The sequence below is a fragment of the Achromobacter sp. LC458 genome, from assembly GCF_001005835.2.
In the GTDB taxonomy this organism is placed as follows: Bacteria; Pseudomonadota; Gammaproteobacteria; order Burkholderiales; family Burkholderiaceae_B; genus Achromobacter; species Achromobacter spanius_B.
This window is the reverse complement of the sequence record NZ_LBHW02000020.1, coordinates 55,807-107,862: the sequence shown is the minus strand read 5'-3', so window position 1 is coordinate 107,862 and position 52,056 is coordinate 55,807. Positions and strand designations below refer to the sequence as shown.

The following is a 52,056-nucleotide window of genomic DNA, read 5'->3' as shown; positions in this document are numbered from 1 at the left end:
AAAAAACCGGCCACACACTGGCATCCCGCCGTACAAACGCCGCCACATCAAATGACGCATAACTACGCCGCACCGGTACCGCCGCCATCACCGCGCGCGCGCCGCCGACGTGGTCTTGGTCGGCGTGGGACAGCACCAGCACATCCAGCACATCGATACCGCGCGCCTGCATGAACGGCGCCACGACTCGATCGCCCGCGTCGCTGCCGCCGTAATGGCGCGGGCCGGCATCGAACAGCAGCGTCTGCGTTGCCGTTTCGACCAGGATGGCGCTGCCCTGCCCCACGTCCAGGGCCGTCATGCGCCAATGGCCGGGTTCGGGCTTGTCCGGCCGCCAGCACAGCAGGGGCAGCATGCAGACCCAGCCAAGGTGTCGCGCTGGCCAGCCGCGCACCTGCAAGGCCCAGACCATGCCGGATACCGCGACCAGCAGCCAAGGCCAAGGCGCCGCAGCCACGGCAAAGCTGGCCCAATCAGCATTACCTACCCACGCCACCGGGGCCATCGTGTAATCAAACGCCGCCAACCCCACCTGGCCGACCCACGCGGCCACCGCCTGCGCACCGGGGACCACGGACAGCGCCGCGCACAGCAACGCCAAGGGCGTGACGATGAACGTCACCGACGGAATTGCCACGGCATTGGCCAGGGGCGATCCGACCGATACCTGATACACCAGAAACGCCAGCAGCGGCGTCAGGCCCAGTGTGACCAGCAGCTGTAAACGCGTCGCTTGCGCCAACCGGCTTGCCCAACGGCGGCGCCAGCCCGCCTCGGCATCAAACGGCAGCTCGGCAATGCGCAGCAATATCGCCACCGCGCCGAAAGACAGCCAGAACCCTGCCGACAACGGCGCCCACGGGTCCAACGCCACCACGCCCGCCCCAGCGCACGCCAACACCCTGCCCGCCGTGAGCGGCAGCCGCGACATCACCGCCGCCAGCACCACCGACAACATGAAGAACGTGCGCCGGGCCGGCACGCCCCATCCCGCCAGCAGGCAATACAGCAGCGCCACCACGGCCGCCGCCGCGCCGCCGGCCACACGCGACGGCACGAATTCCGGCAAGCCCGTCCCGCGCCATCGGGCCCGCCGCCACCCGGCCGCCACCAGCACGCCCGCGATACCCGCGATAGACGTCACGTGCATGCCACTGATCGACACCAAATGCGTAATGCCGCTGCGGTTGAAGATGCGCCAGTCATCGCGCGCCACGCCCGCTTGGTCGCCAATGGCCAAAGCAATCAGCACTGGTGCATAACGGTGTTCGCCCAAGGCTTGCCGCAAACCCACGCGCACGTGGTGTCGCGCCCGTTCGATGGCCACCCCTGCCGACGCCCAAGGCTTGTCATCCAACAACTGCGGCCGCCCACGCACCGTGCCCACCGCCCGCAAGCCCCGCGCGAACATGCGCCCTTCCGCGTCCGGCCCTACCGGGTTCAGTACGCCATGCGGCCGCCGCAACACAAGCGCCATGCGCCAGATCTGGCCCGGCAGCAGTGCGGGCAGTGGCACGGTCGCACCGGGCGGCGCTTGCCATGTGACCTGGATGCGAGACGGAATGCCCGGGCGCGCGGGCTCGGCTCGTTCGGCAATGAAGCGATGATGCCGGTCATCGCCATCCGGCAGCTCGGCTACGCGCAAGGCCAGGCGGGAGACTTGGTCCTGATGCAAGTCCGCCAGTGAATCGTCAAGGCGCAGGTGCGCTTGAAGGCACGCGTTAAGCGTGCCGGCGCAAAGGCCAAGCACAAGAGCACAGACAACGCGCAAAGAACCGGCGCGGCATCGCAGGCGATCCGCAGCCGCAACGCCGACCGAAACGACGGCCAAAACAACGGCCAAAACGACGGCCGCAACGACGACCACAACGACGGCAGCAACGCCCCCCGCTATGCCTGTCAGCGACAGAACGAAGGCGCCGGGCAATACCGGGAAGCACTGCACCCACGCCGCGCCGCCCACGAACGCCAGGCAAAAAGAACGACCAGTGATGTCCGCCTCCTGAAACCAGAAGCGTAGGACAAGCCGGCCGTAGGGCAATCACCGAATGAACGTTTTTATCCACCTCGGTTTGCCGCAAGCAGGCGCCTTGCCACGCAAGCCGCTCACAAACTTGACCCCCCATCCACCACCATCAAACACCCCGTGACATAAGCCGACTCGTCAGACGCCAGAAACAGCGCCGCGTTCGCAATATCCCACGGGCTGCCCTGGCGTCCCATCGGGCACCTGGCGTCCCGAGCCTTATGCCCTTCTTGCGCCGCCTCACTGCTTGCATACAGCGCGTCGGCATGCGGCGTGCGGATCATGCCGGGGATGATGCAGTTGCACCGCACCTGATCCGCCGCGTACTGACGGGCGATGACCCGCGTCATGTGGTTGACCGCCGCTTTTGCCGTGCTGTACGACAGGAATTGCATCGGGCTCCATTTCAGGCTTGCGGTTGACGACACGTTGATGATGGCCCCGCCGCCGCGCGCCTTCATTTGCGGCAGAAAGGCGCGCGCCATCGCCATGGAGCCGCGCACGTTGACCGTCATGACGCGGTCCCACTCGTCGTCCTGCACGGCGAGCAGGTCGCCCTGGATTTCGATGCCGACATTGTTGTGCAGGATATCGATGCCGCCAAAGCGCGATGCCACGTCTTGCGCCACCCGCGCGATTTGCGCCGAGTCGGTAACGTCGAGCTCGATAGCCTCCGCCACGCCGCCTTCCGACCGGATCTGCCGGGCGGTCTCTTGCGCGGCGGCCAAGGACCGGTCGGTGCAGATGACCGCTGCCCCCTCTCGGGCGAAGCGAATCGCACAGGCTGCGCCATTGCCGGCCTGGTCGGCGGCGGAAAACGAATTTCTTAACGTTCCGGCGCCCGCTACCAGCGCCACTTTTGATGCCAGACGCATGATCCGACTCCTGCGCTCAGTCGCGCGTGAACTCGGCGCCGCCCTTGGGGCGGATATAGCGAGGGATGGGCAAGCCGGCCTTCTTGGCCGCGTCGATAATCGAGTCCTCGATGGCGCCGGCATCGCGGATGTTGGCGAACTGGCCGTCGATGAAGTTGATGTTGGCGCCGAACACCACCATGAATCCTTCGGCCGGCTCCTTGGCGTCCTCGGGTACTGAAAAGGTGTGAACGGACCCGCCCGGCTCGTACAGATAGCTGCCGGCCGTCTGCACGTCGTTGGGATACTCCAGGTAGTTCCACTGCCCCTTGGTGGTGTAGAAGTGGACGACGCCCGTATGAAAGTGCGTGGGCAGGCGGGTGCCCGGCGCGAACTTGCCGTACAGCACCCACACGCCGTTTTCCCGATCCAGGAACAACGGAATGATCGACGAGCCCGGGGCGGCGCCTGGCAGCTGGACGCCGTCTTCGATGTTGACGGTCAGCAGGCGATCTTGATGGGTGACGGTGTACGGTAGTGTCATGAGCGTTCCTGATAAGGGTGTAGGGTCAAGACGGCGCTGCGGGCGCGCACGATTCGCGCAATATCAGCTGCGTCTTGATAACGATGCGATCGCCTTGCGCGGGCGCGCTCTGGCGATCAAGTTGCTTTAGGACCAGTTGTGCCGCGCAAGTGCCCACCGCCTCAAGGTCCCAACTAAGCGAGGTGATGGCCGGGCTGAACAGCTGAGACAGATCGGTGTCGCCAATACTGATCACGCTGATATCGTTGGGCACCGCGTCTCCGGTATGACGCAGGGCTTGCAGCACGCCGGACAAAATTCTGGTCCCCAGGCACACAAACGCGGTGGGTCGATTCGCGTGCGACAGCAGCGACATCGCCTCCGAAAACGCAAACTGCATGGCGGACTGTTCCGCCCGGATCAGCGCCGGGTCAGGAACCATGCCGCGCTCTTTGAACGCCTGGCGAAAGCCCGCGATACGCTCTTTGCCGGTGCGCAAATCCGTACCCGGCGTCAACAGCGCAATCCGTGTGTGGCCCAGGTTCAGCAGATACTGGGTCGCCTGGAACGCCCCCGTTGCATGATCCACATGGATACCGACGGACGAATCGCCAAACTCCCGGTCCAGCGCCACAACGGGAACTTCTTGAGACAGCTTGTCGATTAGCTCGGCGGATTCTTTTTCGCACGGGCCCAGAATCAACGCGTCAACACGCCGGCCGCGAAAGATGTCGATCAGCGACGCTTCGCGACGCCTTTCGTTATGCGTGCTGGCCACCAGCAACGAATAGCCTTCGGCCTGTAGCGCGGTCTCGGTGGCCGTGATGATGCGCGCGTACAGCGGGTTGGCCAGGTCGGACACCAGCAGCCCGATCACGCCCGAGGACTTTGTGCGCAGGCTTCTGGCCACGGCATCCGGGCGATAGTCCAGGCTGCGTACCGCCTGCTCGACCGCCGCGATGGCGGCCTCGCTGACACGGCCGGTGCGGTTCAGCGCGCGCGACGCCGTGCCCAGGGATACCCCCGCTTTCTTGGCGACGTCGCGTATGGTGATTCGAGTGCTTCGGTCTTTCATGATGTTGGTTTTGTCTGTGCCGGAAGTGGCTAACATACACCGTCTTCGGCACCGGGCCGGCTAGGTGCGCGGGCGTATCGGCGCGGACCCATCCCAGGTTTCAGCCGCCCTTCTGATCTCGTCGAAATATTCGCCCTTGCCGCCTTTCATTTCAGACACTTCGATCATGCCGCTGGGCAAATCAGGATGCACGAAGTACGCGAAGCGGCCGCGCAGGCCCATCCTTCCGCCGTGCCCTTCTTCGTAGCCGCTGCCACGCAGCCGGTCGCAAAACTCGTCGAAGTTGTCCAGCGTCCAGAACGCCACGTGCTGCGCGCATTCCCCGCTTGCACGCAGGGAATCCAGATAAAGCGATGGCGCCTCGTCTCGTTGCTGGATCAGCTCGATTTGCAGGTCGCCGGAATTGGCCAATGCAATCGACAAGCGCGGTGGTTGCGAGACCTGGCCGCGATATCGGAATTCAGTGGTCCCGACCTCTTCCTTGTAGAACCAGGGCCCGACGCCTAGCACCTCGGACCAGTGGCGCATGGCCTTTTCAATGTCGCGGACTACATAGCCCACTTGCCGGACGCCGCCAAAAAGCTTGCTCATTGATGTTCCTTAATTCATGTGGGCGCCGCCGTTGATATCCAACGTCGTGCCGGTGATGTAGCTGGAAAGGTCGCTGGCCAGGAACAGGCAGCCGCCCGCGATTTCGTGTGGGCGTCCGGCGCGACGCAGCGGCCAGGCTTGCGCGGCGTCGTCCTTGCTTTCATCCGAGCGTCCGGTGCGCGAAAAGTCCGTTGTGATCAGGCCTGGCGCAATCGCGTTGGCGCGGATCTTGTATTCGCCGAATTCCTTGGCCATGGCGCGGGTAAGGCCCTGCACGCCCGCCTTGGCGGCGCAGTAATGGGCGCCGCCGAAGATGCCGCCGCCGTTTTGCGCCGACAGCGACGAAATGGAAATGATGCTTCCCCCGGCGCGCTGAACCATGAAGGGGATGACCGCTTGGCTCAGGTTGAAAACGCCGGTCAGGTTGACCCGCAGGATGCGTTCGAAGTCGGCGGGGGTGATGTCCCGGAACGTGGCTTTCTGCGTGATCGCCGCGTTGTTCACCAGCACGTCGACGACGCCGCCGGACCAGGCGGCCACCTTGTCGATGGCAGCGCGACATTGCTCGTCGCTGCCCACGTCGCAAGCCAGCGCAAGCAGCTGAGCCGCCGGGGCGCCCAGGTCCGCCGCGCTTTCCTGTATGCGTGCCTCGTCAACGTCCAGGATCGCCACGCGCGCGCCATGCTCAAGAAAGAGCTTTGCGGTGGCTTTACCGATGCCTTTGGGGTGCGCGGCCCCCGAGATGACGGCCACGCGGTCTTGAAGCAGTTTCATAGTGTCTCGTGCAGGAAAGGGGGCAACGCGACGGCTCGTTGCCACAACCAAGGAACCGTCTATTGCGGCGTAATGCCGGCTTCTTTCGCCACCACGCGCCACGCTTCGATGTCGGCCACATTTGCCCTTTGATGTGCGGGCCCGGCAACGTACCGAGCCGAAATGCCAAGGCCAAGCAACTTGTCGATCACTTCCTGTTCCTTCAGCACCTTTTCCAAGGTGCCGGACAGGCGATCGACGATGGGCTGGGGCGTGCCGGCGGGCACGTACATCGCCCAATTCAGGTCGCGGTCAAAGTCGATGCCCTGTTCCTTGTAGCTGCGAACTTCCGGCACGCTGGGCGAACGCTTGGTACAGACGGCCAGCCCCTTCACCTTGTGTTGCGTGACCATTGGCGTGGCGGTGGCCATGTCGACAAAACCCAGGTCGATATGCCCGCCCATGATGTCCGTCATGATCTGCGTGGTGCCCTTGTAGGGCACGTGCTGCATCTTCAGGTTGCCCTTCTGCACCATGACTTCGCCGCAGAAGTGCCCCGTTGAGCCGATGCCCCAGCTTGCGTACTGGATAGGGTCCTTGCGGGATTCCGCCAGTTTCTTCAGCCCTTCAATATCGTTGGCCGGGAAGTTGTTGTTCGCGACCACCATGATGGCCGAATTGCCGATGGCGCCCAGCGACGTAAAGCTCTTGATCGGGTCATACGGCAGGTCCTTGTAGACCGACGGAGACAGGATGTGCGTGGTCATCCCCCCGATGGTGATCGTGTAGCCGTCCGGCGCCGAGCGGGCCACGGCGGCGATGCCGATCGTGCCGCCCGCGCCGGGCTTGTTCTCGACGATGACGGGCTGCTTCAGTTCGGCTGAAAACCGCTCTGCCAGAATCCGGCCCAAGGTGTCGCCACCGCCGCCGGCCGAGAACGGCAACAGCATGCGAATCGGGCGATTCGGGTAGTCGTCGGCATGGGCCGCGCCCATGCCCAGCAAGGTCAGCAGCGCGGCTGCAACGGACAGCTTCTTCATTGTTGTCTCCTCGGATTTATCTCCGGGTGCAGCGCCTGACCGGCCTGCCCGGTTTTTTCTGTAGAACGCATTGGCCCAACCCGGTTGCCCGCCTCCTGAACGGAACAACCGCTACCGCTACCGCTATCCCTACAACAACCCGAGCGAACGCAGCTTGGCGTTCTGACAGGTGTACGGACGCTCGCAGATCACCTTGGCCGAGTTCGGCGCGAATTCGAACGTGGCCGCCATGCGAACGCGAAACTGGCGTCCCGTCGGCTCGTACGTCTTGCCGTCAACAGTGAACGGGCCGGCATGCGTGCCGGAAAGCCAGAATTCCACCAGGACGATGTCCGTGCCCTCGGCGGCGGCCACCGCGATGATCTCGTTCTTCAAGTCGGGAAACGAGGCCCGCGACGACTCGAAATACCCCATGACTTCGCTCTCGCCGTCAAAGACCGCACCACTGGAGTGCATCTCGTATCGGGGATGTTCGAAGGTGTCGATGACCTTGTCCCACTCCTGAACGCATTCCAGCGCCATGTGGTCAACGACGGTCTTCACGCGTGCAGCCTGCAACTCGGTACTCATGGAAACCCTCTTTTGTGGAAACGTTTCCGCAAATTATGGACGCGGTGTAAGTCCATAAAAAGCTAGGGATTACGATAATTAGTGGAAACGATAACGCAGCCCGGTCCGACGAGGCGGCGCTCGGGACCGGGCTGCGCGTGAGGGCGGGCTTGAACGGTTGGGGCGGTAAGGGGAAACGTTGTTACGGCTGCTGCGCACCGTCAGGCAGAAGTTCGCGATGCAGCATCACCACGTGCGCTGACTCCTGCCACTTTGGATACCGATCCAGCACCAACGGATCATGCCCCGGCACGACATGCTGCTCGGACTGCGCCGCGCCAAACAGCTTGGCGTATCCCGACAGCATCTGGGCCGTGTTGTAGACGATGGGAAACGGCCTGCCCTGCCCCATGTTTTCGTAGTAGTGGCTGGCGTCGGACGCCAGCACTACCCAGCCGCGTTCGGTATGCACGCGCACCGCTTGCAGGCCTTTCGTGTGGCCGCCGATATGCAGCAGTTCCAGGCCCGGCAACAACGTGCCGTCGCCGTCATGAAACTGCACCCGGCCGTCGTACACGCGCCGCACCAGCGTGACCACGTCTTCCACCGCGTAGGCATGCCGCAGCGGTTCAAAGCACATGCAACGGCCGGTAGCGTAGTCAAGCTCATCGTCTTGCACGTGAAAGCGCGCCTGCGGCAACAAGTCCAGGTTACCCGCATGGTCGTAATGCAGATGGGTCAGCACCACGTGCTGCACGTCTTCTGGCTGCACGCCCAGTTGGGCCAGGGCCGAGATCGGGCACTGGATCAGCTCACGCCGCCGCACCCGCGCCATGTCCGCATTGAACCCCGTGTCGACCAGAACAACGCGGCCCGCGCCGCGTATCAGCCACACGTAGAAGTCCATGGGCATGTCGCCATCATGCGGATCGCCGCCCAAGAAGTTGTCGCGTCGCTGGCGCGGCATGCGGGCGTAGCGGATGGCGTAGATTTCGTATTCGGGAAGAACGTTCTGCATCGCCAAGGCTCTCTTCATATGCCCAGATAGGCTTTCTGCACGAAGGGGTCGGCCAGCAGGTCGGCGCCCTTGCCGCTGCGGACCACCTCGCCATGTTCGAACGCATAGGCATGATGCGCCAGGCGCAGCGCCAGCCGCGCGTTTTGCTCCACCAGCACAATGGCGATGCCGCTGTCGCGGTTGATGCGCTGAATGGCGTCCGCGATTTCGGCCACGACCTTGGGCGCGATGCCCAACGACGGTTCATCCAGCATCAACAAGCGGGGTTGCGCCATCAGCGCGCGGCCGATGGCCACCATCTGCTGCTCGCCACCGGACAACGAGCCCGCCAACTGCGCACGCCGTTCCTGCACACGCGGAAACAGCGTGTAGACCTCGTCCAGCCGCGCGCGAACGCGGCTGCGCGACCTCACCCCATGCGCGCCGGCCATCAGGTTATCCAGCACGGTCATGCGGCCGAACAAGCGCCGCCCCTCCGGCGACAAGGACAAGCCGGCCGATACGCGCGCCGCCGAACCCAGCCGCGCGATGTCTTTCCCGTCGAACACAATGCGGCCGCCCGCGGCCGGCGCCAGGCCGATCAGCGCTTTCAAGGTAGAGCTTTTGCCGGCGCCGTTGGAGCCGACCAGCGCAACGATCTGGCCTTGTTCAACCGTAAAGCTGATGCCGCGCACCGCCTCCAGCGGCCCGTAGCGAACCTTCAGGTCCTGGACGTCAAGCATGGGCATAGTCGGGCGCTCCCAGATAGGCTTCGATCACGGCGGGGTTGTCGCGGATGGCTTGCGGCGTGCCCTCGGCGATTTTTTCTCCCTGCACCAGCACCACGATGCGATGGCAAAGTTCCATGACCAGCGCCATGTGATGTTCCACCAGCAGCATCGTCAGCCCTTCCTCGGATTGCAGGCGGCGCAGCAACCGCCCCAGCTCGTTGCATTCTTCATGGTTCAGCCCCGCCGCCGGCTCGTCCAACAACAACATGCGCGGCCGGCAGGCCAGCGCAACGGCGATGCCCAGCTTTTTCTGCAAGCCGTAGGCGAGCGATCCGGCCGCCGCGTCGCGCCAGCCTTGCAGGTCTAGCAGGACCAGCAGCCGGTCGACCTCCCGCGTCACTTCCGACGCCGGCAACAGATCCTGGTTACGCCCGGCCAGACGACGCAGCCAGGAATGCTGAATGCGCGACAGCATGCCGCGCCGGATGTTCTCGGCCACGGTGGCCTCGGGATAGGTCGAGGTGGATTGAAACGTACGAGCCAGCCCTCGCACCACGACACGGCTGGGCGGGCCGCCGGAAATATCACCGCCATCGAAATGCACGGAGCCCGACGACGGCGGCATCGTGCCGCTGATGACGTTGAAGGCCGTTGTCTTGCCCGCGCCGTTGGGGCCGATCAAGCCCACGATTGCGCCCGGCGCGATGGCGAAGCTGACGTTGCGCAAGGCTGCCAAGCCGCCGAAGCTGCGCGACAGGCCCTGCACCTGCAATAAAGGTGGATTCATGGGGACTCCTTGTGCCGACGCGATTGCCACGGCCCCGGCAAGCCGGCTAGGCCCGCCGGCAGAAAACGCAGGATCAGGATCAGCGCCGCGCCGTAAAAAATGTGCTGCGTTTGCACCGCCCCGCGAAACAGCTCGGGCAGCGGCGTCAGCACCATGGCGCCGATCAGCCCGCCCCATACTGAGCGGCGGCCGCCGATGACCAGCATGATGATGAAGCCGATGGATATGCTGGCGTTGAATGACTCGGGCGACACGTAGCCCACGTAACGCGCCTGCAAGGCGCCGCCCACTGCCGCCAGCGCGCAACCGGCCACAAATGCGCACAGCTGAATCCGGTGCACGCTAAGGCCTGTGGATTCGGCCAGGGCCGGGTTCTCGGCCACGGCGTCGATGGCGTGGCCGAATGGCTGCCTTGCCACCGCGCTCAACAGCGCGACGGAGCCCAGGGCCACGCACAGCGCCAGGCCGTAAAAACTGGCCCGCGTATCGAACACGATACCGGCCAGCGCGGCCGGCGGGATGCTGGCGACTCCGTTCGCGCCACCCGACCAGGATGACCCGTCCAGCAAAATCAGCCGCACCAGTTCCCCGAACGCAAACGTTACCAGCACGAAATAAACGCCTTTCAAGCGCAGGATGATCGCGCCCAATATCAGCGCCACACCCGCCGTCAACGCGACCCCCACCAAGGTGGACGGCAAAAAGCCCCAGCCCAGGTAGCGGGCGCCCAGCACCGAGCCGTAGGCGCCCAGCGCGACGAAGGCCGCGTGTCCCAACGACAATTGCCCGCAGCGTGCAATCAGCGCCAAGCCGTTGACGATCAGCACGTTCAGGCAGGTCAGCACCGCCAGATGTTGCGCGAACGGCCCGGCAAACCACGGCGTGCACGCGGCCACGGCCAACGCCGCCCACAACAGCCAGCGTAATGGCGCGGGCCGCGTCACGGCTGCATCAAGTGAAAGGTCCGTCATGGTTTATGCCTCCCCCCGGCCCAGCAAGCCCTTGGGCCGCACGACCAACATCACGATCACGACGGCGAAAATCAGCATGTCCGCCGTGCTGCTGTCGAACAGCAGGCTGCCATAGCTTTCCGCCAGGCCCAGCGCCATGCCCGCGAAAGCCGCGCCCGGGATGCTGCCCAGCCCACCCAGGATCACGACGATGAACGCCTTGAGCAGCGGCGTGGCGCCCACGAATGGCGACACCGAGAACAGCGGCGCCATCAGCGCGCCGGCCACCGCTGCCAGCCCTACCCCCAGGCCAAAACCCAGCGGGTAATAGATGCGCGAGCGGATACCCTGGATGCCGGCAATCTCAAAGTCCTCGACCACGGCGCGCAGCGCGCGGCCCGGCCGCGAGTGACGCAGGAAGCCATACAGCAAGGCCAGCGCCAGCAAGGCGAACACCACCACGTACACGCGCGACAACGGCACAACGAGCTTGCCCATGCGGGCGGTGCCCTGCGCCACGGCGGGCATGGACAAGGGGTCGGGGCCGAAGAACATCAAGGCCAGGTTTTGCAGGATCATCGCCAGGCCGATGGTGGCGATCATGCCGTTCAGTTCGTCCCGGCGAAACGGCTTGAGCACGCCCCATTCCAGCACCGCGCCGCCGACCACCGACAACGCAAAGGTCAGCGCCACGGCAGGCAGAAACGAGAAGCCCGCCTGGGTCGTCAGGTAGTAGGCGCCAAAAGCGCCCAGCATGTAGAACTCGCCGTGGGCAAAGTTCACCATCCGCATCACGCCGAACACCAGCGTGAAGCCCACCGCCATCAACAGATACAGCAATCCCACGATCAAGCCGTTGATCGTGGCCTGCGTCAGCAAAATGCTCCAATCCACGTGGCATCCCCCGCCGCGCTAGCGGCATCCCTCGACGGTGCAGCGCGCGCGGATCACCTCGCGGCCATCCTTGACCTCGGCCACGTAGAACGGCGCGTTCAACTGATGGTTGATGCCGTACATGGCCTTGCCCGTCCAGCTAAGCTTGCCCAGTGATCCGTCAAAGCCTTCCAGCTTTTCCAGTTCGACGCGCACGCGGTCCGTGTCTTCCACCGTGCCGGCGCGGCGCATGGCTTCGAACAGCATGTTGGTGCCGTCATAAAACGCGGGGCTGAAGCCGTTCATCGCGTGCTTGTACTTGGCGGCATACCGCTGGGCGTAGGCCTTGGTAGCGGGCAGCTCGGGATCGATCGGCGTATGGACGAACATGCCCTCGGTAGCCGCCTTGCCGGCCACGTTGACGATTTCCTGCGTGGCCGGGCCGCCAGTACGCACGATGCGTCCTTCAAAGCCCAGTTCGCGCGCCTGCTTCACGATCAAGCCGGCGGTGGTGGGCGAATTGCCGTCCAGTTCGATGGCGTCGATGCCGCGCGCCATCATGCGCGTCAGCACGGGCACGAAGTCGACCCGGTCGCGTTCGAAGAATTCCTTGACGGACAAGGCCGCGCCCGCCCTCTTGTAGGCAGCTTCCAGGTCCAGCGCAATCTGCTGCCCGGTTTCGTCGTTGGGGAACAGCGCCCCCACCTTGCGCAGGCCTTGCGACTTGACCAGCCAGTCGATCTGCGGCTGCGAAACCTCGGCCGTGGTGACGTTGGGACGGAACGTAAAGGGTTTGTCCGCGGCCAGCGCCTTGGCGGTAAAGCCCAGCGTCATGACGATCACTTTGTTCTTTTCCGTCATGGGCTGGATGGCCAGCACCGGCGCCGATCCCACCGGGCCGATCACATAACGCACCTTGTCCTCGAACACCAGCCGGTTGGCCACGGTGACGGCTTCGTTGGCCTGGTACTTGTCGTCGTAGGCCACCACCTGCACGCGATACTTCTTGCCGCCCACCTCCAGTCCGCCCGCCTCGTTCACCTGGTCCGCCGCAATCTCGGCGGCGTTTTTCATGCCCTGCCCCCAGGCGGCGCCGGCGCCGGACAGCGTGACCAAGGCGCCAAGCTTGAGTGTGCCTTGTGCCTCTTGCGCCTTGACGGCGGGAACCGCGGCCAGCGCAAAGATGCCGGCCAGAATGATCGGATAACGCATGATGCCTCCTGTGAGTCGCGGGCAATGCCGCCCGTCGTTGTTGCCGCGCTATAGGCGGGCGATGGCGTCCAGCACCGGCAATATGTAGCCGCGAAACTGCTGTGGGTTCTCGCTCATGGGGAAATGCCCCAATTCGCGCATGATGGTGACCTGCGCACCGGGAATACCGGCGGCGGTGCGCAAGGTGTCTTCGGGCGTGCACGAAAAGTCGTATTCCCCCGTCAACAGAAATAGCGGACAACGCTCGGTGCGGATGCCGTCCAGCCGGCCCCGCAAATCGCCGTCGACACGGTAGAAATACAGGTCGCCGCGAAACACGCCGGGGCCGCCCTGCATGTATTGCCACAAGGTTTCGTGGCGATAGACGTCCGGCGACTGCGGCGCCACCAAGCCCGATACCAAGGCCGCGCAGACCTCGCCGCCATGGACGTCGCCGCGATGCAGCCACGAGGTGTCGTACCAGGGCTGCTGGAAATCAGCCGCTTCGACTCCGATCAACGCGCGAAAACGTTCGGTGTGCTGATGCGCCAGCTGCAACACGATGCGTCCGCCGATCGAGCAGCCGATCAGCGCGGGGCGATCCAGCGCCAACGCCTGGCAGAACGCCATGACCGTTTCCACATAACGTTCGGTGGACAAGCGATATTCCTCGTCCTGCCAGCCGGCCGGCGGGTAGGACTTGCCGTGCCATGGCATGTCGAAAGCAATGACGCGATAGCGCGACGTGATGTCCGCATCGCACAGCATGTGGCGGTACTGGCGGCTGTCGGCGCCGGCGGTGTGCAGGCAGACCAGCGGGATGCCCTCGCCCGCTTCTTCGAAGTAAACACGGCAAGGCTTGCCGCCGATGTCGATGTGCACATAACGGCCAACGATGGGTTCCAGGGCGGCGTTCATGCGTGCGCCTCGCGGCCCCTGGCCAGCAGATCCTTGACGAACTGCAAGTGCGCCATCAAGGGTTGCAAGTTGCCTTCGATAGCCAGTTCGCCGCGCTTGCTCAGCGCAAAGATGTCATGCCAGCCCGCATCCGGCACGGCTTGCCAGAAGCGCGACCAGGCGGCGGCAGAGGCGCGCAGCGATACGTCGCAGGAAGGCAGCGGCGCAGCGGGCGCGTCGGCGCTGGTGACCCGGCCGTCGCGAATGCGTACAAGCAGCGGCGCATCGCCGACCCGCACCAGCAGGTCCATATCGACCTGGCGCGGCCGCGAGAACGACAACGCGCGGCTACGGAATCGATGCGCAAGCTGCGCGTCCGACGCGTGTTGCGCTGGCGTGGCGTGGTTTTCCATTGTCTCTTCCCGCTTATGTTGTTCTTATGTGCAGAACGTATATTCTTTCTATAAGAACATTCTAAGTATCGAAAACTTCCCCTGTCAACACGGGGAAGTACGAGCCGAAGGCTATTCAGGCGACAACACCCGCCAATCGTCCGCCAGCGTCAGCGGGCAATCCGTCAGGTCCTGCAAGGCGTCAAACCGCAGCCCCGCCACCATCGCGATCACTCGCATGCCATCCGGCAGCACATCGATGATGGCCAGATCAGAATAGATGCGGTCGACCACGCCCGCACCAGTCAGTGGATAAGTGCATTCGCGCACGATCTTGGGCCGCCCATCCTTGGTCACGTGGTCCATCGTGATGTAGACCTGGCGCGCGCCGGCCACCAGGTCCATCGCGCCGCCCACGGCCGGAATCGTGCCCAGCGCACCGGTGTCCCAGTTGGCCAGGTCGCCGCGCGCGGACACCTGGAATGCGCCCAGCACCGTCAGGTCCAGATGGCCGCCGCGCATCATGGCGAACGACACCACGTGGTCGGTAATGGATGCGCCCGGCAACAAGGTGACCGCTTCTTTGCTGGCGTTGATCAGGTCCAGGTCCAGCGGCGCGTCGGGATCGCCCGGCCCCATGCCGACGATGCCGTTTTCGGTGTGCAGGATCACATCGCGGTCGGCCGGTAAAAAGGCCGATACCAGCGTCGGTATGCCGATGCCCAGGTTCACATAGGCGCCATCCGGAATGTCCTGGGCCACCAAGCGTGCAATCTGGCGTCGATTCAGCTTTTCATATTCCATGATCGCGCTCCACCTGCACCACTCGTTTAACGAAAATTCCCGGCGTCATGACGTGTTCGGGCGGGATGGCGCCCAGCTCCACGATGCTGTCCACCTGCGCCACCGTGGTGGTGGCCGCCATGCACATCACCGGCGCGAAATTGCGCCCGGCATAGCGGTACACCAGATTGCCCCAGCGGTCTGCCGTGCGCGCCTTGACGAAAGCAAAGTCGCCCTTCAACGGGGCTTCCAGCACGTACCCAACGCCGTCTATCACGCGCGTCTCCTTGCCTTTCGCCAAGGGCGTGCCAAAGGCGGTCGGCGTGAAAAACGGCCCCAGCCCCGCGCCCGCCGCGCGCATGCGCTCGGCCATCGTGCCCTGCGGCACGCATTCCAGCTCGATTTTTCCCGCGTGATAGGCCTCGGCGAAGGCGGCGGCATTTGGGTTCTTGCGATCCGACGAACGCGCAAACGAGCAGACCATCTTGCGCACCCGGCCTGCTCGCACCAATTGGCTCAGGCCACGTTCGCCATTGCCGGCGTTGTTATTGACGATGGTCAGGTCGCGCGCGCCTTGGTCAAGCAGCGCGCAAACCAGTTCGGTCGGTACGCCCGAGGCGCCAAAGCCGCCGATCAGAATCACCGCGCCGTCTTGCACGCCGGCCACCGCGGCGGCCAGCGTATCGACTGTTTTGTCCAGCATGAAAATCCCTTTTCTAAGAAAGGCGCAAGGCCGGCGTCAGCGCGTGGACGGGCCGCCAAGGATGGCGGTGGACTGGCTGGACAATGTGCCGCCGTTGCCGTGTACCAGCGCAATATCCGCGCCGGGCACCTGGCGTTCGCCCGCCTGCGCCCGCAGCTGACGCACGGCTTCTATCACCAGGAAAATGCCGTACATGCCGGGATGCACGCACGACAAGCCGCCGCCGTTCGTGTTCACCGGCAGACGCCCACCGGGCGCAATGCCGCCGCCCTGCACAAAGGCGCCGCCTTCGCCCTTTTTGCAAAAGCCCAGGTCTTCCAGAAACAGCAGCGTGTTGATCGTGAAGGCGTCATAAAGCTCGGCCACGTCCACGTCCGCCACGTTCAAACCAGCCATGGCCAGCGCGCGCTTGCCGGATTCCGCCGCCGCCGTCACGGTCAGGTCTTCCATGGAGGAAATCTGCCGGTTCCACACCGCCGTGGCGCTGCCCAGCACGTACACGGGAGGCTGCGGCAGCTGGCGGGCGCGGTCGGCGCGCACCATCACGTAGGCGCCGCCACCGTCGCTGACCAGGCAGCAGTCGCGCACCGTCAATGGATCCGAGACCGGGCGCGAACTCAGCACGTCCTCGATCGATAAGGGGTCGCGCATCGCGGCCTCGGGGTTCAGCGCCGCCCAAGCGCGCGCCGCGACGGCCACTTCGGCCAGCTGTTCGCGGGTTGTGCCGTATTGATGCATGTGGCGGGCGGCGGCCAACGCGTAGGACGTCACGGGCTGTAGCGGCGAATACGGATGTTCGAATGGTTGGGGGTCCAGCAACGTACGCGCCTTGATGCCTTCCTTGCGGCCGAACGTGGCGGTCTTTTGCGTGCTGCCATAGCAAACCAGCACCGCATTGCATTGCCCGGACGCCAATGCCATCACCGAGGGCAGCAGGTGCGAGACAAAGCTGGACCCACCCAGCATCGTGGCTTCGATATACCGAGGACGCAGGCCCAGGTATTCGGCAACGGGCATGCTCCACATCGTGGCCGATGAACTGCATGTGGCCAGCCCGTCGATATCCTTCATGGTCAGCCCGGCATCGGCCACTGCCCGCGACGCGGCCTGGGCCAGCACTTCCATTTCGGTGTAGCCGTGCGCTTCGCCCAGGCCCGCGTGCCCGACCCCGGCAATGGCGACCCGGCCGCGCAGTGATTCCAGCGTCATCATGCGGCCTCCACAGGCTCGAACACCACCAGCGGCTCGGCCGCATCCAACAACACCCGCGCCTTGACCGGCATGCCGATCCGCAGCCGTTCCAACGGCACGCCGTCCACCCGGCTCATCATGCGCGCGCCCTCGTCCAGATCGATCAGCGCCACGTTGTAGTCGCCGCCCGCTTCCGCCTTGCGCCGCACGATGCTGAACGAATAGACCGTGCCGGTGCCCGCGGGCTCGATCCACGCCAGGTCCGTCGCGCCGCAGTGCATGCACAGTGTGCGGGGAAAGAACTGATGCCGCTCGCATGCCCTGCAACGTTGAATTTGAAAACGGCCTTTGGCCAACGCGGCAAAGTACTGTTCCTGTGGCCCCCGCGACAGGGCCTCGGCTTGTTCCGTATGCATTGCTGTCTCCTTCTATTTGTTCTGAGTCGCCGCGCCCGATGTCACGGCGCGGCGGGCCAACGATTTACAAGTCCGCAAAGCGCTTGCCCTGCGCCACCAGGCGTTCCAATAACGGGGCGGGCTGCCAAAGCTCGCCGTGTTGATCGTGAAAGCGCCGGATCGTGGCCAGCACATTCGGCAGGCCTTGCTGGTCGGCATAAAACAGCGGGCCGCCCCGATGCGCCGGAAAGCCGTAGCCGTTGACGTAGATGACGTCGATATCCGACGCGCGGCGGGCGATGCCCTCTTCCAGGATGCGCGCGCCTTCGTTCACCAGCGCGCACATCGTGCGCTGCACGATTTCCTCGTCGGTGATGTCGCGTCGCACGATGCCGTCCTGGCGCGCGCATGCCTCGATCAACGCCAACACCCGCGCGTCTTCCAACGGCTCACGGCTGCCCGCTGCGTAGCGATAAAAGCCGGCGCCCGTCTTCTGCCCAAAGCGCCCTTGTTCGCACAGGCTGTCGGCCACGCGCGAATAGCGCAGGTGCGCCGGCCGGGTCGATGCGGTGCGCTTGCGAAACGCCCAGCTGATGTCCAGACCCGCCATGTCCGCCATGCGCAGCGGCCCCATGGCCAGCCCAAAACGCTGCAAGGCGCCGTCCACCTGCGACGGCGACGCACCCTCTTCCAGCAGAAAATGCGCCTCGCGCGTGTAAGGGCTGACCATGCGGTTGCCGACGAATCCGTCGCATACGCCCACCAGCACCGGCAACTTGTCCATGCGGCGCGCCAGCTGGAACACCGAGGCGATGACGTTGCCATCCGTCTGGCCACCCTTGACCACTTCCAGCAAGCGCATGACGTGGGCCGGGCTGAAGAAGTGCATGCCTAACACCTGGGCGGGCCGACGCGTAAAGCCGGCGATCTTGTCGATATCCAGACGCGACGTGTTCGAGGCCAGAATCGCCAACGGCTTGCACACCGCGTCCAGCGCGGTGAAGATCTGTCGCTTGACGTCCATGTCCTCGAACGCGGCTTCGATCACCAGATCGACATCGCGCAGATCGTCCATATCCAGTGACGGGCGGATGCGCGCCTGCCGTTCGTCCACCTGCGCCGCCGTCAGCTTGCCCTTCGCCGCCGTCGCGGCGTAGTTCTTGCGGATGGCCGACCAGCCGCGTTCCAGCGCCTGCGCATCGCGTTCGACCAGCACGACGGCCAGCCCGGCGTTGGCCAGGCTCATCGCGATACCGCCGCCCATCGTGCCCGCGCCGACCACGCCCACGGTCGTGATGCCGGCTGTGGCCGTCCACTCCTTCGGCAATTTGACGGCGGCGCGTTCGGCAAAGAACAGGTGACGCTGCGCCTTGGACTGGCTGCCGTTGACGAGGTCCAGAAAGTGCGCGCGTTCAAACGCCAGGCCGTCTTCCAGCGTGCCGTGGGTGGCGGCTTTCACGCAATCGATGCACGCCAGCGGCGCCACGCAGCCACGATAACGGCGGGCGGCCTGTTCGCGGGCACGCTCGTACACGCCCGAATCTTGCGGCGCGGGCACCTGCCGCGCGCCCACGTTGCGCCCGGCCAGTGGCGCGTCGGCCTTCGCCCGCGCATAGGCAGCGGCGCGTTCGGGCAGATTGTCGGCCACGACCGCATCAAGCAGGCCCCAGTCCAGGCCGGTTGCGGTGTCGATGGGGTCGCCCTGCGCAATCATCGTCAGCGCGCGCTCGACGCCGACGAGTCTGGGCAGCCGCTGCGTGCCGCCCGCGCCGGGCAGCACGCCCAGCTTCACCTCGGGCAGACCCAGCGACGCGCCTTGCAGCGCGATCCGGTAATGACAACCCAGCGCCAGCTCCAGCCCACCGCCCAAGGCGGCGCCATGTATTGCCGCAACGATGGGTTTGGATGCGCCTTCGATCAACGCGATCAGGGACCGCAGTGTCGGTTCGCGCGTCGACATAGGGGTATTGAATTCGCGGATCTCGGCCCCGCAACAAAAGAAGCCGCCGTCCCCGATCAAGACCAGTGCGCGAACTTCCGGGTCCTGTAGCGCGTCCTTGATGCTCGCTTGCAGTTCGCTGCGCAAGGCCGCGCTCAAGCTATTGACCGGCGGGTTGCGCAACCGCAGCATCGCGACCCGGCCCGCCTCGGTTCGTTCCGTATGGATCAGCATGGCGGCGTTACTCCAGCTCGACCACTACCTGGCCTTCGTCCACCTCGTCGCCTTCGCCCACCAGCACACGCGCCACGACCCCGGCGCGTTCGGCTTCGACGGGGATTTCCATCTTCATCGACTCGACCTTGATGACGCTATCGCCAGCGTCGACACGCTGGCCCGGACGCACACTGACGGCAACCACTCGGCCCACAACGGGGGTTTCTACTTTGAACATTGTTGTCTCCTTGGATACTTCGGTTCAGTCCACGATGCCAAGGCGGTCAACGCCTGGCTGCTGATTAGCTATTCACGCCGCCTGCGCCGCGCGCGTCGCGTCCAGAATGCGGGCCACCATGCCGGTGGACACCTGGCCCGCGCCAAAGCCCTCGTCGTCCAGCACGCGCAACATGAAGGGAATGTTGGTCTTGACGCCGTCCACCCGAAACTGCGTCAGCGCCTGCTTTAACAACAGCAACGCCTCGTCGCGCGTCGCGGCATGCGCGATCACCTTGGCCAGCATCGGGTCGTAATGGCTGGACACGCGGCAACCTTCGGCGTAGCCCGTCTCCACGCGCACGCCGGGCAGCACGGGCGGCGCAAAGACTTGCAGCACACCGGGGGACGGCAGAAAACGCACAGGATCTTCCGCGTAGACGCGCGCCTCCAGCGCATGCCCTTGCAAAGGCGGCACCCGCGCCAACACGCTGCCCATCCGTTCGCCCGCCGCCAGCCTCAGTTGAGCGGCCACGATGTCGATGCCCGTAACCGCTTCCGTCACGGCGTGTTCAACTTGCAGGCGGGTGTTGATTTCCAGGAACGAAAAGCCGGACTCGGGCGTGTACAGCATTTCAACGGTGCCAATCACGTCGTAGCCCAACGTTGACAACATGCCTTCCAGCTTTGCGGCCATGTCGGCCACCAAGTCTCGGTCCAGCCCCGGCGCGGGCGCCTCTTCCAATACCTTCTGGTGCCGCCGCTGCGTAGAGCAGTCGCGTTCATACAGGCAGCGCACTTGCCCATGGCGGTCCGCCAGGAACTGGAATTCCACATGGCGCGGGTTGACCAGCAGCTTTTCCAGATACAGGTCCGATCCGCCAAAGCTGCGCTCGGCGATCTGCCGCGCCCGCGCCCATTCGGGTTCCACCTCCTGCGGGCCGTGCAGCGGAATCATGCCGATGCCGCCGCCACCCGAGGCCGGCTTGATCAGCACCGGGTAGCCCAGGTCCTGGGCGGCATGGCGCACAGCGTCAAGGTCGGCGCCCAACACGGCGCTACTGGCGGCCATCGGCATGCCAAGCGCCCGCATCGCATCGCGCGCCCGCGTCTTGTGCCCCAGCATTCGTATCCAGCGCGGCGACGGGCCGACGAAGATCATGCCGGCCGATTCCACCGCCTGGGCAAAGTCCGCGTTCTCGGACAGGAAGCCATAACCGGGATGCAATGCATCGGCGCCCGTCTCGCGCGCCACGCGCAGCAGCGTGTCGCGGTTCAGATAGCTTTGCGCGGCGGGCGCCGGTCCGATGGGAACGGCCACGTCCGCTTCACGCAGATAAGGAAGATCGCGATCCGCCTCGGAATACACGGCAACCGATTCCAGGCCAAGCGCGCGCAACCCTCGGATGACCCGTCGGGCGACAGCGCCCCGGTTGGCGACGATGACTCTTTTCATATTGCGCTCCAAGCCCGCCGTCATGGCCGATACCCAAAGGCGCGCGGGCCGGGTTCGCGCAGCGGCGCAACCACTTCCACGAACTCTTCCAGCACCTGCCGCGTGGTGGCCGGGTCGATGATGTCTTCCACGACGAAAACTTCGGCGCTGCGAAACGGAGAGGTCAGGCCGCGCACGCGCGCTTCAATTTCACGCATCTTGGCTTGGGGGTCGGCGGCGGCTTCGATCTCGGCCTTGTAGGCTACTTCCAGGCCGCCTTCGACCGGCAACGATCCCCATTGGGCAGACGGCCACGCATAGCGGAAATTGAAGCGGCCCGCGCTTTGGTGGCCGCCGCCCGCCACGCCAAAGGCCTTGCGCACAATGATCGAGCACCAGGGCACGGTGGACTGCGCCACCGCCGTCAGCGCGCGCACGCCGTAGCGCATGGCGCCGGCCTTCTCGGCGTTCAGGCCGATCTGAAAGCCGGGCACATCCACCAGGTTCACGACCGGCAAGTGAAACGTTTCGGCCAGGTCGAGCAAGCGCGTGAACTTCTCGGCGGCCGGGCCGTCCCAGCCGCCGCCGTAGTGATAGGGGTCGCTGGCAAACACCGCCACCGGCCAGCCGTCGATGCGCGCCAGCCCCGTGATGACCGCCTTGCCCCAGCGCCTGCCGATCTCCATGAACGAGCCTTCGTCCATCAAGGCCGACACGATGGGTCGCATCTTGTAGACGGCACGCGGATCGGCGGGGATGGCCTTGCGCAGCCAATCCTGGTCAGCCGACGCGACGGCGGTGCCGGTCTCGCGGGGCGGCAATTCATGCACCGAACGCGGCAGATAAGAAAGGAAGCGCCGCGCCATGGCAAAGGCGTCGGCTTCCGAATCAGCTTCGTCGTCCACCACGCCGTTGCGGGTATGGATGTCGCTGCCGCCCAGTTCATTCTTGTCCAGCGTCTGGCCGATGCGCGCCACGACCGGCGGGCCGGCGATGAACAGCTGCGAGGTCTCGCGCACCATGATGGCGTAATGGCTGGCAGCCACGCGAGCGGCGCCCAGGCCCGCCACCGACCCCAGGGCCAGCGACACCACGGGCACGGTGGCCAGGTTCTGTGCCATCAACGGCCACATGCGCAGCTTGGGCAGCAAGGTGTGGCCCTTGATTTCGATATTGCGCACCGACCCGCCGCCGCCCGTGCCATCCACCAGCCGCAATAGCGGCAGCCTAAGGTCGTGCGCCATGCGTTCGGCCTCGACCAGCTTATCGCCCACCGCGCCGTCGTTGGCGCCGCCACGCACCGTGAAGTCGTCGGCCGCCACCACCACAGGCCGGCCGTCGACCTTGGCGCGGCCGATCAGCAGGTTCGACGGCGTCAGATCCGTCAAGCGACCTTCGGCATCGTATTCCCCGCTGCCCGCCAGCGCGCCCACCTCGCGAAACGATCCCGCATCGACCATGTGCGCAATGCGTTCGCGCACCGGCAGCTTGCCGCCCTCTCGATGCCGGCGCACCTTGGCCTCGCCCCCCATGCGCTGCGCCAGTTCTTTGCGCAGCGCTAGTTCTTGCAGTTCTTTGTCCCAGGACACGTGTGCTCCTCCCTGCCCGTTGCCGATGCGGCGGTTGCCGCCCGGTCAATCGATCTTGATGTTGGCGCGCTTGATCAGCGCTTCGTTTTGCGTAAGTTCTTCTGCGATCTTCTGGCGGAAAGCCTGCGGCGACTGCGTCAGCGGATTGCCCTGCGCCGCCAGCCGTGCGCGCACCTCGGGGTCCTGGGTTACCGCTGCGATTTCCCGATTGAGCCGGTCCACCACCGTCTGCGGCGTGCCCGCGGGCGCAAAGATGCCGACCCAGAACGAGATGTCGAACCCGGGGTAGCCCAGCTCGGACACGGCGGGCACGTCCGGCAGGTCGTGCCAGCGGTCGGCGGACGACACCGCCAGCGCACGCAACTTGCCCGACTTGATAAGCGGTACGCCGGACAAGGTGTCAAAGCCGAAGTCGACCTCTTTGGACAGCAGCCCGGCTTCCATCGGCGCGGCGCCCCGGTACGGCACGTGCAGCATTTGCACGTTGGACATGGCGGCAAGCTGCGCGCCCGCCAGATGCATCAGGTTGCCGTTGCCGGCCGAGCCATAGCTGACCGTATTGGGATTGCGCTTGGCCAGCGCCACCAGCGATTTGACGTCGGTCACACCCGCCACGCGGGGGTTCTCGGCGTTGATGGTCAGGATGAAGGGCACCGACATCACCGTGGTGACCGGGGCAAAATCCTTCAAGGGGTCGTATTGCAGATCCTTGTAGAGCAAGGGATTGACGGTGATCGAACTGGAATTGCTGACCAGGATGGTGTAGCCGTCCGCCTTGGCCTGCGCGACGGCGCGTGCCGCAATCATGCCGTTGGCGCCCGTCTTGTTGTCCACGACGAAGGTCTGCTTCATCCGCGCGGACAGCGCCTCGCCGACGATGCGCGCCACCGTGTCGATAGTGCTGCCGGGGCTGAAGCCCACCACGAACTTCACCGGTGCACTGGGGTAGTCGGCAGCGCTTGCCGCAAGGGGCGCTGCCGTTGACAACACGAACACGCTTGCTGCCAGCCATTTTGAAACTGTCATGATGTGTCTCCTCCGTGGTTGCCTGAACCCGTGCCTTGCGCTGCATCGGCGCGCGGCTCCGGGCCGTTGCTGTGCCTGGCTATGTGCCTGGCGTTGTGATTACTGCGCGGCGACGGCGCCGGACGCCTTGACCGCGCGGCCCCACTTGTCCTGCTCGCTGGACATGAACGCGGCGAACGCCTGCGGGGTGCTGTTGACCACTTCGCCGCCCAGGCTCTCGATGCGCGCCTGCATCGCGGGCGTGGCCACGATCTTGGACACGTCCTCGTAGATGCGTTGCGCCTGCGCCGGTGGCAGCGATGCGGGGGCCAGCAGCCCGAACCACGTTGCGGCCTCGAAGCCGGGCATGCCGGCTTCGGCAAAGGTCGGCACATTGCGCAGCGCCTGCACGCGCGTGCCGTTGGCCACGGCCAGCGCGCGCAGCTTGCCGGATTCAATCAAGGGCAGCGCCGACGTAATCGTGGCCAGCATCATCTGCACCTGCCCGCCCGCCAGGTCCGTGAAGGCCGGCGCGTCACCCCGATAAGGCACGTGCGTGATGCTGGACTGCGTGGCGATCTTGAACAGCTCACCGCTAAGGTGCTGCGCGGTGCCGTTGCCCGGAGACGCAAAGTTGACCGAGCCGCTGTTCTGCTTCAGGTAGGCCAAAAATTCCTGCAAAGTCTTGGCCGGGATGGCGGGGTTGACCACCAGCACCAGCGGCACCTTGGTGACCAGCGTGATGGGGGCAAAGTCCTTGACCGGGTCGTAGTTCAGCTTGCTGTACAGATGGCCGCTGATCGTGTGGGCAGACGTGGTCATGAACAGCGTGTAGCCATCGCCCGGCGCCCGCGCCACCGAACTGGCGCCGATGGTGGTGCCGGCGCCCGCGCGGTTTTCAACGATGACGGACTGGCCCCACGACTGCGTCAGCTTTTCAGCGACGGCGCGCGCCACCACATCGGTGGCGCCGCCGGCCGGATACGGCACGATCATCGACACGGGTTTTGAAGGGTAGGAATCGGCCTGCGCCGTTCCCGCGAACAGCGCCGTGGCACATGCCAGCGCGCACAAGACATTGCGGTGCATCGAGTTGTCTCCTCTTGTCTTTGAATGACGGTTTGTTTATTCTTACCGTTCCTGTGGACAGAACGCTTATTCTATTTTATATTTTTTCGGCCAGTGACTGTCAACGAATAAATGCATACCGGCCGCCATCGGACGCGCCGGAAAATCCCATCAAGAGAGGAACATCACGTCATGTCCGAATCATCGGAAACCCTTAAATCCATGCTGATCGGCGGTGAATGGATCGCCCGGCAAGAGGCGGCATTCGCGTCCACCAACCCGGCCACGGGCGTGCAGAACTACTTGGTCAGCGCCGCGTCGGACGCGCAGGTTGACCAGGCCGTGGATACCGCCTGGAAGGCAGTGCGCCAGGCTGCCTGGCGCGACATGCTGCCGCACCAGCGCGCCGCGATCCTGCGCCGCATCGCCGATGGCATCGAACAGCATTCGGAACTGCTGGCACGCTTGCAGATGATTGAAAACGGCAAGGTCTGGGCGGAATGCAAGACGCAGGTCGCCAGCGCGGCGGCCACCTTCCGCTATTACGCGGGCGTGTGCGAAACGCTGGGCGCGGAAGTCACGCCGGCGCGCGGCAACTACCTGTCCATGACGCATTACGAGCCGTATGGCGTGGTCGTGGCGATCACGCCGTGGAACTCGCCGCTGACGATGGAAGCGCAGAAGGTGGCGCCCGCGCTGGCCGCCGGCAACGCCGTGATCCTCAAGCCGTCGGAGGTGACCTCGTCGCCCGCCCTGGCGCTGGGCCGCATCGCGCTGGAAGCCGGCTTGCCGCCTGGCATCCTCAACGTGGTCACCGGCCTGGGCGCCACCGTGGGCCGTCGCCTGGTGGAACATCCGGGCGTGCGCATGGTGTCGTTCACCGGAGGCACCGCCAGCGGTCGGGCCATCGCTCATGCCGCCGCTGAAAAGCTAATGCCCGTGGCACTGGAACTGGGTGGCAAGTCCCCGCACATCGTGTTTGACGACGCGGACCAGGACGCGGCGATAGACGGCGTGATCGGCGGCATTTTTGAAGGCAGCGGGCAATCCTGCGTTGCCGGATCGCGGCTGTACGTGCAGCGCGGTATCGCAGAAGCGTTTATCGAAAAACTTGTGGCGCGTGCCGCACGGCTCAATGTCAACCTGCCCGACGCCACCGGCGCCCAGATGGGCCCGATCGCGTCCTTTGGCCATCGCGACAAGATTGAAGGCATGGTGGAATCCGCCAAGCGCGACGGCGCGCAAGTGTTGCTGGGCGCGCAGCGGCCCGACGACGACGCGCTGCAAGCGGGCGCGTTCTACCGGCCCACCATCCTGGGCGGGCTGTCTCGCGATGCCCACGTGGTGCGCGAAGAAATCTTCGGCCCGGTCCTGTGCGCGCTGACCTTCGAGGACGAAGACGATTTGATCGACCAGGCCAACGACAGCGTCTACGGCCTGGCATCCGGCGTATGGACGGCGGACTACCGGCGCGCGTGGCGCGTGGCCAGGCGCCTGGAAGCCGGCAGCGTGTGGATCAACACGTATAAGCAATTGTCGATATCCACGCCGTTCGGCGGCTTCAAGCAAAGCGGCATCGGGCGCGAAAAAGGCGTCAGCGGGCTGCGTCTGTACCAACAATCCAAGGGCATCTACTTCGGCATGTAGGCCGCAGGAGCCTGTATGCATTCTTTCCAGGGCCGCGACGACGGCCCCCTTCTTCGGAGACTATCCACATGTCTGAATTTCAACGAGCCGGCTTCATCGGCCTGGGCGTCATGGGCGAACCCATCTGCCGCAACCTGGCCACCAAGGGCGGCCTGCCCGTGCTGGGCTGCGACACCGACGCGGCACCCTTGCAGCGTCTGGCCCCACATGGCGTCCAGAGCGCGACGGCCCAGCAGATCATGCGCGACTGCGACGTGGTGTTCCTGTCGCTGCCGTCCGGCGAAGTCGTGGCGCAGCTGGCGCGCGCCGCCGATGGTTTGCTGGCCAATACACGCAGCGGCCAGTTGATCGTGGACCTGAGCACGTCGCCCGTTGATGTGACGCGCGAGCTGGCCGGTGAATTTGCCGCCAAGGGCGCAACGTTCATCGACGCCCCGGTTGCCCGCACCCGCGCCGCCGCCGAGGCCGGCACGCTGTCCGTGATGATCGGCGGCGAGACCGCGACGTTTGAGCGGGTCAAGCCGCTGGTGTCCACCTTCGCCAACGAAATCACCTATTGCGGCCCGGTCGGCAGCGGCCAGGTGGTGAAGATCCTGAACAATATGGTGCTGTTCGAAACCGTGGTGGCGTTGTCGGAAGCGCGTGCAATTGCGCGGCGTTCCGGCGTGGATCCGCAGGTATTGCTGGAGACTTTCACGCGCGGTTCGGCGGATAGCTTCGCGTTGCGCAACCACGGCTTAAAGGCTATTCTGCCCGGTGAATTTCCCGAAAAAGCCTTCCCCGTGGACTATGCCCGCAAAGACCTGCGCTACGCGCTGGCGTTGGCGGAACAAACCGGCGTACAAGCGCTGGGCGCCCGCAACGTTGAACACTGGTTCAGCGCCGCGTTGGCCCAGGGCCATGGCAACCGCTATTTCCCGGTCATCAGCCGGGTGATCGATCCGGAGTCGGGAACCCATGCCTAATCATCCCTACCATTCCAATGAGTCGCACCCCTACTCAGGACAATTCCACTGACGGCGTCGCCGCCGTCGAACGCGCCCTGACCATCGTCGGGGCCGTTGCGCAACGCACCGAGCCCATCACGCTTGCCGACCTTTCCCGGGCCACGGGGTTCTACAAAAGCACCTTGTTGCGGCTGATTGCCTCGCTTGAAAAAGTGGCGCTGGTGGTGCGCCGCGCCGACGGCCGCTATTCCCTGGGGCCTTACGCGCATCACCTGGGGCGCGCGTACGAAGCCACCTACCGCCTGACCGAAACCATCCTGCCGCTGCTGCAAGCCCTGGTCGATAAGGGCACCGAAAGCGCGTCGTTCCACGTCTACCACGATGCCAATTCACGCGCCTGCGTGCTGCGCGTGGATTCGCACCATTCCACGCTGGACCGTATTCGTGTCGGCGACCTGCTGCCGCTGGACAAGGGAGCGGCAGGCAGGCTGCTGACCGCGTATCTGGTCGACGGCAAGTCCCCCGCCGAAGTCGGCCTGATGCTGACGTCCATGGGCGAACGCGACCCGAACTGCGCGGCGGTGGCCAGCCCGGTATTCGGCCCCGACGGCGACATCTGCGGGGCGATTTCCTTGTCTGGCCCTAAAGAACGTTATTCGCCCGCGGCCGTCAAGAAAATGGCCAAGCTGGTGCAGGAAGCGGCGGCCGACGCCACGCGCGCCCTGGGCGGACGCTGGCCGTCCGCGAAGTAAGGTGACGAACGGTCGCGACCAGACTCGATTGACAGCGTGCCCGGCAACACCAGAACATACGCCGATCCATCGGAACGCGTAGCAAGGACCTTTAGGCATGGCTGAATCTTCCATCGACCTCGACACCGCCGACTTGGCGCGCGCGTGCCAAGACCGGTACACGGCGCTGCGGCAGGATGCACCGCTGGTGCAGTGCCTGACCAATTTCGTGTCCATGAACATCGCGGCCAATGTGCTGCTGGCAATCGGCACATCGCCCGCCATGGTGCACGCCACCGAAGAAGCGCCGGAGTTTGCGCGCATGGCCGGGGCGGTGGTCATCAACATCGGCACGCTGTCCGCGCCCTGGTTGGAAAGCATGCTGTTGACAGCAGCGTCGGCGCGGCAGGCCGGCGTGCCGTGGGTGCTGGACCCGGTGGCGCACCACGCCACCGCTTTCCGGCGCGACGCCGTGCGGCAATTGCTGGCCTTGCAACCGACTATCGTGCGCGGCAACGCGTCGGAAATCATTGCGTTGGCGGGCGGCCACAGCGCCGGCAAGGGCGTGGATGCGCGCGACGCCGTGGCGCAGGCAGAACAATCGGCACGCGCCATTGCTGCTGCCCATGGCACCGTGGTGGCCGTGACGGGCGAAACCGATTACGTCACCGATGGCCAACGTTCGGTGCACATCACGGGCGGCTCGCCGCTGATGCCGCGCGTCACGGCCACGGGCTGCGCGTTGACGGCAGTGGTGGGCGCTTTTGCCGCCGTGTCCAAAGACGACCCGTACATCGCGGCCGTTGCCGCCCTGTCCTGCTTTGCCATCGCAGGCGAACGCGCGGGCGCGCTGGCGGAAGGCCCGGGCTCATTCGCGTGGCGCTTCCTGGATGCGCTGGCGGCGCTGGAACCCGACAGCCTGACAAGAGCATCACCGCTGCGTTAGGACGCCGCTTACCCGGCTTGCACACACCGGCTTGCAGACCCCGCTTGCACACCCCGGCTTGCAGACCCCGGCCTGCACACCCCGGCTTGCATACCCCGCTTGCATACCCCGGCGGGCACACCCCGCTTGCATACCCCGGCTTGCATACCCGGCATCATCCGTGTCACGCCCAGGTCACACACCATCCTCACACTCGGATTCCTTCATGACACGGAGGAATGATGGTGAAGCCCCACGTACGAAAACTATTCGCGGTATCGGCCAGCGTTGCGCTCTTGGCGGGCCTGACCGCCTGCGGCGGCGACGACGATGATGATGATGACACCGGCGTAGTCACCCCGCCCGTCGCCAGCGTGCCGCAAGGCGCCGCGCTGGACGTGGCGATCCTGGCCACCACCGACCTGCACGCCAATGTGCTGGGCTACGACTACTACAAGCTGGCCGAAGACAAGAGCTATGGCGTGGACCGCAGCGCGACGCTGATCGCCAACGCACGCAAGCAGCACGCCAACACGCTGCTGTTCGACAACGGCGACACCATCCAGGGCACCGCGCTGTCCGACTACCAGGCGCTGGTAGCGCCGGTGCAGTGCTCGGACATGATCGCCATCTACAAGCAGATGAACCTGCTGGCCTACGACGCGGGCACGATGGGCAATCACGAATTCAACTACGGCCTGCCTTATCTGTCGCAGATCACGAATGTGGACTTCGGCTTGGCCGGCATCGGCAAAGGCACGGACAAGACCAATCCCACCGGCGCCAAGAACTGCGCCGCGCCAGCCTTCCCCTTCGTGTCGGCCAACGTGGTGTCGGCCGCCAGCAAGCAACCCATCTTCAAGCCCTGGGTGTTGCTGGACAAGACTTTCAAGGCGACGGACGCGGGTGGCAAGACGATAGATGTGCCGTTCAAGGTGGGCGTGATCGGGTTTGCCCCGCCGCCGATCTTGCAATGGGACAAGGCCAATCTGGAAGGTCACGTGCAGGTCACGGGCTGGAAGGAAACCGCGCAGCGCTACGTGCCCGAGATGAAGGCGGCGGGCGCGGACATCATCGTGGCGCTGGCGCACGGCGGCATCGACATGAAGACAGCGTACGACCCGGCAATGGAGAACGGCGCCGGGTACCTGAGCCAGGTGCCGGGCATCGACGCGCTGATCACGGGCCACCAGCACTTGCTGTTTCCGGACACCAGCGCCACGTCCCCGTTCGTCGGGCAGCCGGGCGTGGACCCGGTGCGTGGCCTGGTCAACGGCGTGCCGGCCGTGCAGGCGGGCCAGTGGGGCAACAACCTGGGCCAGATCACATTGAAGCTGTCGTATGACAAGGGCTGGCGCGTGCAGCAGGATGCGACCACGGTGCAGCGCATTTCCACGCGCCTGACCGCGCAAAGCGGCTCGACGCCGGCCACCTACGTGGCGCCGGACACCGCCGTGCAGCAGTTGGTGCAAAGCGAGCATGCCGCCACCATCGACTACGTGAAGACGCCAATCGGCCAAAGCCAGTTCGACATGGCAACCTACTACGCGCTGACGGGCGACGTGTCGGCGCTGCAAATCGTGAACATGGCGCAGATCGATTACCTGAAGGACTATATCGCCAAGAACAATCCGGCTTACGGCGCCCTGCCCATCCTGTCGGCCGCCGCGCCGTTCAAGGGCGGGCGCAATGGGCCGGGCGACTTCACCTTCGTCAAACAAGGCAATGTGGCCATCAACAACGCGGCCGACCTGTACCTGTACCCGAACACCTTGCAGGTGGTGCGCGTCACGGGCGATACGGTCCGCCAGTGGCTGGAGAAGACGGCCGAACAGTTCAAGCAGATCGACCCCGCCCAGGTCGCACCGCAAGACCTGGTCGACACGACCTTCCCCACGTTCAATTTCGATGTGCTGTATGCCCCGGGCAATGCGCTGAAGTACGAAATTGATGTCAGCCAGCCCAAGGGTACGCGTATCTCGAACCTGACCTACCAAGGTGCGCCGCTGGATCTGGCCGCGCAGTTCCTGGTGGTCACCAACAACTACCGCGCCAGCGGTGGCGGTGACTTTCCTGGCCTGGCGGGCGGCAAGGGCGACATCGTGCTGCAAGCCCCGGACGCCAGCCGCGACGTGCTGATCAGCTTTATCAAGAAGAACCCGACGCTGGACCTGGCCACCTACGGCCTGGACCGCAGCTGGCGCTTCAAGCCGCTAAGCGGGTTGGCCGGCCCCGTGGTCTTCTGGTCGGTGCCCGGCACCCTGCCGATGGCGGCGGCGCACGGCGTGACCAATGTCAGCGTGTATGACGCCACCCCGGACGCTACGACGCAGTTGTCGCGCTATGCGGTGGATCTGACCCAGTAGGCCGCGTAGACATGTGGATGACAGCCAGGGGTGCTTACAATACGGCTGTTGCGTTGCAACATTCCTCGAATCACCCCTAGCCATCCCCATGTCTCACCCTGCTTCCTTGCAGCACCGCCCCGCGCTGGTGCTGCTTGCCCTTGCTGTGGGCAGCTTCGCCATCGGAACCACCGAGTTCGCCACGATGAGCCTGCTGCCCTATTTTTCCCAATCCCTAGGAATCGACGCCCCCACCGCCGGCCACGTCATCAGCGCCTATGCGCTGGGCGTGGTGGTTGGCGCGCCGATCCTGGCCGTGCTGGGCGCCAGAATGCCGCGCCGCCGCCTGCTGATTGCGTTGATGGGCTTGTTTGCCGTTGGCAACGGCCTGAGCGCCATTGCGCCGGATTATCACTGGATGCTGTTTTTCCGCTTTCTTAGCGGGCTGCCGCATGGTGCGTACTTTGGCATTGCGTCGCTGGTGGCCAGTTCGCTGGTGCCGGCCAATCGCCGCACCATGGCCGTCGGGCGCGTGTTCCTGGGGCTGACGGTGGCCACCATCGTCGGCGTACCGCTGGCCAACTGGCTGGGTCAGGTGATCGGGTGGCGCTGGAGCTTCGGGCTGGTGTCGCTGCTGGCGGTGCTAACGATGATCAGCGTGGCCATCTACGCGCCGGATACGCCCGCCGACCACAAGGCCAGCCCGCTGCGCGAGCTGAGCGCACTGGGCCGGGGTCAGGTCTGGATCACGCTGGCGATCGGCGCGGTGGGCTTTGGCGGCCTGTTCTCCATCTACACCTACCTGGCCGACACGCTGACCGCCGTGACGCAGGTAGCGCCCACCACCGTGCCCTTTGTGCTCAGCGCGTTCGGCGTGGGGCTGACGGTGGGCAACATGGTGGTGCCGGTGTTTGCCGACCGCGCCGTGATGCGCACGGCCGGGCTGCTGCTGGTGTGGTCAGCCGTGGTGCTGGCGCTATTTCCGTTGATGGCGCACAACGTCTGGCTGATCACGCTGAACGTGTTCCTGGTGGGCGTGGGCGGCGCGCTGGGCACCGTGTTGCAGACACGCCTGATGGACGTGGCGGGCGATGCCCAGGGCCTGGCCGCCGCGCTGAACCATTCCGCCTTCAATACCGCCAATGCGCTGGGGCCTTTCCTGGGCGGCCTGGCCATCGCGGCGGGCTACGGCTGGACGTCGACCGGTTGGGTGGGCAGTTTGCTGGCCATCGGCAGCATGCCCTTGTGGCTGTGGGCGGTGATGCTGGAACGCCGCCATCGCGCCAGGCGGCAGGCCGGGCTTACCGCCAGCGCCGAATCAGCGTAGGGGTTGTGGCGCGCCGCACGATATCCCCTAGCGGTAATACACGCAGATGCGCTTGCCGCCGATCTCGTGCACGTCGATCGGCAATTCATACAGCGGGCTCAGCACCTCGGGCCGGATCAGTTCGGCCGGGGTGCCTTGATACGCCACGCGCCCCTGCCGCATGGCCACGATGCGGTCGGCGTAGCTGGACGCGAAATTGATGTCGTGCAGCACCAGCACCACCGTCTTGCCCAGCTCATCGGCGGCGCGGCGCAAGGTGCCCATCATGGCCACCGCGTGCTTCATGTCCAGGCTGTTCAGCGGTTCGTCCAACAGCACGTAGCGCGTGTCCTGGCACAGCACCATCGCAACGAAAGCGCGCTGGCGCTGGCCGCCAGACATCTCATCCAGATAGCGCCCGGCCAGGGGTTGCAGGTTCAGATACGCCAGGGCGCGGTCGATGTGGGTCTTGTCGTCCACGGTCAGCCGCCCGCCCGTATGCGGATAGCGGCCGAACGCGACCAGGTCGCGGACGGTCAGGCGCAGCGGCAGGTGGTTGTCTTGCCGCAGGATGGACAGGCGGCGCGCCAGTTCGCGGCTGTCCGCGCGCATCACGTCCAGGCCGTCCACATGGATGCGCCCGGTGGATGCGGGCAGCAGCCGGCTCACCATGGACAGCAGCGTGGACTTGCCCGCGCCGTTGGGTCCGATGATGGCGGTGACGCCGTTGGCGGGCAGTTGCAGCGTGACGTCATCCACCACCACGCTGTCGCCGTAGTGCTTGCTGACCTTGTCTATTTCTATCATCGGCGCCCCTTGCGCAGGATCAGGGCGAGGAACATCACGCCGCCCACAAATTCGATCACCACGCTGACGGTGGTGTTCAAGCCCAGCACGCGTTCCAGCAGTGTTTGCCCGCCAACCAGGAAGATGACGCCCAGCAAGGTGGCGGCCGGCACGGTGTAGCGGTGCTTGTCGGACCCCATCGCCTGGTATGCCAGGTTGCTGACCAGCAGGCCGAAGAAGGTGACGGGGCCGACCAGCGCGGTGGACACCGACACCAGCACCGCGATAGCGCCCAGCGTCAGCAGCAGGCTGCGGCGATAGTCCACGCCCAGGTTCACGGCAATGTCCCGCCCCAGCGCCAACACGTCGTAGCGGTGGCGCAGCCGCCAGATCACCAGCGTGGCCGCGCATACCGCCGCCAGGGCAACGGGCAACAGCGACACGCGCACGGCATTGAAGCTGGCGAACATGCGGTCTTGCAGCACCAGGAATTCGTTGGGATCGATCAAGCGCACGACAAAATTGGACAGGCTGCGAAACAGTAGGCCGAAAACAATGCCCACCAGCATCATCAGGTGCAGGCTGCGCACCGCATCCGAAAACAGCCATCGGAACAGCAGACAGGCAAACGCCGTCATCGCGCACACCTCCAGCATGAAGGCCGCTACGGGATGCTGGGCCGCCGTGGCGGCCTGGCCGAAGCCGAACACCACCACCGCCTGGATCAACAGATACAGCGCATCGAAGCCCATGATGGCGGGCGTCAGGATGCGGTTGTGCGTGATGGTCTGGAACAGCACGGACGACACGGCCACGGCATACGCCACCAGCACCATCGCCACCAGCTTGCCGCCACGAAACGGGATCACGAACGACCACTGGCCATTGGCGCCCAGGCTCATATACGCCGCCACGCAGGCCAGCGCCACGGCGGACAGCCATAGCAGCCGCGCGCGCTGCGGCGAGCGTGCGCGCCTCTGCACGGCGGGCAAGATAGCCGGATCAGCCAAGACGAGTCCTTTTCAAACGCAGCAGGCACAGGAACAGAATGCTGCCGACCACGCCCACCACGGTGCCGATCGGTATTTCGTAGGGGTGGATCACCAGCCGCCCGATGATGTCGCAGGCCAGCACGAAGACGCCGCCCAGCAAGGCTACCCACGGGATGGAGCGGCGCATGTTGTCGCCCAGCACCAGGCTGACGGCGTTGGGCACGATCAGGCCCAGGAAGGGTATGCCGCCCGCCGTGACCACCACCACGGCTGAAATGGCCGACACGATAAGCAGGCCCACGAACGTCAGGCGCGCGTGGTTCAAGCCCAGGTTGGACGCGAACTCGCGGCCCATGCCCGCGACCGTATAGCGATCCGCCGCTACATAGGCGGCGCAGGCCAGCGCAAAGCCGATCCACAGCAATTCATAGCGGCCGCGCAGCACGCCCGAGAAATCACCGGTGGTCCAGGCGTGCAGCGATTGCAGCAGGTCAAAACGAAAGGCAATGAAGGTAGTGGCCGCATGGATGACCCCGCCCAGGATCAGGCCGATCAGCGGCACGATGAACGGCGTGCGTAGCGGCACGCGGCGCAGCAAGGCCAAAAACAGCAAGGTGCCGGCCAGCGCAAAAGCCGTGGCCGTCATCATCTTGCCGATTACCGGCGTATCGGGCGCCAGCAAGGTAATAACAAGAATGCCCAGCGTGGCCGATTCGACGGTGCCGGCCGTGGTGGGTTCCACAAAGCGGTTGCGCACCAGCATCTGCATGATCAACCCCGCCACCGCCAGCGCCATGCCGGCCAGCAGCAAGGCCAGCGTGCGAGGCACGCGGCTGACCATCAACAGGCGCCAGGCGCGCTCGGCCTCTTCGCCGCTGCCCCACAGCGCCGAGACGGACAAGGTGCCCGCGCCCAGGCTGACACTGGCCGCGCACAGCGCCAACAGCACCATCACCGCCAGCGTCAGCCCGCCCCACCCGCTTATCGTGCGCCGCCAGGTCATCGGCGGCCTTCCCTTGCGCCAGCCATGCCGCTTACTTTCGCGGCGCCAGCGCGGCCGCGATGTCGTCCACGTTCTGCTGCATGGCCGTCAGCCCGGCGCTGCCCAGCAGGTACCAGTTAAAGCCGTTCAGATAGACCACGCGCTTGTTCTTCCACGCGGCCGTGGCGCGCACCAGGTCGTTGTCCAGCATGCGCTGGGCCGACACGCCTTCGCGGCCGATCGCGGCATCGCGGTCAATCACGAAGAGCCAGTCGGGGTTCGTCTCGGCAATGAATTCAAACGAGATGGCCTGGCCGTGGTTGGACACGTTCAGGCCCTTGGCCGCGGGCTTGAGGCCGAACGCATCATGGATAACGCCAAAGCGCGAACCCGGGCCGTAGGCGCTCATCTTGCCGCCCGTGGTCAGGATGACCAGCGCCGTGCCGGCCATGGCGGCCTGGCCTTGCAGCGCGGAAATCGATGCGCGCAAGGCGTCCAGCTGCTGGCGCGCTTGCGCCTGTTTGCCGTAGATGGCGGCCAACGTTTCGGTGTTGCGGGTGACGCTGCCGACCAGGTCGCGCGGGTCGACGGTCAGGTCGATGGTGGGCGCCAGCTTGGACAGTTCGTCGTACTTCGGCGCCGACCGGCCGGCGACGATAATCACCTGCGGCTGCGCGGCGTGGATCACTTCGTAGTTGGGCTCGAACAGCGAACCCACTTTCAGGTAGCGCGGCCCGGCATATTGCGCCAGCTGCGGCGGCAGCTTGGCGGCCGTGGGCACGCCGGCCACTTCCACGTCCAGCGCGTGCAGGGTGTCCAGCACCGCCATGTCCATCACGATGGTTTTGGTGGGATTGGCCGGCACGCTCGTCTGCCCGCGTGCGTGTTTGACCGGCACGGTGGCTTGCGCCATGCACACGCCAAAGGCGGCCGACAGGGCCAGCGCGGCGCCTGCCTGGATCAGTCGGCGTCGGCCATGGCCGGTGTTTTGCTGCATCGTCATACGTACCTCTCAGGCTTCGCGGGGAAGCAGGAATCGCCCCCCCCAGTTCATTCATCCCGATCAGAATTTCACGCCTACGCCCAGCCAGTAACGGCGGCCGTCTTCGACGTATTCGTAATCGTCATACGTGACCTGCTTGTCGAACAGGTTGTAGATGCCGGCATACACCGACACGGTCTTGTTCACCGCGTACGACGCGCCCATGTCCACGAAGGTGTAGGACGGCGCCACCACCGACGACGACGATGCGCCCGTGGTCGGCTGGCTTTCCTTGCCGCGATAGTTCACGCGCGCCCACGCTTGCAGCGCGTCGGACGCCTGCCAGTCCACCGTGGTGGTGAACAAGTGCTTGGGCAACTGGTTCAGCGGTTCGCCCTTGTACTGGCCCGACTTCTGTTCCGACTTGGTAAACGTGTAGCTGCTGGTCAGCGACCAGTCGCGCGCCAGCGGCAACTTCATGCTGGCTTCCACGCCGCGCGACACGGCCTTGTCCACGTTCATGTAGGTGGTGGGGTTGGAGCCGAACTGGTTAGGGCCTTCGGTGCACTGGGACAAGGGGCACGCCACGCGCGTGATCTTGTCCTTGAAGTCGTTGTTGAACAGCGTGACGCCCGCGTTGAAGCCTTCGCCGTCGTCATACAGCAGGCCGATTTCTTCCGTGACGGACTTCTCGGGCGTCAGGTCCGGGTTGCCGTACATGTTGCCGCCCCGGCTGACCTGACCCCAGCCGGCCACCGTCTGGCGCAGGTCCGGCGCGCGAAAACCGGTGGACACGCCGCCCTTCAGGGTCCAGCGGTCAGCGAAATGCCACACGCCGTACAGACGCGGGCTGAAGTGCGTGCCGAAGTTTTCGTCTTCGTCCATGCGCAGACCGGCAGTGACGGCAAACTGCTCGGTCAGGCGCCATTCGTCTTCGGCGAACAATGCCCACTGGTAGCGGTCGATCTTGTTGGGGCCGCCGGACAGCTGGTTGCCGGTCTGGTCGTTCAGGCGCTGGCTCAGGTAGGTGCCGCCCAGCGTCAGCATGTGCGAGCCTAGCGGCAGGGTCCAGCTGGTTTGCAGGTTCAGGTTCTTGACCTTCATCTGGCGCGAGCGGTTGTCGAATTCTTCTTCCTGCACATAGCTGTCCGACACCGCCCAACCCCAGCGCCCGGTATGCGACAGCGCCCACTTGTTGCTGCGGTAGTCGTTCTGCGCCGACGCGGGGCAACCGGTGCGCGCGCACGCCTCGCCCGGCGCCAGCGGCGCGACCGTCTTGCCCAGCGTTTCCTGTATTTTCTGACGCATCGTGGTGGCTTCCAGCACGATGTCATGGTCGCGGTTGGGGGTCAGCGCCAGCTTGGCCGTGACGCTGTCGGAATTGCGCTTGCGGAATCCGTCAACGATATTGTCTTCGTCGCGCTGCGAGGCCTGGCCGTAGATTTGCAGGCCCAGCAGGTCATTCTTGATGGGGCCGGCCAGGTAAAAGTTGCCCTGGTAGATATCGCCCGACTTGCTGCTTTCCTGGATGGTGGTATCCATGCGGATTTCACCGTGCCATTCCTTGGGCACCTTGCGGGTGATGATGTTGATGACGCCGCCCATGGCGTCCGAGCCGTACAGCGACGACATCGGGCCGCGCACGACTTCAATGCGTTCGATGGCGGCAAGCGGCGGCGTCCAGCCGCCTTCGACCCCGGCCGAGTCGGAATTGGTGCGGGTCTCGCGCGAGCTTTGGCGCTTGCCGTCGATCAGGATCAGCGTGTACTGCGGGCCCATGCCGCGCAGGCTGATGTCCTGGCGGTCGCCACCGCCGGTAACGATGACGCCCGGCACGTCGATCAGCGCGTCATTCACGTCGCGGTAGAACTTTTTGTCCAGGTCTTCGCGGGTGATGACGCTGATGGAAGCCGGCGCGTCCTGGATCTGCTGTTCGAAGCCGCTGGCCGTGACCACCACGGTGTCCAGCGTCTTGGCCTCGCTTGCGGCCTGCGCCCACGACGCCGCCGGCGCCATGCCCAGGCCGGCCGCGCACAATGCCGCCGCCAGCTGCGTGCGCGATGTCAAAACACGGCCGCCCAAGGCCAGATCGTTGCTGCTCATGATGCTTGTTTTCTCCCGTACCAGCGCCCTGCCGCACCCCGCGTGCGGCCTCGGCGCTGCCTCTTATTTCTTAATGAAAACTATTCTCATATTAGAATTGAGGCTTTCGGAACCGGGCAAACACCTTTCCGCAACTTTTATCTTCTTCAGACTTCTTGACACTTCGGCGGGCGGCCATCGGCCACACTGCCGGGTGCGGAACACACTACGGATGCTCTTCTCCCAATCAGCGGTCGCGCGCCGCATCCTGCTTATCGACGACGACGTCGAACTGGCACAGATGCTGCGTGAATACCTTGAACCCAACCATTGCGTGCTGACCCTGGCGCATACGGGCACGCGCGGGCTGGCCCTGCTGGCGCAGGACGACTACGACCTGATCCTGTTGGACCTGATGCTGCCGGACGGCAGCGGCCTGGACCTGCTCAAGCAATACCGGCAACGCTCGCGCCGCCCCGTCATCATGTTCACGGCGCACGGCGGCGAAACCGACCGCGTGCTGGGGCTGGAATTCGGCGCCGACGATTACCTGGCCAAGCCCTTCAGCCCGCGCGAACTCAAAGCCCGCATCACCGCCGTGCTGCGGCGCTTTGAAGAGGTGCCTGAAACCACCAAGCCCAGCCTGACGCTGGGCGCGCTGTCGCTGGACCCGGCCTCGGGGCGAGCCTGCCTGGACGCCGCAGAGGTGCTGCTGACCGGCGCCGAACAGCGCATCCTGGAACTGCTGATGCGCGCGCCGGGCCAGGTCGTGGCGCGCGAACAGATCGGCATGTATGCGCTGGGCCGGCGGCCCGACCGCTATGACCGCAGTATCGACACGCACATCAGCGCGCTGCGCAAGAAGCTGCGGCTGGATCAGGCCAACGGCACGCTGTCGATCCGCAATCTGCGCGGCCTGGGTTACGTGCTGGCGGGCGCGGCCTGATGCGCTGGCTATTGCCGACGCGCTCGCTGTTCTGGCGCGCGTTCCTGACCTTCTGGTCCGCCATGGCCATCATCCTGGTGTGCGGCATGCTGTTCACGGCGGCCGTGGCCTGGTATCGCATCAATTCGCTGGACGGGCTGAACCCGGGCAGCCTGACGCATGACGCCGCCCAGGTGGCGCGCATCCACGGCAAGGACGGCCTGGAACGCTGGGTGCAAGCGATGGACCAGCGCTATTCCGCGCTGAAGATCTACATCCTGGATACGGACGACCGCGAGATCCTGGGCCGCACGCTGCCGGCCCGCATGCACGATTGGCTAAGCGCTTACCGCGCGGCGCCCGACCGGCCCGTGCCGGCGGACCCGGCGCAGCCGGACCCCTCTGTTCAACGCGTATCTTGGTGGCAGCCGCAGCTGCTGGTGCTACCGGATGGCGCCGAGCTGCTGATGCTGTTCCTGCCGTTCGACTCGTCGCACTGGGAAGTCTTGGGACTGTCGCCCGTGGCGCTGGCCTTGCTGCTGTTCGCGCTAGCAGTGACGGCGCCGTTCTGCTGGGCGCTGACCCGTCACGTGACGGCGCCCTTGACGCAGTTGCGTCACACCACGCAGGCGCTGGCAGCGGGCCATCTGGGCGCGCACACGCCGGCCAAGCTGGCCGGGCGCAAGGACGAACTTGGGCTGTTGGCGCGCGACTTCAACGCCATGGCCGACCGCCTGAAAGCGGTGGTCGACACGCGTGAACAACTGCTGCACAACATCGCGCATGAATTGCGTTCGCCGCTGGCGCGGCTGCGTTTGGCCAGCGAGCTGGCGCGGCGCAAGGATGAACGCCAGGACGTGCAGTTGGACCGTATCGAACGTGAATGCGAACGGCTGGATGCGCTGGTGGGCAGCACGCTGCGGCTGGCGCGGCTGGGCGCGCTGCCCGAGCCGAACGACACGCTAGACCTTGGCGACATCGTCAACGCCGTGGTCGAAGACGCCCGCTTTGAAGCGACCACGTTGCAAGTGCGCATCGCCTGGGAACCGCCCCCGCCGGTGCTGATCACAGGCGAGCGCGACAGCCTGTCCAGCGCCGTTGAAAACGTCATGCGCAACGCGCTGCGTTTCGCGCCGGCGCACAGCGCCATCCGTGTGCGGCTGATACAGAACGCGAATTACGCCTGCGTGGAAATTGAAGACCGAGGGCCCGGCGTGTCGCCGAATGATTTGGAATCCTTGTTCGAACCCTTTTTTCGCGCGGCCTCGGGCGCCAAGACGCCGGGCTCCGGAGCGGGCCTGGGCCTGTCGATCGCCCAGGCCGCCGTGGCCGCGCACAAGGGGCGGATAGCGGCACGGAACGTGTCGCCGCACGGGCTGGCGGTGCGCATTGAAGTGCCACATCCGCTGCCCGCTCCGCCGCCTGGCTCCCCGCCCCCGATCAGAACGTGATGTTGGCCGACAGCCACAAGCGGCGCCCTTCCAGCACCTGCCGGTAGGAATTGGTCCAGTTGGCGTTGGCAGCTGGCGTCGTGGCGCCTACCTTGGTCGGGCCGTAGTTCACGAAGTTCTTGTCGAACAGGTTGAACACTGACGCCGACAAGGTCACGTTCTTGTTGACCACGTATGAACCGCCCGTGCTGGCCAGCCAGTACGGGTTGTAGAACACCTGCTCTTTTTCCCAATCCATGTCGTTGAACTGCTTGGCGCGGTATTCGCCGCGCGCCCACACGTTGAACTGGTCGTTGATGCGCCAGTTCAAGCCCAGGTTCAGCGCGTGGCGCGGTTGCGAACCCAGCGGTTGGCCCTGCTTGACGCCCGAAGTCACTTCGCTGGCGGTCAGGGTGTAGTTGCCGTTGAACGACACGCCGCCGCCCAGCGGCACGCGTCCACCCAGCTCGAAACCCTGGATGGTTGCGGTATCGACGTTCACGCGTTGCGAGAAATTGGCCACCGGGATGCCGTTGCGTTCCCATACGCCCAGGTCCAGGCAGCCTGCGGCCGGGCCACCTGCCGCCAGGCAGTTGGGCACGTTCTGGCTGTCGATCTTGTCCTTGAACTTGGTGTGGAATGCCGTCAGGTTGCCCGACAGGCCTTCCCCATCGTCAAACAGCAGGCCCAATTCGGACGCGGTGCTGCTTTCCGGCTTCAGCTGCGAATTGCCCAACAGCGGCATGGTGCCTTGGGCGCCCAGGCCGATGATGCCGTCGGTCATCAGATTGATGTCGGGCGTCTTGTAGCCCTTGCTGACCCCGCCCTTCACCGTCCACATCGGCGTTGCGTTCCAGACCAGGTAGCCGCGCGGGCTCCACTTGCCGCCGAATTGCTCGTTGCGGTCATAACGCGCACCCGCCGTCAGGGCCAGGTCGTCCACGATGCGCCATTCGTCTTCGGCGAACAATGCCCATTGATACTGGCGCTGGTCCAGCGGCGCGGACACCAGCGTGTCCTTGAAGTGCTGTTCGCGCCACTGGCCGCCCACCGTCAGGTTGTGGCGTTCATTGAGCAGCGGCATCGTCCACTTGGTGTCGAACACCCAGTTGTCGTATTCCAGATCGCGCTTGTCGCCGTCGGTCGGGCGGCGCGGCGCGTTCATCGGGTTGGTGCGGCCGATGGTCTCGGTCGTGTCATAGACCAAGCTGGTATCGGAACTGACCGACCCGCCGTAGCGGCCCAGGTGCGTCAACGCATAGCGCTGGCGGTTGAACTCCATTTCCGGGTCGTAGCCGCCGCCCTGGCGATTGGGCGCAATGCTGGTGTTCAGCGTGCCCAGCTCGCCGTTGCCGTTGTCATAGGTTTGCCAGTTGCTGTCCACGTCGAACAGCACGTCGTGGTTGCGGTTGGGCGTGAGCGCCAGGCGCAGGCCCACGTTCTGTTGGGTGCTGTCGCCCAGGCCGGAAAAGCTGGCGATGTCGCCGGTGTAGTTGCCGCTGTTGTATTCGGCCTGGTTGACCGGGTAGCTGCCGTTGGCGCCAAGCCGGCGGTAGTGGCCGCCGCGCAGCGTCAGACCCAGCTTGTCGGTCTTGATGGGGCCGCTAAGGTAGAAGGCCGCGCCATAGTTGTTGCCGTAGGTGTTGTCGCCTTGCGCGGTGCCGTCCAGCGTGATCTGGCCGGTCCAGTCCTGGCTGACCTTGCGCGTGATGATGTTGATGACGCCACCCATGGCATCCGAGCCGTACAGCGTGGACATGGGGCCGCGCACGACTTCGATGCGTTCAATGGCGGCCATCGGGGGGATGAAGTTGGTGTCGACGTCGCCAAAGCCGTTGGGCCGCGCGCCCGAGCTGTTCTGGTTCAGGCGCTTGCCGTCGACCAGCACCAACGTGTAGTCGCTGGGCAGGCCACGAATGCTGATGTTCATGCCACCCGCCTTGCCGCCCCGCTCGACCGTCACGCCTTCGACGTCGGCAACCGCATCGGCCAGGTTGTGAAACGGGCGCGTCTCCAGCTGCTCACGCGTGATGACCGAAATGGACGCCGGCGCGTTCTTGATTTCCTGTTCGAAGCCGGCGGCCGTTACCACCACGGTGTCCAGCTGCGCGACGCCCATGGTGTCTTCCATGGCGCCAGCCGTGTTTTGCGCATGCGCCGCGCATGACGCGGTAATGGCCAGCGCCAGCGGCAACAAACGGAAGCCAGGACGGGAGGCAAGACGAGGAACAAGATGGGAAGGACGGGGGGCGACGAGGTCGAGGTCTTTAGTGCTTTTCTGAGTCGACATGGGGAATCGGGACAACCACCCGAGGCGGGCGGCGCGCAGTGCGCTGATTGGGAATTTCAATGAACGGCAATGATAGGCATTCCCAATATGCGATTCAACTTTTTGTCAGCTTTAATTCAGTTTTTAGAAAGTTTTAAGAAATTTCTCGGATCTCTGATGTATCCAGACGACAAAATGCCGCCTTCCGGCGGCATCATGCGGGGACGGATTCAGTCGTCGTCGGCCAGAATGGCGGCGGGCAAACGCGGCAGGACGCGCATGGCGTTGACGGTAGTGGCGTGCGCCACCTGGGCGGGCGTGATGCCGCGCAGCTCGGCCAGCACGGCGGCAATGCGCGGCAGTTCGCCTGGCCGGTTGCGGCGCTGCGGCGGGTGCAGCCAGGCGGGCGGGATATCGGGCGCGTCCGTCTCCAGCACCAGATGGGACAAGTCCACATCCACCGCATGGCGACGGATCTGCAAGGCGCGTTCGTAGGTCATCGCGCCCCCCATGCCCAAGGCAAAACCGTGGTCGACAAACGCCTGCGCCTGCTGCGCGCTGCCGTTGAAGGCATGTGCAATGCCGCCGATGGGGCCATGGCGGCGCAGGTACTTGAGCAGGATGTCTTGCGAACGGCGCACGTGCAGCAGCACCGGCAGCTTGAACTCGGCGGCCATGGCCAGCTGCGCGGCATAGAAGCGTTCCTGGCGTTCGCGCGGTTCACCCGTGGCGATCTCGGGCACGAAGAAATCCAGGCCGATTTCACCGATGGCGACAAAGCGGGGGTCGCCCAGGCATTGCTTGATGGTGTCGCGCAGGACGTCCAGGTCGGCATCGTCGGCGCGCTGCACGTACAGCGGGTGGATGCCCAGCGCGTAGGCGCCGCCGGCGATCTGCCCGGCCAGTGCCTGCACCACGGAAAAGTTGGCGCGTTCGACGGCGGGGATCACGATGGACCCCACGCCGGCTTCGCATGCGTGGTCGGCTACCTGCTGGCGGTCGGCGTTGAACTCGGCGGCGTCCAGATGGCAGTGGGTGTCGATCAGCATGGGCGGGGTCTCCTTGGCGCCATTATGCTCGCCGCCGGCATGGCTCTGCTACCCCGACACCAGCCGGCCGTTTTCCATCAGCAGTTGGCGGTCGGCGCGGGCGGCCAGTTCGGGATCATGCGTGACGATGGCGAATGCCGTGCCCGATTCCTGGTTCACGCGCGTCAACAATTCAAACATCTTGTGCGCGGTGTTGCGGTCCAGGTTGCCGGTGGGTTCGTCGGCCAGCACGCAAACGGGCCGCGTGACCAGCGCGCGCGCCAGCGCCACACGCTGGCGTTCACCGCCCGACAACTGCCCCGGGAAATGGTCCTCGCGCGCGGCCAGGCCCACCAGCGCCAACACTTCGCGCGCGGCGGCGCGAGCCTTGTCGCGGGTCTCGCGGCGCACGATCAGCGGCATGGCCACGTTATCCAGCGCGGAAAATTCCGGCAGCAGATGATGAAACTGATAGACAAAGCCCAGGCTGCTGTTGCGCACGGCGCTTTTCTTGGCCTCGGACAAGCCCACGGCCAGTTTGCCGTCCACCGACACCGAGCCGCTGGTGGGCACGTCAAGCAAGCCCAGGATGTGCAGCAAGGTGCTCTTGCCCGAGCCGGAAGCGCCCACGATGGCAACCATTTCACCGCGCGCCACCGACAGGCTGACGTTGCTGAGCACGTCGATGCGGGCGGGGCCTTCGTCGTAGTACTTGACGATGTTCTCAGCCTGCAACGCGGGCGTCAGGGCGTCTGCGTTTGGAATCTTAATCATGGCGCAGCACCTGTGCCGGTTGCAGACGCGAGGCGCGCCAGCTGGGATACAGCGTCGCCAGCAACGACAGCACCAGCGACGTCAGGCCGATGGTGGCGATGTCGCCCATTTGCGGGTCGGACGGCAACGCGCTGATGAAATAGACTTCGCGCGGCAGGAAATGCACGCCCAGCATGCGCTCGATGAACGGCACGATCACATCCACGTTGTAGGCAATGGCAATGCCGCCCACCACGCCCAGCAAGGTGCCGATGACGCCGATCATCGCGCCTTGCACCAGGAAGATGCGCGCGACTTCGCCCGGCCCCGCGCCCAGCGTGCGCAAGATGGCGATGTCCGACTGCTTGTCTTTCACGGCCATCACCAACGACGACAGCAGGTTGAACGCGGCCACCGCCACGATCAGCGCCAGGATCAGGAACATCATGCGCTTTTCGGTCTGCACCGCGGCGAACCAGGTGCGGTTGTTGCGCGACCAGTCGCTGGCCATCACGTAAGGCGGCAGCACCTTCTTCAGTTCATTGGCGACTTCGGGCGCTTTTTGCATGTCGGCAATGCGCAGCCGCACACCGGCCGTGCCGCTTTCACGGAACACGCGGGCAGCGTCCTGGTTATCGACAAACGCCAGCGACGAATCGTATTCATAGTGGCCCGACGAGAACACGCCCACCACGGTGAACTGGCGCATGCGCGGCGCAAAGCCGGCCGGGCTGATCGAACCTTGCGGCGCCATCATCAACAGCGTGTCGCCCACTTTCACGCCCAGCCCGTCGGCCAGTTCGTTGCCCAGCACCACGCCAAAGCCACCGGCTTTCAGATCGGTCAGCTTGCCCGACACCATCTGGCGCGGCAGGTCCGACACGTTGCCTTCGGTGGCCGGGTCGATGCCCCGTACCTGCACACCACGCAACGCCTGCCCCCGCACCAGCATGCCCTGCGCTGCCACGAAGGGCGCGCCGGCCTTGACCTGGGGGTTTTGCTCGGCGGCGGTGGCGAACTGCTGCCAGCGCTCAAGCACCTGTTCGGGCAAGGCGCCGGGAATATAGAGTTCGATGTGCGGCAGCACCGACAACATGCGGTCGCGCACTTCTTTTTGGAAACCGTTCATCACGGACAGCACTACGATCAGGGCGGCAACGCCCAGCGCGATGCCCGCCATGGAGCTGGCGGCGATGAAGGAGATGAAGCGATCGCGGCGCCCGCGTCGCTGGCGGATTCGGGCCATCCCGGCATAGCGGGCGCCTATCCAGAGTTCGTAGGGTATTTTCAGCACGTGCGCATTATGGCATTAACGGCCTGGAAATCGCGCCGCGGATGTGCGGTTCCACGACCAGCCGTGTCAACCTATGGCAGCCGCCACCGCCGCTTAGTTCCCGCCGCCCGGGCGGACTACAATCGCGGCCATGCTGATCGTCATTCCGGGCGCCCTGCCCGCCCTTCCCGTTGCCGCCGAACTGGCCAAGCTGCTGCCTGAACGCGCCCCCACGCTGCACCGCTGGTTGCTGGCCGGCGCCGCCCGGGCCGCCCCCTTTGATGTACGTGCCGCCGGGTGCACGGCTTTCGAATCCTGGCAACTGACCCGCGCGGGCTACCGACCCGAACCCGGCCTGCTGCAAGGCGCGGGCCTGGGTCCGTTGCTGGCCGATGAGCAGGCCCCGTCCGGGCAAGCCGTGTGGCTGGCCGAGCTGGTCCATCTGGCCCTGGGCGCGGACCAGGCCAATCTGCTGGACCCGGGCCAGATGGATCTGCGCCCCGAAGAATCCGCCGCCTTACTGGACACGGCGCAGCCCTTGTTCGACGGTACCGGTTTTACGGTCCAGCCCCTGTCCCCGCAGCGCTGGCGGCTGACCTTGCCTGACGGCCTGCGTCCGCAGACGGCATCGCCGATGGTCGTGGCGGGGCATCGCTTGAATGAATGGTGGCGCCAGGACGCGGAAACGCGGCCATGGCGGCGCTTGCTGAATGAAATACAGATGGCGTGGCACGAACACCCCGTCAACGACGACCGCGCCGCGCGCGGCCTGCCTCCCGTCAATGCGCTATGGCTGTACGGCGGCGGCACGCCCTGGCCGGTGGCCGCGCCCGGCCCGGAACGCGTGCTGACCGGCCTTGACGCGCCCCAGCGCGCGGGCGATTGGGCCGCCTGGCTTGATGCCCTGACCGAACTCGATACGCAGCATTTGCGCCCCCTGGCGGGCAAGCAGGGCGTGCCCGACAGGCCCGCCGAACTGCTGCTGCTGGGCGACGACCGCCAAGTCGCCCTGACCCTGAAACCGCGCGGGGGCCTGCTGGGCTTGCTGCCCGCGCCCAAGAAAAACTGGAGCGCCTGGTGGTCTCACCCCGCTTAACGACTCGCCCCGCCGACCTGGACGCCTGCCGCGTCCTGGAAGCGTCGGGCATCCATCCCTTGCTGGCCCGCCTGTGGGCCGCGCGCGGCGTCACGCATCCTGATCAGACCAAGCTGGCCTGGCCATCGTTGTTGCCGCCCGCCGGCCTGACTCATTCCGCGCACGCCGCCGGCGTGCTGGCCGATGCCATCCAGGCCGGCAAAAAGCTTTTGATCGTGGCCGACTACGATTGCGACGGCGCTACCGCCTGCGCGGTCGGGCTGCGCGCCTTGTCGGCCATGGGCGCCGACGTCGACTTCCTGGTGCCCAACCGCTTTGAAACCGGCTATGGCCTGTCGCCCGCCGTGGTCGAGCTGGCCGTGCGGCACCGCAGCGGCAAGCCCGACATCATCATCACCGTGGACAACGGCATCGCCAGCGTCGACGGCGTGGCCGCCGCCAACGACGCCGGCATCGGCGTGGTCATCACCGACCACCACTTGCCCGGCGACACCCTGCCCGACGCGCTGGCCATCGTGAACCCGAACCAGCCCGGCTGCGGCTTCCCGTCCAAGAACCTGGCCGGCGTGGGCGTGATCTTCTACATGATGCTGGCGCTGCGCGCCGAGTTGCGTCGCCGTGGTGTTTACCCCGCCGATGGCGGCCCGCGCCTGGACGCGCTGTCCGACCTGGTGGCGCTGGGCACCGTTGCCGACGTGGTCAAGCTGGACGCCAACAACCGCCTGCTGGTCACGCAGGGCTTGCAGCGCATGCGCAGCGGCCGGCTGCAACCGGGCCTGCGCGCGCTGTTTGCCGTGGCGGGCCGCGAACCGCGCAGCGCCAATGGTTTCGACCTGGGCTTTGCGCTGGGCCCGCGCATCAACGCGGCGGGCCGCCTGGCCGACATGAGCCTGGGCATCGCCTGCCTGACGACGGATGACGAAGCGCAAGCGCTGGAAATGGCGCGCGAGCTCGACAACATCAACCGCGAACGCCGCACGATCGAAGCCGAAATGCGCGAACAGGCACTGGCCGCCATGGAAGCGCCCAATGCGGCGGCGGGCGCCACGGTCTGCGTATTCGACCCTGGCTGGCACCAGGGCGTGGTGGGGCTGGTGGCCTCGCGCCTGAAAGAAAAATTCTGGCGTCCCACGCTGGCCTTCGCGCCGGCGGGCGATGACGAAATCCGTGGCTCGGGCCGCTCCATTCCCGACGTGCATCTGCGCGACGCGCTGGACCTCGTGTCCAAGCGCCACCCCAACCTGATCCGCAAATTCGGCGGCCACGCCATGGCGGCCGGCCTGACGCTGGGCCGCGCCGACTTTCCCGCCTTCGCGCCCGCGTTCGACGCCGCCGTGCGCGAGCTGACCGGCCGCGACACCTTCGAACCGGTCATTGAAACCGACGGGTCGCTGGAAACCGGCTACGCCAACGCCGAAATCGCCGGCATGTTGCAGCAACAGGTCTGGGGCGCGGGCTTTGCCGCCCCCCTGTTCCTGGACGAATTCACCGTACGCAACCAGCGCCTGGTCGGCGAAAAGCACTTGAAGCTGTCGCTGGAACGCGGCCACCAGCGCTTTGACGCCATCTGGTTCGGCCACGACCAGTCGCTGCCCGAACACATCCAGGCCGCGTACCGCCTGGAACAGAACGTCTGGAACGGCATGGTGTCGGTGCAGCTGGTGATCGAGCACGCGGGGTAAAGCCTGGGGGGAAGCCGACGCTGGCACGATCGCTTCCCAACCAGCGATCCGTCCCCCCTGTTGCAACACGCGCCCGCGTAGTTGCCCCAACCACGGTAAAATGCCAGGTTTCGCACAAAAGTCATCAGGACAGGATCATCATGGAAGCCGAACGTCAGAACCAGCTCGCAGCCCGCCTCGCCGATTACGCGGAGCGCGAACAGGCTCTACGGAGGTATCTTTGACTACGATGCCAAAGCTGAACGCCTGCACGTTGTAAACGCCGAGCTCGAAGACCCGGCGGTCTGGAACGACCCAAAGCACGCCCAGGACCTGGGCCGTGAAAAGAAAGCCCTGGAAGACGTGGTGGAAACGCTCACCGGTCTTGGCACGGGCCTGGCCGACGCCAACGAATTGTTTGAACTGGCCGAGGCCGACGACGACGATTCCACGCTCGAATCCATCGAAAAGGACGCCGACGCGTTCCAGGAAAAGCTGGAAAACCTGGAATTTCGCCGCATGTTCTCCAACCCGGCCGACCCGCTGAACTGCTTCCTGGACATCCAGGCGGGCGCGGGCGGCACGGAAGCCCAGGACTGGGCATCGATGCTGCTGCGCCAGTACCTCAAGTACGCCGAGCGCAAGGGCTTCAAGGTCGAAGTCCTGGAAGAATCCGAAGGCGACGTCGCGGGCATCAAGTCGGCCACCATCAAGATGGAAGGCGAATACGCCTTTGGCTACCTGCGTACCGAAACCGGCGTGCATCGCCTGGTTCGCAAGAGTCCGTTCGATTCGTCCGGCGGCCGCCACACCTCGTTCGCCAGCGTCTTCGTATACCCCGAAGTCGATGAATCGTTTGAAGTGGAAGTGAACCCCGCCGACCTGCGCGTGGACACCTACCGCGCGTCCGGCGCGGGCGGTCAGCACATCAACAAGACCGATTCCGCCGTGCGCCTGACGCACATCCCGACGGGCATCGTGGTGCAGTGCCAGAACGACCGCTCGCAGCATCGCAACCGCGCCGAAGCCATGCAGATGCTGAAGTCCAAGCTCTACGAACTGGAAATGCGCAACCGCATGGCCGAACAGCAGAAGCTGGAAGACTCCAAGACCGATGTGGGCTGGGGCCACCAGATTCGTTCGTACGTGCTGGACCAAAGCCGCATCAAGGACCTGCGTACGAACGTTGAAATTTCCAACACGCAGAAAGTGCTGGACGGCGACCTGGATCCCTTCATCCAGGCCAGCCTGAAGCAAGGCGTTTAAGTCTGTCGCGATACTTCCGCTAACCGTACCCAGAGGTCCACGAATGTCTGACACCATCGCAATCCTTACCGGCGCTTCGCGCGGCATCGGCGCCGCCATGGCGCGCGGCCTGGCCAAACCGGGCACCCGCCTGATCACGCTGGCGCGCCGCGAAGACCCCGAACTGGCCGCCTACGCGCAGTCGCGGGATCTGCAGCTGGAACAACTGTCCGTGGACCTCTCGGACTTGAAAGCGGCCGAAGCCTCGGCTGAACGCATCTGCGCGGCCCTGCCGCGCGATGCCAAGCGCTATCTGCTTATCAACAATGCGGGCACGGTGCACCCCGTGGCCGGCACCGACGCCCTGATCGACAGCGCGGCCATTACCGCCGCCTTCAACCTGAACGTCACCGCCGTCATGCTGCTGACCGCGCGCTTTCTGGCCGCCGTCGAAGGCCTTAACGCTGACCGCCGCGTGCTGAACATTTCCTCCGGCGCGGGCCGCAACCCGAACGCCGGCTGGGGCGTCTACTGCGCCACCAAGGCCGCGCTGGACATGTACACGCGCGTGGTCAAGCAGGAACAAGGCGCCGACGGCGCGCGCATCGTCGCGCTGGCCCCCGGCATTGTCGACACCGACATGCAGGTCGCCATCCGTTCCAGCGACCCCGACAGCTTCCCCGCGCTGGCCAAGTTCCAGGACTTCCACGCCACGGGCAAGCTCGCTTCGCCCGCCAATGTGGCCGCCCGCATCCTTGCCTACCTGGATCGCGAAGATTTCGGCACGACCGACATCGACGACATCCGCAATTACGACTGATCCCCTTACCATGACCGACCACTCGACCGCTCCGGCACCCGCCCAGGATGAAAACCGCTTGATCGCCGAACGGCGCGCCAAGCTGGCCAAACTGCGCGAAACCGGGGTTGCGTACCCGAACGACTTCGTTCCGGACGCCCGCGCCGCCGCGCTGCACGACAAGTACGACGGCGAGGAACAGGAAGCCCTGGCCGCCGCCGGCGTCACCGTCAAGGTGGCCGGCCGCATGATGCTCAAGCGCGTCATGGGCAAGGCCAGCTTCGCCACCCTGCAAGACAGCACCGGCCGCATCCAGATCTACCTGGACCGGGGCACGCTGGGCGAAGACAACTACGCCGCGTTCAAGCAATGGGACATCGGCGACATCATCGCGATCGAAGGGTCGGTCTTCAAGACCAACAAGGGCGAATTGTCGGTGCACGCCGCCACCGCCCGCCTGCTGTCCAAGTCGCTGCGCCCGCTGCCCGACAAGTTCCACGGCGTGGCCGACCAGGAACTGCGCTACCGCCAGCGCTACGTTGACCTGATCATGACGGACGCCACGCGCCGCACGTTCGAAGCGCGCAGCAAGGCCGTGGGCAGCATCCGCCAGTTCATGCTGAACGCCGGCTTCCTCGAAGTGGAAACGCCCATGCTGCACCCGATTCCGGGCGGCGCGGCGGCCAAGCCGTTCGTCACGCACCACAATGCGCTGGACATGGAAATGTACCTGCGCATTGCGCCCGAGCTCTACCTGAAGCGCCTGATCGTCGGCGGCTTCGAACGCGTGTTCGAAGTCAACCGCAACTTCCGCAACGAAGGCGTCAGCCCGCGTCACAACCCTGAATTCACGATGATGGAGTTCTACGCGGCCTATGCGGAATACCGCTGGCTGATGGACTTCACGGAAGAACTGATCCGCCAGGCCGCCATCTCGGCCACCGGCAGCGCCGTGCTGACGTATCAGGAGCGCGAGCTTGATCTGTCCAAGCCGTTCGACCGCCTGACCATCTGCGAAGCCATCCTGAAGTACGCGCCGGGCTACACGCAGGCACAGCTGGACGACCCGGTTTTCGTGCGCGC

49 protein-coding genes (1 of these 49 only partly in view) are annotated in these 52,056 nt (G+C 65.3%); 14 read left to right on the top strand and 35 right to left on the bottom strand.

The window, feature by feature from the left end:
- Positions 1 to 1,792 (bottom strand): DNA internalization-related competence protein ComEC/Rec2 (locus YH64_RS17840; RefSeq protein WP_370512758.1); only part of this gene is annotated, 1,792 nt, incomplete at its 3' end.
- Between YH64_RS17840 and YH64_RS30805 the strand changes: the two genes are divergently transcribed.
- Positions 1,709 to 2,020, top strand: coding sequence for a hypothetical protein (locus YH64_RS30805; protein ID WP_370512759.1), 312 nt, complete (start codon positions 1,709 to 1,711; stop codon positions 2,018 to 2,020). The genes YH64_RS17840 and YH64_RS30805 overlap by 84 nt on opposite strands.
- 86 nt (positions 2,021 to 2,106) lie before the next feature.
- Here YH64_RS30805 and YH64_RS17835 read toward each other — a convergent pair whose 3' ends face one another.
- The 25 genes from YH64_RS17835 to YH64_RS17715 form a co-directional block, all read right to left on the bottom strand.
- Positions 2,107 to 2,901 carry an SDR family NAD(P)-dependent oxidoreductase gene (locus YH64_RS17835; protein ID WP_082134539.1) on the bottom strand — a complete coding sequence of 265 codons (795 nt, stop codon included), beginning with the start codon at positions 2,899 to 2,901 and terminating at the stop codon, positions 2,107 to 2,109.
- Between the two features lie 16 nt (positions 2,902 to 2,917).
- A complete protein-coding gene (locus YH64_RS17830; RefSeq protein WP_046805743.1) occupies positions 2,918 to 3,424 on the bottom strand; it encodes a 2,4'-dihydroxyacetophenone dioxygenase family protein in 507 nt (168 codons plus the stop codon).
- Positions 3,425 to 3,449: 25 nt separating this feature from the next.
- Positions 3,450 to 4,478, bottom strand: coding sequence for a LacI family DNA-binding transcriptional regulator (locus YH64_RS17825; RefSeq protein WP_255444550.1), 1,029 nt, complete (start codon positions 4,476 to 4,478; stop codon positions 3,450 to 3,452).
- Positions 4,479 to 4,538: 60 nt separating this feature from the next.
- The gene (locus tag YH64_RS17820) at positions 4,539 to 5,069 is read right to left on the bottom strand and encodes a VOC family protein (protein ID WP_046805745.1); all 531 of its coding nucleotides are present in this window, start codon (positions 5,067 to 5,069) and stop codon (positions 4,539 to 4,541) included.
- Between the two features lie 9 nt (positions 5,070 to 5,078).
- Entirely contained in the window at positions 5,079 to 5,843 is a 765-nt protein-coding gene (locus tag YH64_RS17815) for an SDR family NAD(P)-dependent oxidoreductase (RefSeq protein WP_046805746.1), read from the bottom strand.
- 59 nt (positions 5,844 to 5,902) lie between these two features.
- Complete coding sequence (locus tag YH64_RS17810) at positions 5,903 to 6,862, bottom strand: tripartite tricarboxylate transporter substrate binding protein (RefSeq protein ID WP_046805747.1); 960 nt, start codon at positions 6,860 to 6,862, stop codon at positions 5,903 to 5,905.
- Between the two features lie 129 nt (positions 6,863 to 6,991).
- On the bottom strand, positions 6,992 to 7,432 hold the full coding sequence (locus YH64_RS17805; RefSeq protein WP_046805748.1) for a nuclear transport factor 2 family protein: 441 nt from the start codon (positions 7,430 to 7,432) through the stop codon (positions 6,992 to 6,994).
- A 181-nt stretch (positions 7,433 to 7,613) separates the two neighbouring features.
- Positions 7,614 to 8,429: an N-acyl homoserine lactonase family protein gene (locus YH64_RS17800; RefSeq protein WP_046805824.1), complete on the bottom strand. Its 816-nt coding sequence runs from the start codon at positions 8,427 to 8,429 to the stop codon at positions 7,614 to 7,616.
- A gap of 14 nt (positions 8,430 to 8,443) precedes the next feature.
- On the bottom strand, positions 8,444 to 9,157 hold the full coding sequence (locus tag YH64_RS17795) for an ABC transporter ATP-binding protein (RefSeq protein ID WP_046805749.1): 714 nt from the start codon (positions 9,155 to 9,157) through the stop codon (positions 8,444 to 8,446).
- Entirely contained in the window at positions 9,144 to 9,926 is a 783-nt protein-coding gene (locus YH64_RS17790) for an ABC transporter ATP-binding protein (protein WP_046805750.1), read from the bottom strand. The genes YH64_RS17795 and YH64_RS17790 overlap by 14 nt, the downstream gene beginning before the upstream one ends.
- Complete coding sequence (locus tag YH64_RS17785; RefSeq protein ID WP_046805751.1) at positions 9,923 to 10,897, bottom strand: branched-chain amino acid ABC transporter permease; 975 nt, start codon at positions 10,895 to 10,897, stop codon at positions 9,923 to 9,925. Before YH64_RS17785 ends, YH64_RS17790 begins: the two co-directional genes overlap by 4 nt.
- Positions 10,898 to 10,900: 3 nt before the next feature.
- A complete protein-coding gene (locus YH64_RS17780; RefSeq protein WP_046805752.1) occupies positions 10,901 to 11,770 on the bottom strand; it encodes a branched-chain amino acid ABC transporter permease in 870 nt (289 codons plus the stop codon).
- Positions 11,771 to 11,788: 18 nt separating this feature from the next.
- Positions 11,789 to 12,961, bottom strand: a complete 1,173-nt coding sequence (locus YH64_RS17775) for an ABC transporter substrate-binding protein (RefSeq protein ID WP_185975391.1) — start codon at positions 12,959 to 12,961, stop codon at positions 11,789 to 11,791.
- Between the two features lie 48 nt (positions 12,962 to 13,009).
- Positions 13,010 to 13,858, bottom strand: a complete 849-nt coding sequence (locus YH64_RS17770; protein WP_046805753.1) for an alpha/beta fold hydrolase — start codon at positions 13,856 to 13,858, stop codon at positions 13,010 to 13,012.
- Complete coding sequence (locus tag YH64_RS17765; RefSeq protein ID WP_046805754.1) at positions 13,855 to 14,250, bottom strand: hypothetical protein; 396 nt, start codon at positions 14,248 to 14,250, stop codon at positions 13,855 to 13,857. The genes YH64_RS17770 and YH64_RS17765 overlap by 4 nt, the downstream gene beginning before the upstream one ends.
- Before the next feature lie 111 nt (positions 14,251 to 14,361).
- Positions 14,362 to 15,033 carry a 3-oxoacid CoA-transferase subunit B gene (locus tag YH64_RS17760; RefSeq protein WP_046805755.1) on the bottom strand — a complete coding sequence of 224 codons (672 nt, stop codon included), beginning with the start codon at positions 15,031 to 15,033 and terminating at the stop codon, positions 14,362 to 14,364.
- Complete coding sequence (locus YH64_RS17755) at positions 15,023 to 15,715, bottom strand: 3-oxoacid CoA-transferase subunit A (RefSeq protein ID WP_046805756.1); 693 nt, start codon at positions 15,713 to 15,715, stop codon at positions 15,023 to 15,025. Before YH64_RS17755 ends, YH64_RS17760 begins: the two co-directional genes overlap by 11 nt.
- Before the next feature lie 36 nt (positions 15,716 to 15,751).
- A complete protein-coding gene (locus tag YH64_RS17750; protein ID WP_046805826.1) occupies positions 15,752 to 16,924 on the bottom strand; it encodes a thiolase in 1,173 nt (390 codons plus the stop codon).
- Positions 16,924 to 17,322 (bottom strand): Zn-ribbon domain-containing OB-fold protein, encoded by a 399-nt coding sequence (locus tag YH64_RS17745; protein WP_046805757.1) that lies wholly within the window; start codon positions 17,320 to 17,322, stop codon positions 16,924 to 16,926. Before YH64_RS17745 ends, YH64_RS17750 begins: the two co-directional genes overlap by 1 nt.
- 64 nt (positions 17,323 to 17,386) lie before the next feature.
- Positions 17,387 to 19,474, bottom strand: coding sequence for a 3-hydroxyacyl-CoA dehydrogenase NAD-binding domain-containing protein (locus YH64_RS17740; RefSeq protein WP_046805758.1), 2,088 nt, complete (start codon positions 19,472 to 19,474; stop codon positions 17,387 to 17,389).
- 7 nt (positions 19,475 to 19,481) lie between these two features.
- Positions 19,482 to 19,694 (bottom strand): biotin/lipoyl-containing protein, encoded by a 213-nt coding sequence (locus YH64_RS17735; RefSeq protein ID WP_046805759.1) that lies wholly within the window; start codon positions 19,692 to 19,694, stop codon positions 19,482 to 19,484.
- A 72-nt stretch (positions 19,695 to 19,766) separates the two neighbouring features.
- Positions 19,767 to 21,128, bottom strand: coding sequence for an acetyl/propionyl/methylcrotonyl-CoA carboxylase subunit alpha (locus YH64_RS17730; protein WP_046805760.1), 1,362 nt, complete (start codon positions 21,126 to 21,128; stop codon positions 19,767 to 19,769).
- Between the two features lie 20 nt (positions 21,129 to 21,148).
- Positions 21,149 to 22,696 carry an acyl-CoA carboxylase subunit beta gene (locus YH64_RS17725; protein WP_046805827.1) on the bottom strand — a complete coding sequence of 516 codons (1,548 nt, stop codon included), beginning with the start codon at positions 22,694 to 22,696 and terminating at the stop codon, positions 21,149 to 21,151.
- Between the two features lie 45 nt (positions 22,697 to 22,741).
- On the bottom strand, positions 22,742 to 23,722 hold the full coding sequence (locus YH64_RS17720) for a tripartite tricarboxylate transporter substrate binding protein (protein WP_120156143.1): 981 nt from the start codon (positions 23,720 to 23,722) through the stop codon (positions 22,742 to 22,744).
- A 99-nt stretch (positions 23,723 to 23,821) separates the two neighbouring features.
- Positions 23,822 to 24,790: a tripartite tricarboxylate transporter substrate binding protein gene (locus tag YH64_RS17715; RefSeq protein WP_046805761.1), complete on the bottom strand. Its 969-nt coding sequence runs from the start codon at positions 24,788 to 24,790 to the stop codon at positions 23,822 to 23,824.
- 171 nt (positions 24,791 to 24,961) lie between these two features.
- On the opposite strand from YH64_RS17715, the gene YH64_RS17710 reads away from it, so the two are divergent.
- From YH64_RS17710 to YH64_RS17685, 6 genes are all read left to right on the top strand, one after another.
- Positions 24,962 to 26,416 (top strand): aldehyde dehydrogenase, encoded by a 1,455-nt coding sequence (locus YH64_RS17710; protein WP_046805762.1) that lies wholly within the window; start codon positions 24,962 to 24,964, stop codon positions 26,414 to 26,416.
- Positions 26,417 to 26,484: 68 nt separating this feature from the next.
- Positions 26,485 to 27,381 carry an NAD(P)-dependent oxidoreductase gene (locus YH64_RS17705; RefSeq protein ID WP_046805763.1) on the top strand — a complete coding sequence of 299 codons (897 nt, stop codon included), beginning with the start codon at positions 26,485 to 26,487 and terminating at the stop codon, positions 27,379 to 27,381.
- A gap of 17 nt (positions 27,382 to 27,398) precedes the next feature.
- On the top strand, positions 27,399 to 28,115 hold the full coding sequence (locus YH64_RS17700; RefSeq protein ID WP_046805764.1) for an IclR family transcriptional regulator: 717 nt from the start codon (positions 27,399 to 27,401) through the stop codon (positions 28,113 to 28,115).
- 97 nt (positions 28,116 to 28,212) lie between these two features.
- The gene (gene thiM, locus YH64_RS17695) at positions 28,213 to 29,040 is read left to right on the top strand and encodes a hydroxyethylthiazole kinase (RefSeq protein ID WP_082134540.1); all 828 of its coding nucleotides are present in this window, start codon (positions 28,213 to 28,215) and stop codon (positions 29,038 to 29,040) included.
- 218 nt (positions 29,041 to 29,258) lie between these two features.
- The gene (locus YH64_RS17690; RefSeq protein ID WP_046805765.1) at positions 29,259 to 31,385 is read left to right on the top strand and encodes a 5'-nucleotidase C-terminal domain-containing protein; all 2,127 of its coding nucleotides are present in this window, start codon (positions 29,259 to 29,261) and stop codon (positions 31,383 to 31,385) included.
- An 88-nt stretch (positions 31,386 to 31,473) separates the two neighbouring features.
- Positions 31,474 to 32,691, top strand: a complete 1,218-nt coding sequence (locus tag YH64_RS17685; protein ID WP_046805766.1) for an MFS transporter — start codon at positions 31,474 to 31,476, stop codon at positions 32,689 to 32,691.
- A gap of 27 nt (positions 32,692 to 32,718) precedes the next feature.
- On the opposite strand, the gene YH64_RS17680 is transcribed toward YH64_RS17685, so the two are convergent.
- The 5 genes from YH64_RS17680 to YH64_RS17660 are packed head-to-tail and all read right to left on the bottom strand — an operon-like array spanning position 32,719 to position 38,515.
- Positions 32,719 to 33,477 carry an ABC transporter ATP-binding protein gene (locus YH64_RS17680; RefSeq protein WP_046805767.1) on the bottom strand — a complete coding sequence of 253 codons (759 nt, stop codon included), beginning with the start codon at positions 33,475 to 33,477 and terminating at the stop codon, positions 32,719 to 32,721.
- Positions 33,474 to 34,466 carry an iron chelate uptake ABC transporter family permease subunit gene (locus tag YH64_RS17675; RefSeq protein ID WP_185975390.1) on the bottom strand — a complete coding sequence of 331 codons (993 nt, stop codon included), beginning with the start codon at positions 34,464 to 34,466 and terminating at the stop codon, positions 33,474 to 33,476. The genes YH64_RS17680 and YH64_RS17675 overlap by 4 nt, the downstream gene beginning before the upstream one ends.
- A complete protein-coding gene (locus YH64_RS17670; RefSeq protein WP_046805768.1) occupies positions 34,459 to 35,451 on the bottom strand; it encodes an ABC transporter permease in 993 nt (330 codons plus the stop codon). The genes YH64_RS17675 and YH64_RS17670 overlap by 8 nt, the downstream gene beginning before the upstream one ends.
- Positions 35,452 to 35,482: 31 nt before the next feature.
- Positions 35,483 to 36,433: a siderophore ABC transporter substrate-binding protein gene (locus tag YH64_RS17665; RefSeq protein ID WP_046805769.1), complete on the bottom strand. Its 951-nt coding sequence runs from the start codon at positions 36,431 to 36,433 to the stop codon at positions 35,483 to 35,485.
- 60 nt (positions 36,434 to 36,493) lie between these two features.
- On the bottom strand, positions 36,494 to 38,515 hold the full coding sequence (locus tag YH64_RS17660; RefSeq protein ID WP_046805770.1) for a ligand-gated channel protein: 2,022 nt from the start codon (positions 38,513 to 38,515) through the stop codon (positions 36,494 to 36,496).
- A 211-nt stretch (positions 38,516 to 38,726) separates the two neighbouring features.
- On the opposite strand from YH64_RS17660, the gene YH64_RS17655 reads away from it, so the two are divergent.
- Both YH64_RS17655 and YH64_RS17650 read left to right on the top strand, forming a co-directional pair.
- Positions 38,727 to 39,440 carry a response regulator transcription factor gene (locus YH64_RS17655; RefSeq protein ID WP_046805771.1) on the top strand — a complete coding sequence of 238 codons (714 nt, stop codon included), beginning with the start codon at positions 38,727 to 38,729 and terminating at the stop codon, positions 39,438 to 39,440.
- A complete protein-coding gene (locus YH64_RS17650; RefSeq protein ID WP_046805772.1) occupies positions 39,440 to 40,870 on the top strand; it encodes a HAMP domain-containing sensor histidine kinase in 1,431 nt (476 codons plus the stop codon). The genes YH64_RS17655 and YH64_RS17650 overlap by 1 nt, the downstream gene beginning before the upstream one ends.
- On the opposite strand, the gene YH64_RS17645 is transcribed toward YH64_RS17650, so the two are convergent.
- The 4 genes from YH64_RS17645 to YH64_RS17630 form a co-directional block, all read right to left on the bottom strand.
- The gene (locus tag YH64_RS17645) at positions 40,860 to 43,139 is read right to left on the bottom strand and encodes a TonB-dependent receptor domain-containing protein (protein WP_370512757.1); all 2,280 of its coding nucleotides are present in this window, start codon (positions 43,137 to 43,139) and stop codon (positions 40,860 to 40,862) included. The two genes, YH64_RS17650 and YH64_RS17645, sit on opposite strands and share 11 nt — an antisense overlap.
- 209 nt (positions 43,140 to 43,348) lie before the next feature.
- Complete coding sequence (locus tag YH64_RS17640; protein ID WP_046805774.1) at positions 43,349 to 44,167, bottom strand: TatD family hydrolase; 819 nt, start codon at positions 44,165 to 44,167, stop codon at positions 43,349 to 43,351.
- Between the two features lie 48 nt (positions 44,168 to 44,215).
- Positions 44,216 to 44,920: an ABC transporter ATP-binding protein gene (locus tag YH64_RS17635; protein WP_046805775.1), complete on the bottom strand. Its 705-nt coding sequence runs from the start codon at positions 44,918 to 44,920 to the stop codon at positions 44,216 to 44,218.
- On the bottom strand, positions 44,913 to 46,145 hold the full coding sequence (locus YH64_RS17630) for a lipoprotein-releasing ABC transporter permease subunit (RefSeq protein WP_046805776.1): 1,233 nt from the start codon (positions 46,143 to 46,145) through the stop codon (positions 44,913 to 44,915). The genes YH64_RS17635 and YH64_RS17630 overlap by 8 nt, the downstream gene beginning before the upstream one ends.
- Positions 46,146 to 46,323: 178 nt before the next feature.
- Between YH64_RS17630 and YH64_RS17625 the strand changes: the two genes are divergently transcribed.
- From YH64_RS17625 to lysS, 5 genes are all read left to right on the top strand, one after another.
- The gene (locus YH64_RS17625; RefSeq protein WP_046805777.1) at positions 46,324 to 47,268 is read left to right on the top strand and encodes a hypothetical protein; all 945 of its coding nucleotides are present in this window, start codon (positions 46,324 to 46,326) and stop codon (positions 47,266 to 47,268) included.
- A complete protein-coding gene (gene recJ / locus YH64_RS17620; RefSeq protein WP_046805778.1) occupies positions 47,250 to 48,950 on the top strand; it encodes a single-stranded-DNA-specific exonuclease RecJ in 1,701 nt (566 codons plus the stop codon). The genes YH64_RS17625 and recJ overlap by 19 nt, the downstream gene beginning before the upstream one ends.
- Before the next feature lie 140 nt (positions 48,951 to 49,090).
- Positions 49,091 to 50,195, top strand: a protein-coding gene (gene prfB / locus YH64_RS17615; protein ID WP_100856261.1) for a peptide chain release factor 2 whose coding sequence is annotated in 2 segments (ribosomal slippage) — positions 49,091 to 49,171 and positions 49,173 to 50,195 — 1,104 coding nt in all. Because the reading frame shifts where the segments join, the coding sequence is not laid out codon by codon here.
- Between the two features lie 43 nt (positions 50,196 to 50,238).
- Positions 50,239 to 50,994, top strand: coding sequence for an SDR family oxidoreductase (locus YH64_RS17610; protein WP_046805779.1), 756 nt, complete (start codon positions 50,239 to 50,241; stop codon positions 50,992 to 50,994).
- Positions 50,995 to 51,004: 10 nt separating this feature from the next.
- On the top strand, positions 51,005 to 52,056 hold the 5' portion of the coding sequence (lysS, locus tag YH64_RS17605; protein WP_046805780.1) for a lysine--tRNA ligase. It continues 472 nt past the right edge of the window; 1,052 of the gene's 1,524 nt are visible here — the first part of the coding sequence; it begins with the start codon at positions 51,005 to 51,007; its stop codon lies off the right edge, out of view.

Bases quoted from the DNA above. Each gene is read 5' to 3' on its own strand.
- YH64_RS17690 (WP_046805765.1), top strand. From the start codon at position 29,259: ATGATGGTGAAGCCCCACGTACGAAAACTATTCGCGGTATCGGCCAGC.
- YH64_RS17700 (WP_046805764.1), top strand. From the start codon at position 27,399: ATGAGTCGCACCCCTACTCAGGACAATTCCACTGACGGCGTCGCCGCC.
- YH64_RS17660 (WP_046805770.1), bottom strand. From the start codon at position 38,515: ATGAGCAGCAACGATCTGGCCTTGGGCGGCCGTGTTTTGACATCGCGC.
- YH64_RS17800 (WP_046805824.1), bottom strand. From the start codon at position 8,429: ATGCAGAACGTTCTTCCCGAATACGAAATCTACGCCATCCGCTACGCC.
- YH64_RS17785 (WP_046805751.1), bottom strand. From the start codon at position 10,897: ATGACGGACCTTTCACTTGATGCAGCCGTGACGCGGCCCGCGCCATTA.
- YH64_RS17825 (WP_255444550.1), bottom strand. From the start codon at position 4,478: ATGAAAGACCGAAGCACTCGAATCACCATACGCGACGTCGCCAAGAAA.
- YH64_RS17665 (WP_046805769.1), bottom strand. From the start codon at position 36,433: ATGACGATGCAGCAAAACACCGGCCATGGCCGACGCCGACTGATCCAG.
- YH64_RS17740 (WP_046805758.1), bottom strand. From the start codon at position 19,474: ATGCTGATCCATACGGAACGAACCGAGGCGGGCCGGGTCGCGATGCTG.
- YH64_RS17705 (WP_046805763.1), top strand. From the start codon at position 26,485: ATGTCTGAATTTCAACGAGCCGGCTTCATCGGCCTGGGCGTCATGGGC.
- YH64_RS17750 (WP_046805826.1), bottom strand. From the start codon at position 16,924: ATGACGCTGGAATCACTGCGCGGCCGGGTCGCCATTGCCGGGGTCGGG.
- YH64_RS17735 (WP_046805759.1), bottom strand. From the start codon at position 19,694: ATGTTCAAAGTAGAAACCCCCGTTGTGGGCCGAGTGGTTGCCGTCAGT.
- YH64_RS17680 (WP_046805767.1), bottom strand. From the start codon at position 33,477: ATGATAGAAATAGACAAGGTCAGCAAGCACTACGGCGACAGCGTGGTG.
- YH64_RS17805 (WP_046805748.1), bottom strand. From the start codon at position 7,432: ATGAGTACCGAGTTGCAGGCTGCACGCGTGAAGACCGTCGTTGACCAC.
- YH64_RS17790 (WP_046805750.1), bottom strand. From the start codon at position 9,926: ATGAATCCACCTTTATTGCAGGTGCAGGGCCTGTCGCGCAGCTTCGGC.
- YH64_RS17835 (WP_082134539.1), bottom strand. From the start codon at position 2,901: ATGCGTCTGGCATCAAAAGTGGCGCTGGTAGCGGGCGCCGGAACGTTA.
- YH64_RS17765 (WP_046805754.1), bottom strand. From the start codon at position 14,250: ATGGAAAACCACGCCACGCCAGCGCAACACGCGTCGGACGCGCAGCTT.
- YH64_RS17650 (WP_046805772.1), top strand. From the start codon at position 39,440: ATGCGCTGGCTATTGCCGACGCGCTCGCTGTTCTGGCGCGCGTTCCTG.
- YH64_RS17820 (WP_046805745.1), bottom strand. From the start codon at position 5,069: ATGAGCAAGCTTTTTGGCGGCGTCCGGCAAGTGGGCTATGTAGTCCGC.
- YH64_RS17670 (WP_046805768.1), bottom strand. From the start codon at position 35,451: ATGACCTGGCGGCGCACGATAAGCGGGTGGGGCGGGCTGACGCTGGCG.
- YH64_RS17815 (WP_046805746.1), bottom strand. From the start codon at position 5,843: ATGAAACTGCTTCAAGACCGCGTGGCCGTCATCTCGGGGGCCGCGCAC.
- YH64_RS17685 (WP_046805766.1), top strand. From the start codon at position 31,474: ATGTCTCACCCTGCTTCCTTGCAGCACCGCCCCGCGCTGGTGCTGCTT.
- YH64_RS17645 (WP_370512757.1), bottom strand. From the start codon at position 43,139: ATGTCGACTCAGAAAAGCACTAAAGACCTCGACCTCGTCGCCCCCCGT.
- YH64_RS17775 (WP_185975391.1), bottom strand. From the start codon at position 12,961: ATGCGTTATCCGATCATTCTGGCCGGCATCTTTGCGCTGGCCGCGGTT.
- YH64_RS17730 (WP_046805760.1), bottom strand. From the start codon at position 21,128: ATGAAAAGAGTCATCGTCGCCAACCGGGGCGCTGTCGCCCGACGGGTC.
- YH64_RS17715 (WP_046805761.1), bottom strand. From the start codon at position 24,790: ATGCACCGCAATGTCTTGTGCGCGCTGGCATGTGCCACGGCGCTGTTC.
- YH64_RS17830 (WP_046805743.1), bottom strand. From the start codon at position 3,424: ATGACACTACCGTACACCGTCACCCATCAAGATCGCCTGCTGACCGTC.
- YH64_RS17745 (WP_046805757.1), bottom strand. From the start codon at position 17,322: ATGCATACGGAACAAGCCGAGGCCCTGTCGCGGGGGCCACAGGAACAG.
- YH64_RS17625 (WP_046805777.1), top strand. From the start codon at position 46,324: ATGCTGATCGTCATTCCGGGCGCCCTGCCCGCCCTTCCCGTTGCCGCC.
- YH64_RS17795 (WP_046805749.1), bottom strand. From the start codon at position 9,157: ATGCCCATGCTTGACGTCCAGGACCTGAAGGTTCGCTACGGGCCGCTG.
- YH64_RS17770 (WP_046805753.1), bottom strand. From the start codon at position 13,858: ATGAACGCCGCCCTGGAACCCATCGTTGGCCGTTATGTGCACATCGAC.
- YH64_RS17755 (WP_046805756.1), bottom strand. From the start codon at position 15,715: ATGCTGGACAAAACAGTCGATACGCTGGCCGCCGCGGTGGCCGGCGTG.
- YH64_RS17760 (WP_046805755.1), bottom strand. From the start codon at position 15,033: ATGGAATATGAAAAGCTGAATCGACGCCAGATTGCACGCTTGGTGGCC.
- YH64_RS17635 (WP_046805775.1), bottom strand. From the start codon at position 44,920: ATGATTAAGATTCCAAACGCAGACGCCCTGACGCCCGCGTTGCAGGCT.
- YH64_RS17720 (WP_120156143.1), bottom strand. From the start codon at position 23,722: ATGACAGTTTCAAAATGGCTGGCAGCAAGCGTGTTCGTGTTGTCAACG.
- YH64_RS17710 (WP_046805762.1), top strand. From the start codon at position 24,962: ATGTCCGAATCATCGGAAACCCTTAAATCCATGCTGATCGGCGGTGAA.
- YH64_RS17610 (WP_046805779.1), top strand. From the start codon at position 50,239: ATGTCTGACACCATCGCAATCCTTACCGGCGCTTCGCGCGGCATCGGC.
- YH64_RS17810 (WP_046805747.1), bottom strand. From the start codon at position 6,862: ATGAAGAAGCTGTCCGTTGCAGCCGCGCTGCTGACCTTGCTGGGCATG.
- thiM (WP_082134540.1), top strand. From the start codon at position 28,213: ATGGCTGAATCTTCCATCGACCTCGACACCGCCGACTTGGCGCGCGCG.
- YH64_RS17630 (WP_046805776.1), bottom strand. From the start codon at position 46,145: ATGGCCCGAATCCGCCAGCGACGCGGGCGCCGCGATCGCTTCATCTCC.
- YH64_RS17655 (WP_046805771.1), top strand. From the start codon at position 38,727: ATGCTCTTCTCCCAATCAGCGGTCGCGCGCCGCATCCTGCTTATCGAC.
- YH64_RS17640 (WP_046805774.1), bottom strand. From the start codon at position 44,167: ATGCTGATCGACACCCACTGCCATCTGGACGCCGCCGAGTTCAACGCC.